General features: G+C 61.9%; 50 protein-coding genes and 7 pseudogenes (1 of these 57 running past the window's edge). 21 read left to right on the plus strand and 36 right to left on the minus strand.

What is annotated here, in order from left to right; all coding sequences use genetic code 11:
- Positions 1-1,932: the 5' portion of a hydantoinase/oxoprolinase family protein gene (locus tag AC5RWD_RS08515; RefSeq protein WP_494019600.1), read on the minus strand. It extends 120 nt beyond the left edge of the window; only the first 1,932 of its 2,052 coding nucleotides appear in the window; it begins with the start codon at positions 1,930-1,932; its stop codon lies beyond the left edge, outside the window.
- 716 nt (positions 1,933-2,648) lie between these two features.
- Here AC5RWD_RS08515 and AC5RWD_RS08520 point away from each other — a divergent pair.
- The 3 genes from AC5RWD_RS08520 to AC5RWD_RS08530 all read left to right on the plus strand — a co-directional run bounded on the left by AC5RWD_RS08520 (position 2,649) and on the right by AC5RWD_RS08530 (position 6,112).
- Positions 2,649-3,938 (plus strand): MFS transporter, encoded by a 1,290-nt coding sequence (locus tag AC5RWD_RS08520; protein WP_494019601.1) that lies wholly within the window; start codon positions 2,649-2,651, stop codon positions 3,936-3,938.
- Entirely contained in the window at positions 3,935-4,759 is an 825-nt protein-coding gene (locus AC5RWD_RS08525) for an aspartate/glutamate racemase family protein (protein WP_494019602.1), read from the plus strand. Before AC5RWD_RS08520 ends, AC5RWD_RS08525 begins: the two co-directional genes overlap by 4 nt.
- A gap of 405 nt (positions 4,760-5,164) precedes the next feature.
- Positions 5,165-6,112, plus strand: coding sequence for a zinc-binding dehydrogenase (locus AC5RWD_RS08530; RefSeq protein ID WP_494019603.1), 948 nt, complete (start codon positions 5,165-5,167; stop codon positions 6,110-6,112).
- Between the two features lie 74 nt (positions 6,113-6,186).
- On the opposite strand, the gene AC5RWD_RS08535 is transcribed toward AC5RWD_RS08530, so the two are convergent.
- From AC5RWD_RS08535 to AC5RWD_RS08580, 10 genes are all read right to left on the minus strand, one after another.
- On the minus strand, positions 6,187-7,548 hold the full coding sequence (locus tag AC5RWD_RS08535; protein WP_494019604.1) for a helix-turn-helix domain-containing protein: 1,362 nt from the start codon (positions 7,546-7,548) through the stop codon (positions 6,187-6,189).
- Positions 7,549-7,711: 163 nt separating this feature from the next.
- Positions 7,712-8,794 (minus strand): DUF917 domain-containing protein, encoded by a 1,083-nt coding sequence (locus AC5RWD_RS08540; RefSeq protein WP_494019605.1) that lies wholly within the window; start codon positions 8,792-8,794, stop codon positions 7,712-7,714.
- Complete coding sequence (locus AC5RWD_RS08545; RefSeq protein WP_494019606.1) at positions 8,791-10,011, minus strand: hydantoinase/oxoprolinase N-terminal domain-containing protein; 1,221 nt, start codon at positions 10,009-10,011, stop codon at positions 8,791-8,793. The genes AC5RWD_RS08540 and AC5RWD_RS08545 overlap by 4 nt, the downstream gene beginning before the upstream one ends.
- 264 nt (positions 10,012-10,275) lie before the next feature.
- Positions 10,276-10,572, minus strand: a complete 297-nt coding sequence (locus tag AC5RWD_RS08550) for a hypothetical protein (RefSeq protein ID WP_494019607.1) — start codon at positions 10,570-10,572, stop codon at positions 10,276-10,278.
- Positions 10,573-10,913: 341 nt separating this feature from the next.
- Positions 10,914-11,243, minus strand: coding sequence for a hypothetical protein (locus tag AC5RWD_RS08555; RefSeq protein ID WP_494019608.1), 330 nt, complete (start codon positions 11,241-11,243; stop codon positions 10,914-10,916).
- An 802-nt stretch (positions 11,244-12,045) separates the two neighbouring features.
- Positions 12,046-12,306, minus strand: a complete 261-nt coding sequence (locus AC5RWD_RS08560; protein ID WP_307106250.1) for a GlsB/YeaQ/YmgE family stress response membrane protein — start codon at positions 12,304-12,306, stop codon at positions 12,046-12,048.
- 96 nt (positions 12,307-12,402) lie between these two features.
- Positions 12,403-12,804 carry a DUF5655 domain-containing protein gene (locus tag AC5RWD_RS08565; RefSeq protein WP_494019649.1) on the minus strand — a complete coding sequence of 134 codons (402 nt, stop codon included), beginning with the start codon at positions 12,802-12,804 and terminating at the stop codon, positions 12,403-12,405.
- 238 nt (positions 12,805-13,042) lie between these two features.
- The gene (locus AC5RWD_RS08570) at positions 13,043-13,426 is read right to left on the minus strand and encodes a hypothetical protein (protein ID WP_494019609.1); all 384 of its coding nucleotides are present in this window, start codon (positions 13,424-13,426) and stop codon (positions 13,043-13,045) included.
- A 186-nt stretch (positions 13,427-13,612) separates the two neighbouring features.
- Positions 13,613-14,146, minus strand: coding sequence for a DUF2243 domain-containing protein (locus tag AC5RWD_RS08575; protein ID WP_494019610.1), 534 nt, complete (start codon positions 14,144-14,146; stop codon positions 13,613-13,615).
- Between the two features lie 1,178 nt (positions 14,147-15,324).
- A complete protein-coding gene (locus AC5RWD_RS08580) occupies positions 15,325-15,720 on the minus strand; it encodes a DUF6221 family protein (protein ID WP_494019611.1) in 396 nt (131 codons plus the stop codon).
- 947 nt (positions 15,721-16,667) lie between these two features.
- Between AC5RWD_RS08580 and AC5RWD_RS08585 the strand changes: the two genes are divergently transcribed.
- Entirely contained in the window at positions 16,668-16,883 is a 216-nt protein-coding gene (locus tag AC5RWD_RS08585) for a hypothetical protein (RefSeq protein ID WP_494019612.1), read from the plus strand.
- A 123-nt stretch (positions 16,884-17,006) separates the two neighbouring features.
- Here AC5RWD_RS08585 and AC5RWD_RS08590 read toward each other — a convergent pair.
- Positions 17,007-17,411 (minus strand): annotated as a pseudogene (locus AC5RWD_RS08590) (TetR/AcrR family transcriptional regulator C-terminal domain-containing protein); the annotation flags it as partial.
- Positions 17,412-17,694: 283 nt separating this feature from the next.
- Here AC5RWD_RS08590 and AC5RWD_RS08595 point away from each other — a divergent pair.
- Positions 17,695-18,210, plus strand: a complete 516-nt coding sequence (locus tag AC5RWD_RS08595) for an OsmC family protein (protein WP_494019613.1) — start codon at positions 17,695-17,697, stop codon at positions 18,208-18,210.
- A 313-nt stretch (positions 18,211-18,523) separates the two neighbouring features.
- On the opposite strand, the gene AC5RWD_RS08600 is transcribed toward AC5RWD_RS08595, so the two are convergent.
- On the minus strand, positions 18,524-18,811 hold the full coding sequence (locus tag AC5RWD_RS08600; protein ID WP_494019614.1) for a hypothetical protein: 288 nt from the start codon (positions 18,809-18,811) through the stop codon (positions 18,524-18,526).
- A 212-nt stretch (positions 18,812-19,023) separates the two neighbouring features.
- Here AC5RWD_RS08600 and AC5RWD_RS08605 point away from each other — a divergent pair.
- Positions 19,024-19,500 (plus strand): annotated as a pseudogene (locus AC5RWD_RS08605) (hypothetical protein).
- Positions 19,501-19,510: 10 nt separating this feature from the next.
- On the opposite strand, the gene AC5RWD_RS08610 reads toward AC5RWD_RS08605, so the two are convergent.
- On the minus strand, positions 19,511-19,966 hold the full coding sequence (locus tag AC5RWD_RS08610; RefSeq protein WP_494019615.1) for an SRPBCC family protein: 456 nt from the start codon (positions 19,964-19,966) through the stop codon (positions 19,511-19,513).
- A 174-nt stretch (positions 19,967-20,140) separates the two neighbouring features.
- Here AC5RWD_RS08610 and AC5RWD_RS08615 point away from each other — a divergent pair, with 174 nt between their 5' ends.
- Positions 20,141-20,356: a LacI family DNA-binding transcriptional regulator gene (locus AC5RWD_RS08615; RefSeq protein ID WP_494019616.1), complete on the plus strand. Its 216-nt coding sequence runs from the start codon at positions 20,141-20,143 to the stop codon at positions 20,354-20,356.
- Between the two features lie 479 nt (positions 20,357-20,835).
- On the opposite strand, the gene AC5RWD_RS08620 is transcribed toward AC5RWD_RS08615, so the two are convergent.
- The gene (locus AC5RWD_RS08620; protein ID WP_494019617.1) at positions 20,836-21,150 is read right to left on the minus strand and encodes a hypothetical protein; all 315 of its coding nucleotides are present in this window, start codon (positions 21,148-21,150) and stop codon (positions 20,836-20,838) included.
- A 424-nt stretch (positions 21,151-21,574) separates the two neighbouring features.
- Between AC5RWD_RS08620 and AC5RWD_RS08625 the strand changes: the two genes are divergently transcribed.
- Positions 21,575-21,865 (plus strand): DUF4235 domain-containing protein, encoded by a 291-nt coding sequence (locus AC5RWD_RS08625; RefSeq protein ID WP_494019618.1) that lies wholly within the window; start codon positions 21,575-21,577, stop codon positions 21,863-21,865.
- A gap of 347 nt (positions 21,866-22,212) precedes the next feature.
- Here AC5RWD_RS08625 and AC5RWD_RS08630 read toward each other — a convergent pair whose 3' ends face one another.
- The 4 genes and pseudogenes from AC5RWD_RS08630 to AC5RWD_RS08645 all read right to left on the minus strand — a co-directional run bounded on the left by AC5RWD_RS08630 (position 22,213) and on the right by AC5RWD_RS08645 (position 23,386).
- Positions 22,213-22,485 (minus strand): LGFP repeat-containing protein, encoded by a 273-nt coding sequence (locus AC5RWD_RS08630; RefSeq protein WP_494019619.1) that lies wholly within the window; start codon positions 22,483-22,485, stop codon positions 22,213-22,215.
- A pseudogene (locus tag AC5RWD_RS08635) lies at positions 22,419-22,585 on the minus strand (hypothetical protein). Before AC5RWD_RS08635 ends, AC5RWD_RS08630 begins: the two are co-directional and overlap by 67 nt.
- 1 nt (position 22,586) lies before the next feature.
- Entirely contained in the window at positions 22,587-22,895 is a 309-nt protein-coding gene (locus tag AC5RWD_RS08640; RefSeq protein WP_494019620.1) for a hypothetical protein, read from the minus strand.
- Positions 22,896-23,086: 191 nt separating this feature from the next.
- Positions 23,087-23,386 carry a DUF4193 domain-containing protein gene (locus AC5RWD_RS08645; protein WP_494019621.1) on the minus strand — a complete coding sequence of 100 codons (300 nt, stop codon included), beginning with the start codon at positions 23,384-23,386 and terminating at the stop codon, positions 23,087-23,089.
- Between the two features lie 640 nt (positions 23,387-24,026).
- Here AC5RWD_RS08645 and AC5RWD_RS08650 point away from each other — a divergent pair.
- Positions 24,027-24,521, plus strand: a complete 495-nt coding sequence (locus AC5RWD_RS08650; RefSeq protein WP_494019622.1) for an FBP domain-containing protein — start codon at positions 24,027-24,029, stop codon at positions 24,519-24,521.
- Between the two features lie 612 nt (positions 24,522-25,133).
- Here the strand turns inward: AC5RWD_RS08650 and AC5RWD_RS08655 are convergent.
- Positions 25,134-26,387 carry an MFS transporter gene (locus tag AC5RWD_RS08655; RefSeq protein ID WP_494019623.1) on the minus strand — a complete coding sequence of 418 codons (1,254 nt, stop codon included), beginning with the start codon at positions 26,385-26,387 and terminating at the stop codon, positions 25,134-25,136.
- Positions 26,388-26,490: 103 nt separating this feature from the next.
- Here AC5RWD_RS08655 and AC5RWD_RS08660 point away from each other — a divergent pair, with 103 nt between their 5' ends.
- Positions 26,491-27,087 carry a TetR/AcrR family transcriptional regulator gene (locus tag AC5RWD_RS08660; RefSeq protein ID WP_494019624.1) on the plus strand — a complete coding sequence of 199 codons (597 nt, stop codon included), beginning with the start codon at positions 26,491-26,493 and terminating at the stop codon, positions 27,085-27,087.
- A gap of 301 nt (positions 27,088-27,388) precedes the next feature.
- Here AC5RWD_RS08660 and AC5RWD_RS08665 read toward each other — a convergent pair whose 3' ends face one another.
- The 6 genes from AC5RWD_RS08665 to AC5RWD_RS08690 all read right to left on the minus strand — a co-directional run bounded on the left by AC5RWD_RS08665 (position 27,389) and on the right by AC5RWD_RS08690 (position 31,926).
- Positions 27,389-27,601, minus strand: coding sequence for a hypothetical protein (locus AC5RWD_RS08665; protein ID WP_494019625.1), 213 nt, complete (start codon positions 27,599-27,601; stop codon positions 27,389-27,391).
- 392 nt (positions 27,602-27,993) lie between these two features.
- Positions 27,994-28,248 carry a hypothetical protein gene (locus AC5RWD_RS08670; protein ID WP_494019626.1) on the minus strand — a complete coding sequence of 85 codons (255 nt, stop codon included), beginning with the start codon at positions 28,246-28,248 and terminating at the stop codon, positions 27,994-27,996.
- 46 nt (positions 28,249-28,294) lie between these two features.
- On the minus strand, positions 28,295-29,032 hold the full coding sequence (locus AC5RWD_RS08675; protein ID WP_494019627.1) for an SDR family oxidoreductase: 738 nt from the start codon (positions 29,030-29,032) through the stop codon (positions 28,295-28,297).
- Positions 29,033-29,101: 69 nt separating this feature from the next.
- The gene (locus tag AC5RWD_RS08680) at positions 29,102-29,812 is read right to left on the minus strand and encodes a TetR/AcrR family transcriptional regulator (RefSeq protein ID WP_494019628.1); all 711 of its coding nucleotides are present in this window, start codon (positions 29,810-29,812) and stop codon (positions 29,102-29,104) included.
- A 303-nt stretch (positions 29,813-30,115) separates the two neighbouring features.
- Complete coding sequence (locus AC5RWD_RS08685) at positions 30,116-31,090, minus strand: GlxA family transcriptional regulator (RefSeq protein ID WP_494019629.1); 975 nt, start codon at positions 31,088-31,090, stop codon at positions 30,116-30,118.
- A gap of 161 nt (positions 31,091-31,251) precedes the next feature.
- Entirely contained in the window at positions 31,252-31,926 is a 675-nt protein-coding gene (locus tag AC5RWD_RS08690; protein WP_494019630.1) for an HD domain-containing protein, read from the minus strand.
- Between the two features lie 171 nt (positions 31,927-32,097).
- Between AC5RWD_RS08690 and AC5RWD_RS08695 the strand changes: the two are divergent.
- From AC5RWD_RS08695 to AC5RWD_RS08705, 3 genes and pseudogenes are all read left to right on the plus strand, one after another.
- A pseudogene (locus tag AC5RWD_RS08695) lies at positions 32,098-32,280 on the plus strand (methylmalonate-semialdehyde dehydrogenase (CoA acylating)); the annotation flags it as partial.
- A gap of 1,071 nt (positions 32,281-33,351) precedes the next feature.
- Positions 33,352-33,474 (plus strand): annotated as a pseudogene (locus AC5RWD_RS08700) (LacI family DNA-binding transcriptional regulator); the annotation flags it as partial.
- Positions 33,475-33,543: 69 nt separating this feature from the next.
- Positions 33,544-34,341 carry a LacI family DNA-binding transcriptional regulator gene (locus AC5RWD_RS08705; protein ID WP_494019650.1) on the plus strand — a complete coding sequence of 266 codons (798 nt, stop codon included), beginning with the start codon at positions 33,544-33,546 and terminating at the stop codon, positions 34,339-34,341.
- Positions 34,342-34,681: 340 nt separating this feature from the next.
- On the opposite strand, the gene AC5RWD_RS08710 is transcribed toward AC5RWD_RS08705, so the two are convergent.
- Together AC5RWD_RS08710 and AC5RWD_RS08715 are read right to left on the minus strand one after the other, a co-directional pair.
- Entirely contained in the window at positions 34,682-35,602 is a 921-nt protein-coding gene (locus AC5RWD_RS08710) for a sugar phosphate isomerase/epimerase family protein (RefSeq protein ID WP_494019631.1), read from the minus strand.
- A gap of 31 nt (positions 35,603-35,633) precedes the next feature.
- Entirely contained in the window at positions 35,634-37,097 is a 1,464-nt protein-coding gene (locus AC5RWD_RS08715) for a sugar porter family MFS transporter (protein WP_494019632.1), read from the minus strand.
- A gap of 136 nt (positions 37,098-37,233) precedes the next feature.
- Here AC5RWD_RS08715 and AC5RWD_RS08720 point away from each other — a divergent pair, with 136 nt between their 5' ends.
- Complete coding sequence (locus AC5RWD_RS08720; RefSeq protein WP_494019633.1) at positions 37,234-38,052, plus strand: TIM barrel protein; 819 nt, start codon at positions 37,234-37,236, stop codon at positions 38,050-38,052.
- Between the two features lie 123 nt (positions 38,053-38,175).
- Entirely contained in the window at positions 38,176-39,276 is a 1,101-nt protein-coding gene (locus AC5RWD_RS08725; RefSeq protein ID WP_494019634.1) for a Gfo/Idh/MocA family oxidoreductase, read from the plus strand.
- A 449-nt stretch (positions 39,277-39,725) separates the two neighbouring features.
- On the opposite strand, the gene AC5RWD_RS08730 is transcribed toward AC5RWD_RS08725, so the two are convergent.
- The 3 genes from AC5RWD_RS08730 to AC5RWD_RS08740 are packed head-to-tail and all read right to left on the minus strand — an operon-like array spanning position 39,726 to position 42,592.
- On the minus strand, positions 39,726-41,111 hold the full coding sequence (locus AC5RWD_RS08730; RefSeq protein WP_494019635.1) for an MFS transporter: 1,386 nt from the start codon (positions 41,109-41,111) through the stop codon (positions 39,726-39,728).
- Between the two features lie 55 nt (positions 41,112-41,166).
- Complete coding sequence (locus AC5RWD_RS08735) at positions 41,167-41,637, minus strand: RpiB/LacA/LacB family sugar-phosphate isomerase (protein WP_494019636.1); 471 nt, start codon at positions 41,635-41,637, stop codon at positions 41,167-41,169.
- Positions 41,638-41,644: 7 nt separating this feature from the next.
- Entirely contained in the window at positions 41,645-42,592 is a 948-nt protein-coding gene (locus AC5RWD_RS08740; RefSeq protein ID WP_494019637.1) for a ribokinase, read from the minus strand.
- 229 nt (positions 42,593-42,821) lie between these two features.
- Between AC5RWD_RS08740 and AC5RWD_RS08745 the strand changes: the two genes are divergently transcribed.
- The gene (locus AC5RWD_RS08745) at positions 42,822-43,871 is read left to right on the plus strand and encodes a LacI family DNA-binding transcriptional regulator (protein WP_494019638.1); all 1,050 of its coding nucleotides are present in this window, start codon (positions 42,822-42,824) and stop codon (positions 43,869-43,871) included.
- Positions 43,872-44,330: 459 nt separating this feature from the next.
- Here the strand turns inward: AC5RWD_RS08745 and AC5RWD_RS08750 are convergent, their stop codons facing one another.
- Together AC5RWD_RS08750 and AC5RWD_RS08755 are read right to left on the minus strand one after the other, a co-directional pair.
- Entirely contained in the window at positions 44,331-44,528 is a 198-nt protein-coding gene (locus AC5RWD_RS08750; RefSeq protein ID WP_494019639.1) for a helix-hairpin-helix domain-containing protein, read from the minus strand.
- Positions 44,529-45,785: 1,257 nt separating this feature from the next.
- Positions 45,786-46,112: a hypothetical protein gene (locus tag AC5RWD_RS08755; RefSeq protein ID WP_494019640.1), complete on the minus strand. Its 327-nt coding sequence runs from the start codon at positions 46,110-46,112 to the stop codon at positions 45,786-45,788.
- Between the two features lie 223 nt (positions 46,113-46,335).
- Here AC5RWD_RS08755 and AC5RWD_RS08760 point away from each other — a divergent pair, with 223 nt between their 5' ends.
- Positions 46,336-46,662 (plus strand): histone-like nucleoid-structuring protein Lsr2, encoded by a 327-nt coding sequence (locus AC5RWD_RS08760; protein ID WP_494019641.1) that lies wholly within the window; start codon positions 46,336-46,338, stop codon positions 46,660-46,662.
- 785 nt (positions 46,663-47,447) lie between these two features.
- Here AC5RWD_RS08760 and AC5RWD_RS08765 read toward each other — a convergent pair.
- Positions 47,448-48,185 carry an ANTAR domain-containing protein gene (locus tag AC5RWD_RS08765; protein ID WP_494019642.1) on the minus strand — a complete coding sequence of 246 codons (738 nt, stop codon included), beginning with the start codon at positions 48,183-48,185 and terminating at the stop codon, positions 47,448-47,450.
- A gap of 387 nt (positions 48,186-48,572) precedes the next feature.
- On the opposite strand from AC5RWD_RS08765, the gene AC5RWD_RS08770 reads away from it, so the two are divergent.
- The 3 genes and pseudogenes from AC5RWD_RS08770 (at position 48,573) to AC5RWD_RS08780 (ending at position 50,527) form a co-directional block, all read left to right on the plus strand.
- Positions 48,573-49,247, plus strand: a complete 675-nt coding sequence (locus AC5RWD_RS08770; RefSeq protein WP_494019643.1) for a GAF domain-containing protein — start codon at positions 48,573-48,575, stop codon at positions 49,245-49,247.
- A 71-nt stretch (positions 49,248-49,318) separates the two neighbouring features.
- Positions 49,319-49,706, plus strand: a pseudogene (locus tag AC5RWD_RS08775) (recombinase family protein).
- A 548-nt stretch (positions 49,707-50,254) separates the two neighbouring features.
- On the plus strand, positions 50,255-50,527 hold the full coding sequence (locus tag AC5RWD_RS08780) for a hypothetical protein (protein WP_494019644.1): 273 nt from the start codon (positions 50,255-50,257) through the stop codon (positions 50,525-50,527).
- 97 nt (positions 50,528-50,624) lie between these two features.
- Here the strand turns inward: AC5RWD_RS08780 and AC5RWD_RS08785 are convergent, their stop codons facing one another.
- Both AC5RWD_RS08785 and AC5RWD_RS08790 read right to left on the minus strand, forming a co-directional pair.
- A complete protein-coding gene (locus tag AC5RWD_RS08785) occupies positions 50,625-51,212 on the minus strand; it encodes a MarR family winged helix-turn-helix transcriptional regulator (protein ID WP_494019645.1) in 588 nt (195 codons plus the stop codon).
- A 104-nt stretch (positions 51,213-51,316) separates the two neighbouring features.
- Positions 51,317-52,159: a DUF2382 domain-containing protein gene (locus tag AC5RWD_RS08790; protein WP_494019646.1), complete on the minus strand. Its 843-nt coding sequence runs from the start codon at positions 52,157-52,159 to the stop codon at positions 51,317-51,319.
- 252 nt (positions 52,160-52,411) lie between these two features.
- Between AC5RWD_RS08790 and AC5RWD_RS08795 the strand changes: the two are divergent.
- Positions 52,412-52,709: pseudogene (locus AC5RWD_RS08795) on the plus strand (hypothetical protein); the annotation flags it as partial.

The raw sequence follows: 52,709 nt of genomic DNA on the forward strand, positions 1-52,709 counted from the left end.
GAATGTGTGACCTGCGCCGAGGTCGTCCCGGCGGACCACGGTGGTGTCGTGTTCGACATGGTCAAAGACCACCCGGCGGATTTCGTGCTTGAACTCCGGGCCCTGCGCGATGACGTGGCTGGGAGCTTCCAGCCGTCCCAGGTCACCGACCGCCTGCGTGCGCAGCGTGACGATTTCAATCGGGGCGCCGAGGTTGGAGTGGCCATAACGCTCGTGGTACATCGCGGAGAAGCGGACAGCGAGGTTGGCGACGAAGCCGGGAGACTCGGGTTCGTCAGCAGACGTCAGCGGAACGTTCAGGGAGAACTCCTGCGACTGATAGCGGACGTCCACGGACGCCGTCGTGGCGCGGTTTTCCTCCGGGACCCCTTCCGAGACCAGCGACGACAAGCCTTCGACTTCCATCGATCGCAGGATGCCGGCCATATCTGCCACATCGATGTCTTCGTCGAGGTAGAAATAGGGTTCGGAAAAATCCTTGCGGATGTTGGTTTGCAGCATGCCCCAGGCGGAGAAAGCGCCGGGGAAGCGGGGAACGACCGTTTCCGGGATGCCGAGTTCCTTAGCGAGGAAGACGGCGTGCATGGGTCCGGCTCCGCCGAAGGCCACGAGGGAGAAGTCACGGGGTTCGATGCCGCGGGAGATGGTGATGGTCCGGATCGCCTGGGCCATCTGCGAGTTGGCGACGTCGCAGATGCCTTCGGCCATGGCGATGGGGTCCAGGCCTAGCTGGTCCCCGACTGTTTTCAGGGCGGTTATCGCGGCTTCACGGTCCAACGCGACCTGCCCGCCGGCGAACCAGTCGGGGTCGACACGGCCCAGCACCAGGTTGGCGTCGGTAACGGTGGGTTCCGTCCCGCCGCGACCGTAGCACGCCGGTCCGGGAGTGGCACCTGCGGAACGTGGTCCGACCCGGAGGCCGCCGGCTTCGAGCCAAGCGACGGAGCCACCGCCAGCCCCTACAGTGTGGATGTTCACGACGCTCATGAGCATCGGCAGACCTTCAAGGTGGGCCTCCGTGGAGACGTCCGGCTTGCCGTCGACCACCAAGGAGACGTCAAAGGATGTGCCACCCATGTCCACACCGATGAGGTTGCGGTTTCCCGAGACACCGGCCAGTTCGACATCGCCCATGGCACCGCCGACCGGGCCGGAAAGCAGCGTCTGCAGCGGGCGCTTACGAGCGGACTCGGCGCTGAGCACGCCGCCGGAAGACTGCATGATGTGCAGTGGAGCTTCCACTCCCCGGTCAGCGAGTTTCTCTTCCAAGTCCAGGAGGTAGTTGCGTACCACCGGACCTGTGTAGGCCTCGACGACGGCGGAGGAGGTGCGCTCGTATTCGCGCCATTCCTTGGCTGCTTCGTGCGAAAGGGAGACTGTGAAGTCTTCCCCCAGTTCCTCGAGCAGGATTTCGCGGGCCCGGAGTTCGTGCGAGGGGTTCTTGTAGCTGAACAGGAATGCAACGGCAACCGCGCCGTAGCCCTCCTCCACTGCCCGGCGCGCTGCCTGGCGTACGGCCACTTCGTCCAAGGGCCGGAGTTCCTGGCCCTGACTGTCCAGCCTGCCGCCGACACCTAGGACGTCCTTGCGCTCGACCAGCGGGACGGGCTTGCGGTACTGGGCATTGTAAAGCTCAAGACGCGGGCCGCGGGCGATGTGATAGGTGTCTTCGATGCCGGCCGTGGCCAGCAGCAGCACGGGAACCCCACGGCGTTCGAGGAACGCGTTCAGGCCCTGCGTGGTGCCGTGGACCAAGAATTCGATGTCCGAGAGGTCATCAACAATCGATTCGAGCCCTGCGATGACACCAGCGCTCAGGTTCCCCGGCGTGGTGGACGCTTTGGTGGCCGCATAGGTTCCGGCGCCCTGATCGTACGCCACAATGTCAGTAAAGGTTCCGCCGATATCCATCGACACCCTGTAGTTCGGCATATTTGTCTCCTCATGGTTTGGAATGGAGCTTGGTGTGTGGGACATCACGCTACATACAGGCCTGACCAAGATCGTGGGCATACTGCACGATCCTGTTGAAGCTGGACGGGCAAAATGCATAACAGCCATACGCGGCACGCGATCTAACGCGGCCCTTAGGCTCGGCGCCGTGAGCGTGAGGTTAGGGAATCGGCGCTTGCCATCTTCCCAAGCGTCAACGAGACACGCTCCGGGCTGGCTGTCGTAGTTCATGCCCTTCTGGCAGCAGCAGGCAGGAGAACGGGAGATAAGCCGCAGCTGATGACCGCCATTGGCGGTCCTGCCGAACGTTTAAGCACCAATCGTGACAGCCGTCACAGCAAAGACAGAATATTTGCCGCAAATTCCCAAAACAAAAAGTGCTCGTGGCCTGTGCAAACGCGTGCAAGATTTTCGGCAGCAGTGCGTTGCGCCCAAACGAGCTTTTCAGAAAAGTGCACAGTGAACACGGTCTGATCATTCTCGTTTGTAATGTGAGTGCAATCACTCGGTGGGGGCTCGAAGGAGCTGCTCCGAGGCGCACTGTGCACTCCATTGATACCCGGACTGGGTCCCCCGTGCACAGAAATGCAGCCTGTACTTCTTATCCTGTCCTAAATATCGGAGGTCAAGACATGTCCCATATCGACCCACTCGTCTCAGGGCCAGCGCCCGGGACGGCGAGTCCGCCTCGCTCCATGGCCGTCGGGCATGCGTTCCGCGACATGCCTTTCGGGTCCATTCACTTCAGGATCGGGGCAGTCCTCTTCTTCGCTTTCGCGATCGAAGCCTGGGAGATGCTCATCCTCACGTATGTCGCCGGTGACCTGGCGACCAGCCTGCAAGTCGGTGCGACCCAAGTGGGGATCGCCATCTCGGCACTCTTCCTCGGCATGATCCCCGGATCTCTCCTATGGGGCCCCATCTCCGACCGAATCGGCCGGAAAGCTACGTGCGCGTGGAGTTTTGCCGGCTACGGCGTCATAACACTCCTCAGCAGCTTCGCGCCCAACTTTGAGGCCCTCGCCGTGGCCCGCTTCCTCTCCGGGCTTGTGTTCTCCGGCGTATTCACTGTGACCTTTCCGTACTTTGAAGAACTCCTCCCGGTCAAGGTCCGCGGAAAGGCCGCGGTCTATCTCGCTGCGGGGTGGCCTATTGGCATCCTTGCCGCCCTCGGAACTACCGCCCTGATTGGAGGGCACGGTTGGCGTTGGGTCGTTGCAGTCAGCGCCCTCGCGAGCTTGTGGGGCATCGTTGTGTACAAGGTCGTTCCGGAATCCCCGTACTGGCTAGCGAGGCGGGGCCGGAACGAAGACGCGCACGATGTCCTCGAACGTCTGGGCGCACAAGAAATTTCCCGTAGCACCATTCTCACGGTCTCGGTGGACAAGAAGCAGACCATCTGGAGCCTCTTCAGGGGCAAGATGGGTCGGATCACGGTCATTCAAGTCCTTATCAACTTCACCTTCTCTTGGGGCTACTGGGGACTTCAGTCGTGGATGCCAACGTTGCTTGAAGGGCGAGGACTGAGCGCCTCATCAAGCATGTCCTTCATCGCCCTGAGCGCGGTCCTCATGATCCCCGGCTATATGACGGCCTCCTACCTGACCGGACGTTTCGGCCGCAAATGGATCTTTACCAGCTATGTTCTCGCGGCAGCCGGCGGTGGTTTTTTCTTCGCGACAGCCTCAACTGAAACCGAGATGCATATCGGCATGTTCTCCCTGGCCTTCTTTGCTATGGGAGCCTGGGGTGTTTGGGACACGTGGATGGGCGAGCTCTACCCCTCCGCCATGCGTGGCTCGGGCTTTGGCCTCGGGATCTTCGGCCAGCGGGTTGCGAACACTATCGCGCCCAGCCTCGTCGGTTTCCTCCTCGCCTCCGCCACAGGAGCGACGTCGACAATTCTGTTTATCAATGCGTTCTTGTTTGTCACGGTCATCCTCGGCCTGTTCTTGCCTGAAACAGAAGGAAGTGAATTGGAATGATCACCCCCAACGATAATCTCGACGCTCTGTCGGAGAATGCCCGGATCCTGTGGATCAACCCCCTCTACACCGATGCGTACAACCGTACGATGGCGGAATCCTTTCGCGAGATAGTCCGTCCCGGCACCGAAGTTGATGTCGTCTCCCTTGACGGAGAGGGCCCCTCCCACGTGGAATACAACGCGTTCGAGGCACTCATGCTGCCAGAACTGTTGCGCACCGTGCGGTGGGCGGAGGAAGAAGGCTATGACGCCACCGTCATCGGTTGTTTTTACGACCCTGCGTTGCGGGCGGCACGCGAAATCACCGATCGCATGGTGGTCGTAGGTCCGGCGCACTCGGCGCTGAGCATCGCAGGCAGTCTGGGCGAGCGATTCTCCATCCTGGTCGGACGGAAAAAGTGGATTCCGGAGATGGCCGAGAACGTCCATCGTTGCGGCGCGTCGGACCGTCTTGCCTCATGGCGGGTGCTCGAGATGGGCGTCGATGACTTCCAGCAGGACCCGGCGCTCACTGAAGAGCGGATCATGGCCGAAGCCCGCAATGCTGTGGAGCAGGACGGCGCAGACGTCGTCATCCTCGGCTGCACGGCCGAGTTCGGGTTCTTCCGAACGGTTCAAGAGGAAATTGGCGTACCCGTGATCGACGCGACCGTGGCCCCACTCAAACACGCCGAGCAGCTCGTCGACTCGGTCCGTCGGTTTGGTTGGTCGCACAGCAAGCGCCTGGGCTACGACGGGCCCACGGCCGAAGAACGCCAGCGGTTCTTCCCGGCTCTCGAGCCAAAGCACATGGTGTCAATGACCAAGGTGTCCGCGTAAATTCAATGCCTCGCTCGTCTCACCGGCCGCTTGTGCGTGACAGAGTGCCCCTCCATCCCTAGGGCATCTATGGCGGGCGGTACCCCGATACCCTCGCCTGCCTTGACATCCCGTGGTCGAGGCAGGCGAGGGAACCCTTGCGGGGGACGGGTAACCACATGCTTCCCATAACCCCGGCGGCATCAGCGCCGGCTAGCCCAATCAAAATCAAACGTGGCATACAGGACCACGGCTATACGGAGGTACGGCGATGTCCAGACGGACCATACATATCAACCCCACAATGACCCACGCTGACCATGTGCCTATTGGACTGCTCTCCCCCCTCAAGCCCAGCCTCTCGTTGGTCCAGCGATGAGCAGGCGGGAATCCGCGGTTGTCTTCCGCAAATTGGGAGGCCCCGAAGTGCTGTCCGTCGAAGCTGCTTCTCCACGTCAAGTCGCCGAGAACGATGTCCGCATCAACGTCGCAGCATTCGCACTCAACCGGGCAGATTTGATGTTCATCCACGGAGAGCACTACACCATCCCGGTGTTCCCTTCGCGCATTGGGTCCGAGGCAGTGGGTACGGTCACCGAGACCGGCGAGAATGTCACCGCCTTCAACATTGGCGACCGCGTCACGAGCATTCCCTTCTTCACCGCAACCGACGGCGTGCAGGGAACAACAGCCGTCCTGCCGGCAGACTACCTAACCCTTGCTCCACCGGAACTTTCGGATGCCCAGGCCTGCTCTGTGTGGATGCAATATCTCACTCCCTACTTCGCCTTCGCAGAAGTAGCCAATCTCGGATCTGAAGACACAGTGCTCGTCACTGCCGCCGCCAGTTCAGCCGGGCTTGGTGCCATCGAGATCGCACGCGCACTTGGGGCGAAGGTGGTCGCGACGACACGGTCGGAGAAAAAGCGATCGCTCCTCCTCGAGGCCGGCGCAAACGAAGTAGCCCTCGTGGGGGTCGACGACCTCGGCGAGGTCATCGACCGCACCACCGATGGCAAAGGGGTGCGGGTCGCTTTCGATCCTGTCGGAGGAGAGTCCCTCGGCACCTACGTCGATCACCTCGCACCCAACGCCCTCATTTTTGGCTACGGAACGCTGAGCGATTTGCAGCCCGTTATCCCTATGGCCGCAATGTGCAGAACTCAATCGGTTTTCCACCCGTACTCAATGTTCAACCACGTCAGACGGGCCGATGAGCGGCGGCGAGGTGTCGACTTCATCCTTGAGCGGATTAGCTCCGGGGCGCTGCGACCCAGAGTCGACAGGGTCTTTGCTTTCGACCAAGTGCTTGATGCCTACCGCTACATGGAGTCGAACGAACAGTCAGGGAAGATTGTCGTCGAGATAAGTTAGCCCTAACGCGCCTGGGTCCGTGTCCGTAGAACAGTCCGGCGGGCACGGACCGGGGTCGGGCTCAGGCATGGAACTCAGGGAGCCCTTTCTGGTTCGAGGTGGTCTTCGGAAGTCGTTTTCTCTGGCATAGATCGCCGCAGCACTTTGGCGATGAGGTGGACGGAAAGCAGCTCAGAGGGGATATCAAGCGGGACACCTAGTTCCCGTGCCCGGTTAAGCCGGGCCTGCAGGGTGTTCCGGTGCAGGTTGAGGGATTTCGCAGCGAGGCTGACTGAGCCGCGGTGATCGAGGAACGCGGCCACTGCAGTAATAATCACGTCGCGGTCAGGGGAGGTCATCAGCCGCGGCAGTGATAGTTCGGCCACGAGCGCGACAGCGTCCATGTCGACGAAGGTCGTGGCCGCGACCACGCCGAGGCCGGCGAAGCCTAGAACCGTGCCCGGCGCAGTTGACCGGGCGGATTCAGCAGCCAGCCGCGCCTCACGCACGATCAACGCCAGCGCCGGGGCATCCTCCTGCCATCGGGACAGTCCCGTCACCAGGCCAAGCTCGGCAAGAGCTGACCCCAGACGTGTCCTGATTCGAGTTTCGAGCTGGGTCGAGGCGTCCAGATCCAAGGCCGGTACGAGCGTCAGCCAACCGCCTTGAACCTCAGCCAAGGGGCTGCGTACTGTGACCTTGCGCCAGAGCAGGCGCAACACGGCCGTCAGCTCGGGACGATGGTCTTGCGCCTGCCCGCTGCGGAACCACACGGCCACGTACGGCTCCCCTTCGCGCCAACCCAACTGGTTCAGCAGATGTCGGTGTTTTTCGTGGAACTCCGCGCCTGACGCGTCAGGGTCCTGATCCAACCCGGCGATCGCTGCTGTGGGAACGGCCCGGGCAGTGCTGAGTAGGTCCTCCAACAGCCATGCAGCCTTCACCGCGGGGGTGGCCACCTCAAGGACTGAGCGAACCAGCCGCAGGTTGTGTACGCCGGAAGTGGGCACGCGTGCCGTGAGGTTGAAGGGGACGGCGCTATTGGCATCGCCGACTTCCACGGTAATGACTTCGTCAGTCTCCCGTGGAGGCATTCCGGCGGAGGCCAGAACCAAACCGTCGTGCTCCAGTGAAACTCCGACCCCGTCCAGTTCTCTGGAAACGGTCTTGAGGACATCACCGAGTGTGGTGTCCTTTGCGACTGTCCGCGCGACCCTGGCCAGTTCCGCATCGACCACTGACAGTGCCGCTCCGATCTCGGCCGCCAGTGCCAAGGCAAGCGCTGCAGGCTCCCCGTCCGTGGCCAGCAGGGTGATGCCCAACCGCTCCGCCAGTCCGACCGCCGCGCTTGCATAGGCGCTGCCGGCCACGACGACGGCGCTGGCCCGCCGCTCCCAGGCATGTCGCAGCGCCGCGGACACCAGCCAACCCCCTGATCCCATCTCTGGGGAGAGCACTACCACAGTATTGGGCCGCACCTGCCGGATTGCCTCAAGCTGGGAGACGAGAACAACACTTTCTATCAACCCGCTGGATGGAGTCAGATATAGCCGCGTGGTGCCCCGGAGGGAGCCGTGCGCCAACAGCCCGGCGACATCGAGCCGGGTTTCATTTTTCGATCTACGCATGTCGCCGCCTTGGGTGCACGATCGGAATGCCGAAGGCCTTTGGCTCAGTTAGATCAAGCCCCGCCTCCGTGTACCACTGCGCCGCTGCCGTGATCTTCACGATGTCGATGACGTCGCCCACCTGGACGTCATCTATGTTGACCACCGTGCCCTGCTCGGAATTGAGTAGCGTCACCATGTCCGGGACGGCTGCTGTTACCGCACCATCCACGAGGACCAGCAGGATCTCATTCTGGATTTCAAGACGGACGATGCGGCCGGTGGTTTCGTCTTCGAGCGTTACGCTGGACGGCTGCGCCGGCAAGCCGAGGTCGGTGGGCCGGGAGAGGCTTTCGATGTGGCTCACACGGGCCCGCGCGATGCGCGTGGTGCCAAGGAGATCGGCGAGCAACAACAGTTTTCTCTCAACCGGGGTGCTCGCGTCGAGGATTTGCCCGATCCGGATCATGCGGCTGATGGAGCCATGAACGCCATGCTCCCTCAGCTGTTGTGCGGAACACGGATACATGGCGGTGGCTGCCCAGCCGCCGAGTTCGGTCACCAGTGCACGCACCAGCGTCTCGGCCCGCTCCGGGCTTTCGACCTCAACCACCGCCCGTTCCCCGGTTACCCCCATGAGCGCGATAGGGCCGATCGCCACGTTTCCAATGTTCAGAGTTGTCTGGCTGATCAAGGGGAAGACGCGGCCCATGGGGTCGGAATCGATGACGGGCAGCGACGATTGCAGCCCAACCATGAGGGGGACGATTCCGTTGATGTTGGCGGCGGCGAGCGAATAGATCGCTCGCACCGGCCGGCCGAGACTGGCCTCGATGGCACGGATGCAGCCGAGGAACTCATCGCCGACGGGAGGCATGTCGGCGATGAAAAGGCCTTGCGTTACCATTCCGATCGCCACCACCAGGTCGTCGGGAGCAAGCTCGTCGACGGTGATGAGTTCCAATGACCGGTCCTCCATCGCCCGTTGGATCATCTCTGCGTAGATGTAGATAGCCGTCGGGTCGATGGTGCAGGTCAGGAAGTGGGCCCCGGTGCGGAGGTTCCGGATGTCCTCGGTAGTGAGTATGGTGCTCATGGGTTGGTTCCCCGCGCGGCTGCGGGCAGCACGTGTTCCTCGCTGGTGGACGTTTCTCCCGCCGCTTGGACCCGGATTCGAACGATTCCGGGGTTGCCGTAGGGCATGGCATAGACGTTCGATTCAAGGATGTGGGTTTGCCCGGGGCTGGCGCCCAACTGGACCGCCGCTGAGTGGGCGTCCTCTTCGGCAAGGTTCTGTGCCCGTTTCAGGTCAATTCGGCCGCTGACGGTCTCGAGCCTGTCGATCCACGCTGTCAGCGGGGCCACGGCAGATCCGACAAGTGCGGCGTCCTGGACCGCCGGCAGAGTGGGCACCAGCCCGAAGGGCAGTGCCGTCTCCTGCCACTCGCGGAGGTCGGCAATCACGGAGGGAGTGTTGGTGCGAACCGGGTGGTGGACGGTGTACGGCTCGAGAATGGCGGCATTGCTGGCCAGGCTCGCGTCAAATCCTTGGCGAATGAGGCTACTGGCGACAGGCAGGCCTTCGTGGGTGTGGCCCACGGTTGCCCCGGCCTCCATGAAGAGAATGACTTCCCCCTCGGGGATTCCCGCCAACGTGGCCGCGCCAAGGATTCCCATCGCGGGCTCGGCGCGCAACCCGTGGACAGGCGCCAAGGCCAGCCGTGACAGCGGTGCGCGGCCGCCGTCGTTCTTTGCAAACGACAAGTGGGTTGCCGGGAACTGGCGCCGGCCTGCCTCCTCAAGCATGGCCGCCAGCTCTTCCCCCGTCTCCATCAGGGCGCTGTTGAGGATGGCCGTGTAGTCGCGGTCCCGGAAAACGCTGGAATAGAAGTCACTGGAAATACTGATCCGCATATCTCTGTCGATGCTCAGGATGGCATCGGCTATGCGCGTTTCATGGTCCGTTGACGCTGTCGAACCGACGGAAGTGATCGCCACGCTTCGTACGTCACTGGCAAGGATGCCGGGGAGATCGGCCAGGAACGACTCCAGATCCAACCGGGCCAGAGGCCGCCCCCGCAGGTCGTGACCCCCGCGGACATGCACGGTCCGCGTCACTGCCGGCTCAACAAGGGGTGGCAGCACGGTCATGTGGAAGTCGTCCGCCGGGGGACGGGGTGAAATGCGGATGGCGACGACGTCGGCCAGCTTCCGCTCCACCAAAGCCCGTCCGACGTCGGCGGTGATCTCCGTGATGCCTGACCCGAACTCCCGACGGAGCACTGACAGGGACGATTCCAATGCTTCCGACAAGCTGCCCGCGTGCACCTCCCGAGCGGCGGAAACTACAGTCCGCCCGTCCAGTACAACGGTCCGGCAGTTGGTTCCCTGTAGCCGCAGTCCCACTCTCATTTGTTCAGTTCCTGCCTGGCGTCTACCAACGATGAGTATCTGCCGACTAGTGAATATCTTCCATGTGTATAGAGTGCACCACTATTCGTCCCCTAATGCTCCCCCAAGTCGCTGAGAGCGAATCGTCGCGTGCTCCTTGGCCTATCGAGACGTTGACGAAGACACTCAGCGCGGCCCGTTGGCTACGTCCCACAGCACGGGCACGAATGCCGGGTGCTGGCTCGCCGGCAAAATGGCGTACGCAGCATGGAACCCGGCGGCTCCCCGCCCATGGACGGCGAAGGCCCGCACGGACAGCTTGAGCAGTTGGACCTGCCCATTCAATTCCTGGCCATCACGGCGAAACAAGATTTCATGGGTCTGCCGGAATCCGGTAGGGACACGGCGCATTTCATCGATGTTTTCCTTGCCGGCGCTCGATGTTGGTCGGTTGCTGCAAACCGAACTGGTGGGCCACCGCATGGGCCTACCTGTGATCCCCGCGCTACTCGTCACTAAGGAACCCATCTGCGCCACACAGCATCCATCGGCTCCAGCAGAAACGAGCTAGGCGAGCCAAGCTCCCCTACATCTCAACCTGACGTCAAGCACGCAGCCCGAGTGCCGTCAGAATAGGGTCCGGAACGGGATTTTCTGACACGCCCACGAGAAGGTCTTAGATTCCAACCTGACGTTTCTGCACAGGAGCAAGCGTAGTCAGTACTGGGAAGCCATGTCTGGGAGGGTTCGCAGCTCCCGCTGATCGGCTTACGTCGCTCAGGGGCAGGGGTGAACCCAGTTGATTGCTGTGCTTGCCTGAGGGTTCACCGGGAGGGCACGGGCATCGGGCTCTGCATTGTTCCGTGATCGGCAAGGTGTAGCAGCTCACGGTCACCCAGCGGCTTATCCAGGGTGACGGTGCTCACGGGGGTGTTCAGGGGTCCGTTACAAGGCGTTGCAGATCCGTTCTGGTAGATGGGGACAAGGGCGACAGCCGTGGAGGTTTCGGCTTTGAGGATTCCCTTGGCAGTCGCGCAGGGTCCCCCTTGGGAGTATTGGATCACCAGCTTCGTGCGTTCGTGGTTGATGTCCATTAGCCGCCAGTCGCCGATGGTGTCGGTGCCCTCTTCATAGGATGTGGCGACCAGCGGCACCGTTGGGGTTATGTTGCCAACCAGACCCGCTGGCCGAAGGGGGTCGGGAGTGCCTTGGTTCCAGAGGTCGGCCGGGATATTTCCTGGCAGTGATGCACTGACCGATGCGGATGGCGCGGGTGGTTCCGAAGTGCAGCCTGCGGCGGCCAACGCCATCACAGCACTCACCGCCGACACCGCCAGCGGACGGGGAACTGCTAACGTCATCACTGGCCACGGAAGCATGCCCATAACCTGAAGCCTGTTGCTGCGGCCGGCTTTCTGCCGGCAGATCACCTTTTCATCCTAGCCACACTCCGAACCGGACGTAACCCTTCATCGCAGCAGCCGTGCGACAGCTGGATCCCCCAGGCCATCGGTTGTATGGCCAGCCCGCGGAGTTCCTAGGTCCCATCCTGGAAGTGATGACCTGGTCGGGTTCGTGCCGGGGATTCCGCTGCTCATCACCGGTGACGTCCTGGGCAGGCTCCGCTGTCATTCGACCAGCACAACTGCCCAGGTCTTCGACGCCGGCAGGTACACGGGTTTCCGTAGGTCCGACAGCACCAACACTGCGCACCTGTCCCTGCACCCCCCGGCAGGGAACCGGGGCCTGGACACCGGCGCCCCAGGTCGAGCTTCATTACGACCAGTGTCACCCCTCCCGGTGGACCCTGGGCCCACCCCGGCGCGACAACACCATCAGCATGCTGGGACTGATCCTCACCGGGGTCGGGGTCGGGGTCGCCTGCACGGTTGCCGGTTTCGTCCTGCTGATGTTCTCACCTGGTCAGTCCCTTCCCATCTTGCAGCGGCGGGGAAGTCACCGCACTGACTTACGCCGGCCAGCAATACCCTCAGCAACACCGATCAACGCAACGGCTGCTATGACGGCGACAATGAAACCGAGAAAGTTCAGCTCGAAGATATCCCCGGTCCCCAACAGACTTGCAATCACGCCGCCGATGACAGAGCCTGCCAAACCCAGCAGCAGAGTCGCAACGATACTGAGGTTCTGTTTACCAGGTTTGATCAACCGTGCAAGTGCACCGATCACAAGCCCGGCAATGATGAATCCGATCACGGTAGAACACCTTTCATTTCGGGCCTGGCGTTAACTGGCCGTGGATCCTCATCCTAAACCTGCAGGTCTTCCTTGGCTTGTTCAATGCCGCCGATCTCACTGAGCGGCGTCATACGCCTCGCGCAGCCAGGAGGCGACTTCCAAATCGATGGCACTTGCGTCGGGGAGTTCAAGATGGTGCATCCAAACCAGGGCTAACGGATGCGCGACTAGTCTGAACCTTGGTGACTGCACTTTCCGGGGAAGGGCGATTGTAAGTACCGCCGGCATCTGAGAGTGCAGGTATTGGCCGGGGCACCACAGGTAGGCGAACCCGCGTCGCCTGCGAAAGCTGATTTCCTTCTCTGACTCCCGTTCCTCCACCGGCCCGAGTGTCGCTATTAGAGTGGCCACAGCGTCGTGAATGGCTGGTCCGTGGGCTGAAGACCTCAAGTATTTAGCAGCGGTGGTCTGCTGGCAGTGCGAGGCGGTGTGCTCGCCTCGCCTCCGAAGCAGCACCTTTTTCGTCAAGTACAGCAAATTGTCACCTCATCGTCCCGGTAAGCCTGGGGGCGCGGCAGGAAGCGATTCCGTTCAGTGGGCTGCCACCCGTCGGATAGAACGGAGCTGCGAGCTCGTTGAGGGCCACACTTATCCCTGAGCCCGGTTCTTCTGTGCTGGCGTGTGGCTGAGTATCAGGTCGGTAAATGACACACTCTAATATGGAGAGTACTCCCGTCTGATTTCTGCCGGGCTGCTATTCCTCGAAGGCGTCTTTGACCTCCAGCACGATGGAGCACAGTCCCCAAAGTCTGACGGTGGCGGGCGTGGACATGCCTTGGCTGCGCATCGAGGCTGCCCCGGCAAGGGCCTTTGGCAGATTGCAGACGAAGATTGCAGCCAGTAACGCCAAACCCCCGGTCCCCTCCCCGAGCGAGACGCCCAGCGCGAGATTCTCCGGTACGCCGTCAAGCGTGGCGGCGGCAAGCAGTGCCAGACCAGCCGCACCCCGGGTGGAGGCCGGGGAAGGCGCACGCCCCGTGGCGGCGGCGTCCGTATCAAGCTTGGCGCTGCCCTGGTGCTCGTCCGCTGGAACCGGGTCCTGGCCCGCTTGCGCCCAGCGGTCAAGTAGCGCACTCAAGACCGTGAACACCACTGCACCAATAAACAGCCGCGAGCCAAATCCCGCCGCGCTGGAAGGCGTCCTCGAATAGCTCGAAACTCAGGGCAGTAATCAGGGCGCCTGACGCGAAGGACAGGATGATCGCCAAGACCTTAGAAGCGGGCCGTCAGAGAGTCTCAGGCTTCCACCAGCCCCATGGAGAGGTCAAGGACTTCCGGAGGACGCCTTTCGCAATGCCTGTTCGAGTGCAGCCAGGCCTCTCCTGTAGAGCAGCCAGCCGCCAACAATGAGCAACAGGCTAAAGCCCAGGAATCCAAGGTCCCAGGCGAGTGGCCCGCCAAGGTCGTCCCGAACGTGGTGGATTTGGAGCAAGTGGTGGTCTACGATGCCTTCCACCACGTTGAAGATGCCCCATCCCGCCATGACAAGGCCGAAGTGGAAGCTCCAGTTGGGTGCCAGCCGTCCCCGTCGCCAAGCCAGAATAGTTACAACTGATGCCGCCAGAACCAGCAGCCACATCACCAGATGGAAGAACCCGTCCACAAAGGTGTTTACCTCCAGGCCCGCCACGGTATCCGCTGGGTGCTCCGCGGTGGCGCTCACCATGTGATGCCACTGCAGGATCTGATGCAGGACGATCCCGTCTACAAACCCGCCCAGTCCCATCCCGAACAGGATTCCCCCGGATATTGGCGGCCACCCGGCCAATGCCGCCTGCTGCTGCCCCTCATCCGCCATAGCGGTACGCTACCGCCACAAGCGCACCGAGCAAAGGCCACCGACCTGGCGGCCACCGACCCTAGCTGGGTGAGCGCTCAGCTGCGGCAGCCTGCTCCAAGCGCTGTAGGTTCTCGAACGCAGACTTCCGCATTTCCCACGCTGCATCGAGCTCTTCTCGGCTTGCTTCATCTCGCTGGTAGGCGGCATTGACGCGGTCCCAACGAGTGAGCGCCTCAGCGTAGTACTTAACCCCTTCCATCGAGTCTTTAGTAGCCATTCCGCCATAATGCCACACCCCCATTCCGACATGCGCTCCACAAGTTCTTTGGACTATCAGGATCCGCACGGCGGGTGATGGTGTCACTCCCTAGGGTCGAGCAATAGCAGCGGATTCGTCCTCTGCGTGTCATGCATGCGGTTCCCTTCCAAGGACAAGCCTGCTCAAACCGGGCGCTGCAACTATTTGTTCCGGGCCGGCCTGCCGATTTCGCACTGATTCCTAGTGATTGTGCAGACACTGTCTGCACAAAATCTCCGGTTGCGTGTGAGCGGGTTGTCCGAGGTCCAGTGCGGTGACAATCGCCCTCTGGTAAGGGCAGGGTGTTGCTCCGCCAAGTGCAGGGCCTCGTCGGTGTAGGAGGCGACAGCGAGGGGTTGGGCTACCGAACAGGCCGTAGCGAACCGTGTGCTCATTATCTGAGTCGCAAATCAAGATTGGCCGGCTTGACCAGTCGCCGAGGGGAGAATGCCGGCCCCGAATTATTAGTCCCAGGGTGGCAGCGCTCGCCGGAGGGTATGTTGTCAGCCTGCAATGCGGGTGCTCTTAAACATGCGACTCTCATCGGAGTCGCCAGCGCGGCCCTCCCCTTTTAGTCTCGACGGGCAGGGGCAGGGGATACCAGCAGCAGGACTCTGCAGGCACAGCCATGTGCGCCGGCGGGGGACGATCTCAGGTGCCCTTCTGCTCGTCGGTTATCCGAATGGATTTGTCCCCTTGGTCCGAGCCTGCACCTCTAACCGTAGGGAGAGACAACACGGTTCGCTTCCTGAACGGACCAGCCTGGATGATCGGATAAGGCCTTGGTTTCAGCTTCCGTCTTGTTGGCTGCGATTCCGAACCAGATTTCGGTGCGATCATGGCCGTTTGTAACTACGACACGCCAGCGAAATTTCCTCGTCATGATGATCTCGAGCTCTCACAACTCGATTGCCCAGCCTTCCTGGTAGTCGGGGTGGTCCCTGTATGGCGACGCCATGCACATGAGGACGTATTCGCTGGTCCCGCCAACCTCGCTGGCCATGTCGGTGGCGACGAGGGGTACGTTGGCCAGTATCTGACGTTTCGCCGCGCATTCTGCGAGGATGCGACCCGGATTGAACTGCGCAATGTATGTCCTGTCTTCGTCCTTGGAGGCGAGGTAGCCGGGGGCGTGGTCAGCGTAGGCGTCGAGGACCGTTTCTTCGTCCGCGGCGTAGAGCGCCGGACTCCGGGTTCCGTCTTTCCTGAACCATTCCCAAGGCGCAGGGGAAGCTGCCTGGGCGACAGCTTCGTCTTCACTGATCCGGGCTTCCAGGAACTCGATAATATCCATGCTCCATCGTGCCACCAACCGAAGCGTCGGCCCCTGGCAGGCCGATGTTCTTCCCGATCCGGGAGGCAGCTAACCATGCGCCTACATGACGTGCATCCCCTCCTAAGATGGCCCCCATGGAGACCCGAACGAACATCGAAGCCCGCCACTGCGACGAGTGCGGGAAGGTCACCCCTCACGTGGTGCACTATATGGTTGACTATTCACCCCGAGGGGTGGCGCGTACCGAGATCGGGAGTGGCTGTACCCGGTGCGCAGACACTAAAGAAAAATAGCCTCCTGCGCGTCCGCGCTGGCCGATCAAGCAGTTCCGACTCCCTTCCGCCGGGACATCTGGCAGCGCGCCTCCATCCGGCTGAGATCCCCGAAAACAAGTAACGTGATCCTCCAACCTCAGCTCTGAAGCCAGACCGCCTCCACGACTACGTCCTCGTACAGACGGTGCTCCATGGCCTGCCAGGATTCGTAGCGCCCGAAGTTCCCCGGTCCAGGATGAACTCCCAGCTCGACTCCAGTTCGCACCTCAAACCTGCCGCCCGGACAGATACTTTGTTTTACGGCCAATCTGACAGTCAAGCAGCGCAAACAGGCAGCCGTTCTGCTGGAGCAGGTGGGACCAAGGGAACTGGTTGGCACTCCCGGCGCAGCCGCCTCCACGGCCGCTGCCCTTTTCCGGGCTGCGCTCAGAAGTGGACGCGCCCGCGGAGAAGAAGATGTAATGATTTTGGCCGTTCCGGGACGTCTCCCCCAGTCTTCCCGGGACGGTCTTGTGGCTCTGGAATGATTGCTTGCGTCCTGCTCCGAGATGTTCAGTGGTTGTCTTGGAGAGTTGCCAGATTTGTTGAAATGACAATGTTCTTCTCCCGACACGACGCGTAATCTTGATCGGAATCCCTGCGCCCGGCATCGGGTTCCAGGGGAACTTGGGGGAAGGGCACACAACCGAGATGGCACTCAAAGACGAGTGGGACCGACTTGATTCTGAAACGCGCAAGTGGCTCTTGAACAATCCGGGATGCTTGATGGTGCCGCGCACTGTGACCGCCCGGATCCAGCAAAATTCGGTCGGGAACATCGAAGTCGACGGGCATGGTCAGATGATGCTTGCCCGTGGGGATCTCGATTTCATCCGCGAACAAGGAACGGGCGTGGGTACACGATGAGGCAGTGAGGAATTCGGGTTCTTCGACGCAACGCAGCCACTCAAGCGTGGCCCTGCCTAGTCTTTGATGGGGGCGAAGGGGCACATAGGAGGATCAGGCCGTGGTTCGTGCGGAGATGGACGGTCAGCCGAAGGGCGGTTCGCGTAGTCTGCGGAGTGCTTGGATAAGTGCGTCGAGGCCGAGGGTGAAAGCGACATCGGCGGGCCGTTGATGTCCTTGGCTGGCATGTTGTTTGACGCCAGAGGTGAAGCTGGGTGTGGAGTCGGCGAGCGTTCCTGGTTCGAAGATGGCGTGGGGTGCGTTGACGTCGTAGGCGGCTCCGAAGATGAAGGATTCCAGGGCTACGATGGCGGGGACGATGTGCTGGTCGGGGATTCCGGCCGATCGGAAGCCGTTGCTGACTGCCTCGTACATGGCCACGGTCTTGGGCGCATTGGTGACGGGCAGGACCGCTATGACCGGGATCAGTGGTGTGTGCCTGGAGAAGACGTCTCGGTAGCTGAAGGCCCAGCGCCGGACGGCTTCCTCCCGGGGCTGCGTGGTGCGTCTGGAACGCGCCCGAGTATAGCGACCTGAAATCTGGCCAACAAGGTCCAACCCTGAGGCCTTCTCGGCGCCCCGGTGAATCTCACCATGCTGAACCCGGGCTATACACCTAATTGTGTGAGCAGCCCGAACCAGGATCTGAACGACGTTGTCATCAAAGTATGGCCGCATGAGATCCTCGCTTCGCTGCCCTGAGACACCCACCCTGACTCGTAGAGGTGTATTCTTGCCCGATTCGGTCCGCGGCGGAAAGGGAGTGCCAGATATGTCGCAATCGGAAGTAGCCCAAGCCATCAGCAGGTCTCGGCAGTACTTGAACGAAAACCCGGAGAAGACCCGCTCCCGCGACTCGACGGCCACTGCCGTGCTGGAAGATGGGCTCCGGGTCCGGGTTGACGGCCCCCACGGCTGGTCCTTGGTGACGGATATGGGGCCAGGAGTTGGCGGGAAGGGTTCGGCGCCTACTCCGGGATGGATGCTGCGCTCGGCGAGCGCCGCCTGCTTGGTCTCGCTCATCGCCATGCGTGCCGCCGAAAAGGGAGTAAGGCTAAACCTGCTCGAAGTTGATGTTGACAGTGAATCTGATGACCGCGGTCTGCTGGGAATCGGTAAGGACACTTCTGCAGGACCACTCGCTCTGCGCACAGTGGTCCGCATAGCCGCCAATGACACCGAAGAGGCCGCTCTCCGCGACATCGTTCGATGGGCAGACGAGCACTCCCCCGTCGACGATGCAGTCCGCCGCGCTGTCCCAGTGGAGCTGACCGTTGTGATCGGCTGAGCCGAGAACAACTGATCAGGAAGCAGCATCCAGACGCATTCAACCGTAAGAGGGAGGTTTGCAGCTTGCTCGCAGTGACCGCTGCCTACCCGCTGGCTATGCGGAGCCGAACTTTAGAGGCTATGACTGGCAATAGCCTTTCGCATTGCTCGTAAAATGGGGCGCTTCTTCCCGTGCGATCTAGCGAACCAGCCGTCGGCCGGTCTTGTGGAAGGCTCCGAGCAGATGCCCAGCAAAAGCCCTGCGGGCGGGGTGCCCGGTCTGCCGGGTTCCTTGCCGCCCGCCCGTAGGACGGCGGTGCGCTCTTCCCGGCTCAGCGTGCCGTACTGGGCTGAGGAGTCTTGTAGGTTGAGCTGGCCATCACGTCCATCGTGTCGTGGCGGTCCTTGTCGTGCCGGCGCACGACAGCGGACCGGTCCTCTTCGAGCACGTAACCGCAGAGCACGCTGAAGTCTGCCCGGTACAAGCAGGTGCACCGGGTGACGGGGTCACCCTCATCAGGCGGGATGGTGACGCAAAGCACGCCCGTGCCGGCGCTGACCCTGTGCTTGATGCGGTGCGTGCGACGTAAGGCTGAACATCCGTGAGTACGTGAAGTCAAATGCGGAAGGGGCTGCTCCCTGACCTGACCGCGGCTGCTGACGGACGGGAAGAGCATCGATTTTGACCAGCGCGCGATGCACGTGTGCACCGTGCCATCGACAAGTGGATCAGGTCGGCCGGGCCCGACATCACCCAAGGCTCCTATCAAACCGCACTAAGGCCAGCGGCCGGCCCTACGGGGCTTTCGTGTGTCCTTCCTGCGACAGCGCCATGGGCCAGTTCTTCACCTCCTGCATTCGGCCCGGGAAATGGTCCATCCGGGGCGGCCCCCAGTTGAGCCTCCGGCACGAGCCCCAGCACTGGATGGCCGTGCCGGCTCTGTCGCCAGTCCCGTCAGGCCACGGCCTGAACGCCCTTCCCCTGTATGAGGAACAGCCTGTGGTCGTGGCACCCAAGGGCCACGAGATCTCGATGTTCGAGGGAGGATCTCGCGGCGGAAACCTTCCTCGACGCGGAGGGGCTGGGCGGGCCCGAAATGGCACTGCAGGTGGAATTCATCGGCATTGTCCGCGGGCACACAGCCCAGAGCTCCCGGCAACCGTCCGTCCAGCAGGAGAAGCCGAAGAAGGAAACCCCGGCCGGACTGCCGCGGCACGGGCGCCAAGAAGCCCAAGGTGGCCCAGCGGTACGCCCCCCAACCCGGACAAGGGCCGCGGCCGCGGGTCACGGAAAAAGGGCAAGCGCTAAGTCCCGCGGGTTACCGCCGGGCCTCACTGATTTCCTTGAGTTTCGCCAGCGCCGCAGGCCACCCTTGGTTGAACATGTCCACGTACTCGTCTTGGCTGTCGAGCTCCACATCCACGGTGGTAACGCCGTCCGCCTCGCTGAACGAGTACCTTTCATGGGTTCCGATGAGCTCCTTGGCGGCGTCACTGCTGGTGTCATCCCGGCCGTCCGCGATCTGGCCGACATAGCGGAGGGACACATACTCGTGGGGTCTGCTTTCCTCCACTGTCGCGATCATCCCGCCCAGGGAGCCCTTCTCGTCCGGGCCGAGAAAACGGATTTCGCTGCCCTGGTTCCAGTCGCCCTCGAAGTAGGAGCCTTCGTAGAATTCACCGGTCCACTCCCGGTAGGTGGCGTCGTCCAGCATGGTGGCCCACACGGTCTGGACCGGAGCGTTGATGTTTACGGTGTAGTTCAACTTTTCCATAGGGGATTCTACGTCCGGTCCTTAAACGGCGACAGGGCAAAAACCACCAATTCGGGTGGGCGGGGGCGCACTTGACGGACTGTCCCAAGGTTTTCAGAAGTCCCGGGGCGCACGATGGCTGTCTACTACCCATACACAGACGGTCGAGATATAAAGCGTGCATCGAACCCCACTATGCGCGACGTCGCCACCAGGGCCGGGGTCTCACTGACCACGCTCTCCTACGTGTTGTCGGGGAGGAACACCGGCACCACCCGGATCAGCCAGACCACACACGATACGGTGTTGGCCGCCGCCGCGGATCTCGCTACGTGCCGAAAGAGGCAGCCCGGCGAAATGCGGCTGGGCCGGACCACCGTGGTGGCCGTTGCCATCGGGGATCTTGACTAACCGCCGGACCAGGCGCCGGCTACCGCCACTGCCGCCATCCTCCCGAAGCACGGCTATCAGGCTGTCATCATGGCAAACTTCCGACTCGTGCAGGAAGACGCCGAGCTAGTTCAAGTTCATGCCGAACTGCCGGGTCAGGAGTACCGGTTTGAAAAGGGTCTCGGCTGCATCGACCTGCGCGGCCAGCGCAGGTCGGAGAGAAGACCTGCAGGATGCTGAACTGAAAGTGCTGCCGGTGCCGGGCGTCGGCGACAGCCGGCTCCCGGAGCGCGACGTTGCCGCCGTGGCCATTCCTGGCATACTCGCTCCAGCGGCCCAGGAAGCGCCCTGCGCCGTCGCCCTTCCCCACTTACAGCCTGCCGTGGCTGGTGTCGGCGATGAGGTAGATGCGCTGCACTGAGCTGAGGGCCGTACGCTACTGCCCGCAGCGGTCGTCGGTGATGACGGCCTGGAGCTCGTCGAGGCTGACAAGGAGCGAATCAAATCCCGGGAACGCCACGCTGGACGGGTCTGAGATCTCGACAACCGTCATGGTGGTTGCCTGGTCGCCCGTTTGACCAGTTGACCGTGTCCTTTGTCCATTCAATGACCAGCCGGTCCGCCAGGGCTGCGAACACCGGGGTGGGCCGCAGGTCAAAGTAGCGGAGCGTGTCGGTGCGCTCGGCCAGGACTTCGCCGTGGTTCTCGTGCGCGGTGATGAACCGTGCGCGCCGGCCGGTTGTGGCGACGAAGTTCAGCCAGACCTTGGGAGGAGTTGCCGGCAGCTTGCTGTTGCGGATGCCCTGTTCTCGCACGTACGGCAGCAGGACAGTCTCCTTACCGGCCAGCCCCGGCAGCGGGACGCGCTGGCCCCGGAAGTCCTCATCGAAGCCCTTAGGCCGGCAAGGTCTTCGATCGCAGAGGTCGGAGCTATCAGCAGTTCATTTTTGAGCGGACACTACCAGCGGGCCGTAACCGCCACATGAATGATGGGCTAAAACGAGACTCCGGCTTCACCCCGGATCATGAAGAAGCTCTTCGGGTCGTCGGCGCCTAGCAGGTGCTGGTGGAACATGCTCGCATCCACTGGGCGGGTGTCCACGAACAGCACGGCCACCCTCAGGGAGTGGACCCCGACCAGGCCTGTATGGGTTACGCCGTGGCGGTGTTTGGAGTAATTTGGGTAGCCACCCGGCGCCGCGTCCGAGCGGCCAGCCCCTGTTGTACCCGAGGGATGTCATGGCCAAGAAACCCACCAGCAAGCCAGCGAAACTGTATCGGCCGATCGGGCTGGCTTCAGGAATGATCGGCGGCCTCATCGCTGGCCAAATCTTCAAACAGGTGTGGAAGCACGCCGCCCCAGGCGACCGCGACGAGGCACCCAATCCCCTGTCCACCGATTACGCGCTGAAAGAGATCCTCATCACCGCCGCCATACAGGGCGCTATTTACGCTGTGATAAAGACTCTCATCGACCGCGGCGGAGCGCGGCTCTTCGAACATTGGACCGGAGAATGGCCCGGCAACTGACCGGCCAGCCCTGCATGTCTGTGGCGAGGTTCACTTGAGGCGCGACTCCCGCCGCCAATGGATACTTAGCAGCTTGGTAGGACCTTGTGTCCATATCCCCGGTGTACTCCCGTCCAGCCTGTCATCGAGCAGGCAGCACTTCGTCGCAGGCACTAGGAGATGACGCGGAACGGCAGCGGTAGCGATACGGTTCGCCCTTGTTGGCCGCGAGGCCGGCAAGGATCGAGAACACAATCAAGGCGACGCAGAGGCCAGGCGAGCGGACGGGGACCGCGGGGGCAGGGAGCTCTAAGCGGTCGTCGCTAAAAGTCCGCACACCCCGGAGAGCCTGAAGGTACCCTCAGCCGTTATGGCGCATGCTGCGGATAGACGGTAACAATGGCCCCCGTCTTGGCACTCCAAGTGATCTTGCCGTCTAAGAACTGCTGAACGATAAGGCCATCCCCAGCCTTCAGCCAAGCCGCCCGGATTGCACTCTTGGACAGCTGGGCACCGGTGTAAGGCGTCCAGACGATCGCTCCCCCGCGAAATGTCTGCGAGGCGCCCCCGAGCTTCAGCCCTGTCGTCTCGTCAGAGAGGGGCGCCCCGAGGGTCCGGTCACACCGCCGGCGGCCATCCATTCCGTACGGATCGCGCCGACAAGGGCATGTGCACCGCTGGCCGACGTCCAGGCGATGGTCCGCCCTGGTGCTGCTGGTAGGTGCCGTCGCTGGTGGTCACTTCATCTGTGGTCGGGTATCCGAGGCGCCCCTTTTCGTAGCCGAGCTTGCCGTAGGCGGTGCGGATCGCCCCGTGAGACGTGGGCGCCGGTCGACTGCGAGTAGACGACGAACCCGCGCTGGTACTGCCGGTACGCGCCGCCGTCCTTCAGCCCGGTCCGGACGGGCCCCAGGGCCGAGCTGAGGTTGTTGCCAGTGGCGACGCGGCTGATGACTTCGTCCCGCGGAATCGGGGTGCCGATCACAGAGCCAACGGCCTGAACCGGTGCGGCGGTCAGAAGGGAGCCGGCGAGGAAGCCGAGACCGAGCACGGCGGAAAGAACCTTTGAACCGGACGCCCGGGCAGAAGGTATCCTCCCCGATGAACACCCGGACTGCACGGCGCATGGCCTCGGGATCGCCAAGGGATTGGAAGTGGGTCGCTAGGTCGGCTGCGGTCGGCAGGGTGAATTCCTCGCGGATACTGTCCCAGATATGCTCCGGGACAGCCGGCCAGAACCGCTCAGCCCTCACATTCGACGCAGTAGGCATGGCCGTCCTTCTCGTGCGCCTTCTGCGAACGGTGACGGACCAGGAAGCAGGTAAAGCAGGTGAACTCATCGTCAGCCTGCGGGATGACCTGAACGACGAGCTCTTCGGCAATGAACTCGCCACCAGGGGTCAGGCCGTCCAGGGCGTCAGCCTCGTCGAGCTCCTGGACCACGGACTTGGCGTCGGGCGCCTTAGCAGTCTTCAGGGCCTCCAGTGAGTTTTCCTGGGATTCCTTGACGTCGGTGCGCAGTTCATCGTAATCAGTGGCCACGGAGGTGCATCTCTTCTCTGTTGAGGGTTTGTCGGCGACTGCAACGTACCGGACGCAGGAAGAATTCCCCAAAAGATCAGTCCTGCCGCCTCGAGGCGGCGACCGCCGGCAGGTAATAGACGTTGCTCCTCAAATGTCTTAGCCAACACTTTCGTGCCAAGGTTATGGCGCCGACGCTGCTCGCCCCTGCCTGGGTTGACGAGATATCCCTCACAGGCGTTCCACTGTCCCTTGCATTCGTTGTGAGAATCGTGCGTCTGTTCTCGATTTCTACGTCCTGCTCCTTGTATCAGGCGGCTGCGTTGTCAGGGATGGTGGCAATGACCTTTGGACAGATTTGGATATGGTTTGGCAGGATATGGGAACCGGGTATGACCGGTGAAGAAAGGTGAGGGAACGAGGGCAATGAGTGCGCGGGGGACCTTTGCGGTCGCTGCGGCCATAGTGAGCGAGGTGGCCGTCATGGCCTGCAGTGTGCCCGCTCCTCCGCCCAGCTTCCCCACGAGGCGGACCCGACCCTAATTCTTCAGGTCACCAACTGACAAAAGACCTAGACTGTGGTCCCCTTTTCGCGCGCCCGGAAGCTGACACTCCATGACCGTCCCCGCAAGGGGAAACCATATCGTCGAAAGAGTCAGTCATGCAGGCAATCACGCCGCAACAGATCCGTTCATCCTTTATCAATGCCACCCGTTCCGAGGCAACAAAGCTCACTCTGCCCAGAAACCTCGATTCCCAGGACTGGGACAACCTGGACTTCCTTGCCTGGCGCGACGAGAAGATGCCGCTTCGGGGGTACTTGGTAGTGCCGAGGCCAAAAGGCGTGACCGGGATTATGCTCCGTGCACCCGAAGGCGGCGCAAAGAAAAATCGCTCCGTGCTCTGCGAGTTGTGCCGGGATGTGTTCTCCAAGGAAGATGTGCTCCTTTGGGTAGCCAAGCGCGCTGGCCAGTCCGGTCGTGACGGGAACACCGTTGGCACGTTGATTTGCGCAGACTTCGTGTGCTGCGGAAACGTGCGAAAGGAGCCTCCGGCCAATGAGATCAACCCCGACCCGGCGGCCGTCGTCCTCCGCCAGATTGAGGGCCTCCAATACCGCACCAGACACTTTCTCAATCGGGTCCAGCAAGGCTAGCGGATCACCCAGTCAAGAAGCCCCGTCAAGGGCCTTTATCTCCGACACCCGAGAGTCCGACGAATCTGGATACCGGATGCTCTAGCTCCCGGGCCAGGGATTAGGGTTGCCTAACGTTTCGGCACCAAGCCTGAACAACTCCACCACAAAGAGCCGTAGTTTCGGGATACCTCCTGAAACTACGGCTCTCCCAGCAAGGGGAAAGGCACTCCCCCGCCCACTGCAACCCCCTCCTACCCCAGCTTGACGGAATCACGCTTATCGGCGCTTGGAAATGCGCGTAGGAGAGGCCCTAAAGGACCCTTATTCACCTGCCGATGAGGGATCTATCAGCCGTTGATGGGAATGCGCTCGGGTCTCCATCCAATGCTGTAAATGGTTTCGAAATTTGTCGGTAATCCTTGCGCTGTCCTCGAGCGTGATGTTGATGAACGCCGACCGTTTCTTCAAAATGCTGGACAAGCTCAGTCTGCGGCCCACATCTGCTGGTCAAACTCCGTGCCGAACGATGGCCCGCTTGCCCTGGTGTAGTCCGACAGCGGCTGGGTAGCGGGCCTGGGAATGCCAAGTTTCTCGGGCTGATCGTCATTGTTAGGTCAGCCCTGTTGAAGATCACTTAAAGCCCTCCCCCGGAACGTCCGCCTGACCGGCGGCCGACCGTGCCGGGGCAGCGTTTGCCGTCGCGTCCCGCCGTAGGAGTACTGCCTGGATGATGATGCTCAGGACGGCGAGGATAATGACGGCCGCGGCATAGGACTGCAGGGTCGGGACGAGGCCCCACCGGGGCGCGAGTTGGCCGGCGATGATGACGGGGACGCCGAAGGAGAGGTATGCGGCGGTGTAGATGCCGGAGAAGACGCCGGCGCGCTGGTGGGGCTGCACGTGCGGGGCGATCAGGCGGAGCTGTCCGCCGAAGGTGCCGCCGAAACCGATTCCGCCAAGCACCGCGCCGATCCAGATTGCCGGCAGCCACGTATCGGTGACGCCCAGAAGGACCAAGATCATTCCCGCGAGGATGAGGCATGCCCCGACGAGGGTGCTGCGCCTTGCGGGGTGCCGGGCGAAGGCGAAACCCGCAACCGCGGCGGCGAACGGGCCCAGGAAGGCCGTGAAGCCTGCAACCAGGCCGCCGTCCAGGCCGAAGTGGAGCCGGAGCACGGCCGGTGAGAGACCGAGGAAGAGGGCCGGGAACATCCACCCTGCGATGTGCACCGGGAGGCCCGCGAGAAATTCACCACGGATGCGGGCCGGGAGGCCAAGGCGCGGAGTAAGCGAGCGTAGCGCCCCGGGTCGCTTCGCAGCCGTCTCGGTAGTGAAGCTCACAAATATGATGCCCAGGACGATGACCCCTGTCAGGAGGCTGAAAATGAGGGTGTTGGCGTCACGGGTGAATTGGACCGCCGCCCCGGTCAGCAGGGCGCCGATCCCCAGGCCGCCTGCGACGGAGGCTCCGGCCAGGCCCCCGGCGAGCTTCTTGAGATGGGCGGGGGCATGCTCGCCGATGGCCGCGCTGAACGCGCTGGTCGCGAGCCCGGTGGCGAGGCCCTGGATGGTGCGGGCGACGATGACCCAGGTGATGTTCGGCGCGGCCAGGAACGCGAGCATTGACACGAGTTCGGCGTAGAGGGCCATGAGCATGACCGGGCGCCGGCCGATGTGGTCAGGAAGTGACCCGGCGACCAGGAGGGCCACCAGGAGGCCGAATGCGTAGACGGAAAAGGCGGCACTGAGGGTGCCGGCCGAGAAGCCCCACTCCTGCTGGCGAAGCGAGAGCAAGGGCGTGGGCGCGCCGGCGGCGAAGAAGAACGCGGCGAAAACTGCCGCGACGCCGGCGAAGGCCGTGGTGGGTGGCACGGTTCGGGACAAGAAAGGCTCCTTGAGACAGAACGGTCTAACAGAAACCAGTTAGACAGAACTGTCTCATCATGTCAAGATTTTTTTAGACAGATCTGTCTGATATGTTTGGGGTATGAGCTCCCCGCCCCGGCTCCCTGCCCGGCAGCGCCTTCTGGATGCTGCCGACCGCCTCTTTTATGCCGAGGGTGTGCACACCGTGGGCATCGACCGGATCATCGGTGAGGCCGGGGTCGCCAAGCGTTCACTCTTTTACAATTTCTCAGGCAAGGACGAGCTCATAGCTGCCTACCTCGCAGCCTGGGACCAGCGGCGCCGTGAACGCATCGCCCGGCACCAGGAGGGCCTGGAAGATCCTGTCGAGAAACTGCTGGCCGTCTTTGATGCCCTGCACGAAGCGGTCCTCACGCCCGGTTACAACGGGTGCGCGTTCGCGAACGCCAACGCCGAAGCGCTCCCGGGTAGCGTGGAGGCCGAAGCGCTGCGGACCTTCCGTGGCTGGCTCGCCAACATGTTCCTCGACCTCACCACGGAAACCGGGTTTACCGAGCCCCATGACGTCGCAAACCGCCTGCGCCTGCTCTACGACGGAGCAGTCGCCAACTCCCAGCTCGACCGGCATCCGGACGCGGTCCGATTAGCCAAAGAACTTGCCCTTACGGTCCTCCACACCTCGCCGCGGAAACACACAACCGACGAAAACCCCTCCTGAACCTGCCTCTCCCTAGCGGGCCCGTCCAGCGGAGAATCCTCAGCCCGATAACAGCGCGCCCCGCTGAGGCAGCCATATGCAGGAACTCTCGGGGAGAGTTGACCCATGCGAATCCTGACCGATGAGGGCGCGGGCTGCAATCAGTCGCTCCTCCTAGGCCTTTGACTGTGAATGCGGAGCCGCTGGAGCCGTTGGCCACTGAGTGATCTAAAGCCTGGAGCTGGCGAGGCGCGCGGCGCCACGTGTGGCCTGTCGGATTTGCTGGTAAGGAGCTCCTCGCCAACCTGCTCGTCTGACTGCCTTATGAGCCTTCTGACGTTTTCAACGACTGCGGCGCGCGCTGTGCGGCGGCCTCAGGGAGTTGAGCCCGGCTTATGTCAGGCGTGAGGGTGTGCCAGGTCATCGCTAGGGCACGCACCTCGGTTAGGATTTCGATGGCGGACCGGTCCGCCGGGAGGATGCCCTCCATCTGGGCCAGCTCGATCCGGGCGAGCTTGTTGCGGTGGGAAGCCATCAGTTCCTCTAATTCGCCCTAGCGGAGCCCACGTCTGCATCGGTGTTGGCTGGCGTGGGCATCGGCGGGTGCGAGGGCGGCAAGTTTTCGGCCACCTGGTTCATGAGCCCTTCACACCTGGTCTCGTACTCAGCCTCCACGGCCTTGTCCACCGGCCGACCGGAATGGACGAAGTGGTTGGTTCCGGGTAACTGAACCCGGAACAACAATGGAAGCCTCAATACCCCAGCGGGCTATAGCTCACCGGCAGGAGACAGCGAGCGAGTCCATAGCCGCTTTGCCCGCAAAATAGGGACGTTCACTTCATACAAGTGACCGAATTGCAAGGGGCTGAATGCTCTTAGCGGCCCTGTCGCCATATGGCCCTGCGTTGTGCATTGTGCATCAGATGTCTATGCGGCATTGCTCGCAATGCCCTTGTCGATCACTGCCTGCACTTCGGTGCCGGACGTCCCATCCATCTGGACGGTGTGAAGGGTCGACGTTGTTCTGGCGGGATTACTCCACAGTTTGCTCTCCTTGGGGTGCGCTGCTCCCGTGAGGTCACGCATTCCGGCATAGGCAATGTTGCCGGCGTCGGCCAGGGCCCGCGCGGTGAGTGCACCGAAGCCGCTGCTGGCACCGGTGATGACGACGATTTGAGACATATGATGTGCTTTAGGTTGGAGCGGTTGTCGCTGACCGACTGGGAAATCAGGCCAACCCCCCGTTTGAGTAGATGGTTTGTCCGTTGATCCATCGGCCGGGTCCTGCGAGAAAAGCGACGGAGCCGGCGATGTCCTCGGGCTGTCCAAGCCGTTCCAGCGGGGCTGCCTTGGACAGCTGGGAGACGGTCTGGTCGTCTTTTCCGTCCAGGAATAGAGGTGTCGCTGTGGGCCCTGGCGCCACAGTGTTAACGGTGATGTCCTTGCCGCGGAGCTCGCGGGCCAAAATCAAGGTCATTCCTTCGACGGCTGCTTTGCTCGCAACATAGGCGCCGTAGCCGGGGAACTGTGTCTTGGTCACCGTAGTTGAGAAGTTGATAATTGCTCCACCGGCGCGGACACGCCGTGCTGCTTGCTGAGAGACTACGAAGGTGCCGCGGATGTTGGTGCGGTGCATCCGGTCCAGGTCGGCGAGGTCCAAATCGACGATGGACCCAAGAATCATGATTCCCGCCGTGTTCACCACGACGTCGATACCGCCAAAAGCCTCCTCTGTGGCTTCGAACGCTGCGCTCACGGCAGCTTCGTCAGCGACATCACCACCAACAGAGATTGCCTGTCCACCCGCTGCGGTGATGGTGCCGACAAGGGTCTCCGCTGCTTCCTTGTTGCCGGCGTAGTGGACAGCAACTGCGAAGCCGTCAGCAACAAGGCGCTGGACAACGGCGCGACCAATGCCACCGGAAGCACCTGTGACAAGGGCTACTCGCGTTGTTTCCGTGTTCATATTTTCTCCTAAAACTTTGCATTTGGGCGCGTCGAATAGACCACGGCATGGCGCATTGGGAATGTGAAATTAAGGGGTGCGGTCAGCCGCTGTCGCGCGGTCCTGTATCCGTTTGAGCCACTCGGACAGAAGCGCGGCCTCGGACCGGGTGAATAGTTCTTCCGTGGGGGGTTGTGTCAGGGCAGCCCGTATAGTTGTTGCCGCAATAACGGGCGCCTGCTCCTCCGCGCTCACTCCGGCATCGCTTAGCAGGGAGCGATAAACAGTATCGCGCATGGCCGTGGAGATTTTTTTGTCCGGGTACTGATGGCCGCGCAGGATCAGCGACAAGGCAATTCCAGTATTCGCCGCCATGACGATCCGTGCTGCCTCTTCGGGGGTCACCGTCAAACGACCTTGGGCGGCGAGCCTGTCCAGGTTGTCCTGGAGCAGACGCATCGCTTCCTGGCCAGCCTCTGCCGGCACCGACAGTGGGGTACCAAAAAGGAGCCGGTAGGCATGCGGGTGATCAAGGGCGAACGCCACATGACTGTCCCAACCGCTGTAGAGATCATCCAACGGGTCCTCGGACTTATCTGCCGCGCGCTTCATGCTCAGGTACTGATCCCAGACATGATCCACGACCGCGGACAACAACCCCTCCTTGTCACCAAAAAGCCTGTAAAGCACCGGCTGGCTGGTACCGGCAGCATCGCACACTGCCCGCGTGGAGATGCCCCCGCTGGTGGACTGTGAAAGCAGCTCTGAGGCCTTCTCTAGAATCGTTGCTCTCATATTCATATATCAATGCTAACTGACCGCGTATCACTGCAATGTCGTTTTCGTATCAAGGCTAACCTCGCTGCACGCCCGAGATTGTTTGGACCGGGGAACGGCCGGTCCCATGCGGCGGTACCCGTCCTGCGCGGTGAGCTTCGTCAACGCCTGGCCGTCCTGCTCTTTATGGCCCAGCTGCCCGAGCTCATCAACGTCCCCTGGCTGGTTTACCCGCTGGTCGCCGCTGCCCTGGTGCTCCTAGTGTGCCTAGGGCTCTTCGCAGAATTGGTACCTGCGGCGTCCGCAACGCCATCGGGCGAAAACTGCTCAACGGCTGACAAGTCGGGCATCAGTTGTCGAAAACCTTGCCCTGTATTCGCTGGGTGAGACGTGCAGGCGCGCAACGAAGATTCGGCGCATCGATTCTGCACTGCCGAACCCTGCCGCACGGGCCGCTGCAGTGACGCTTTGACCTGTCTCTAGGAACGTCTTGGCATGTTCCAGGCGCATCTGTTCAACGAATTTGGCCGGCGAGGTGCTCAATTCATCGGCAAAGAGTCGTGAGACCTGCCGCGGGCTCAGGCCCACCATGGCGCCCATGGACTCGACACTGACGTGCTGCGCCGGGTGGGCCGAAACGTGATCAATAATCTCCCGCAACGGTCGGCTACCAACGGGTTTGATTTTCAGGGGTGCTGAGAATTGTGACTGGCCGCCGGGACGTTGCATGAACAGCACCAGGTTCCTCGCCACCTCCCGAGCCAATCCGGAACCATGGTCCTGCTCCACCAGGGCCAGAGCAAGATCTATGCCCGCGGACACACCTGCCGAGGTAAATACGCCCCGATCCTCCACAAAAAGTGCGTCCGGTTCGACGGAGATGTCCGGGTACGAGCGGGAGAAGACCTGCGCGTGCCGCCAATGCGTAGTTGCCCTGCGCCCGGACAAAACGCCGGCAGAGCCCAGCACGAACGCGCCTGTGCAGATTGAGACCGTCCTTCTCACCTGGGGGTGGAGGAGCTTGACCGCTGCCACCAGTCCGTCGGGGATCGGTTTGCCCACCAGATCATCGCCGCCCGGCACCACGAGGGTGTCGATCGGCGTCTGCATATTTACGGCTCCCTCAACGTCCAGCCGGGTTCCGATCGACGTGAGGACCGGGGCTCCCGAAACCGAGACGTAAGCCAGCCTGTAGTCCGCCCCGAACATGTTGGCCTCGGCGAACACTTCGGCAGGTCCGGACACGTCCAGAAGCTTCACACCGTCAAAGACGACAAAGACAACATTTGATGAATTGGCCATGCCCAACTTCCCTTGTAAGTGCCACGGGTCCAGTATGCAGCCGCAGCCCCAGTCCCCTCACGTCATCGACCGTTCCCCGGCCCCAGGCGGCAGGTCACGCTGCCCGTGACCGGATTTGTCACCCCCTAACGCCACAGGGGGCGGCAACGGCGGGGCTGGCACTATTCAGGCCAGTGGCTGCCCAAAATGATCCGGACAAAGTCTTCGCGTTGGAAGGACGGATCGAAGTGGCTGATCACGTCATCATTCATGGTTCCGAAGGTCGTCTCCGGGCGGTCCTTCATGCCTTCGTAGAATGCTTTCAGGATGCGCTGCTTGAATTGCGGACGGGGGTGGGCGCCAACGACTTCCTGGCGGCCCTCGTCGCTGAGCTTGTCCAAGCGCAGTCCCAGAACGTCAGTCTCAACACCGAGGGTCACCACCGCTACCTCAGGGGCAAGCGACATGGGGATTTCGGGGGTGGTGTGAAGGGCAATGCCCAGCCAGACATTCCGGGCGTCCTGTTCGCAACGTCCATGCTCGCGCAGGAAGTCATAGGCAGCTTCTGCACCGTCGACCTCGAAGCGCCGCCCAGTGGTCCGGTACTTCGGCGTCAACCCCAAGTCGTGGAACATTCCACCCACGTAGGCAAGTTCCGGGTCCGGCTGCAGACCCATGGCCTTCGCCTGGAGCATTCCCCACAGGAACACCCTGCGGGAATGGTTGAAAATAGTCTCATCTGCTGCCTGCTGCACCAAGGCCGTGGCTTCGCGTATCAGATCCGTATCAGGGATTACGATCCCGCCGATTGTTTCAGTCATCATTGTTCTTTCCTGTATAAATAAGCCGGAATCCACTTCCGGCGCCTTTCCAGAATCCCGCCTCAAGGGCACTCGCGACACTGTCAGGAACGACATCATTCCCACAGATTCGGACGTGACGCCTGAGGGAAGGACCCGGACTTTTTATTGAATCAACGGCTCCTGTTAAGCGAGTCACCACATTCTGGCGAGATGACCGCGCTCGAGATGCCCCTGCCCGTCCCGGTGGCATACCACTCCTTCGGCGGCTGGAAAGCCTCCCTCTTCGGCGACAAGCGCATCTACGGCCCGGAAGGCGTCTCCTTCTACACCCGCGGCAAGGTCATCACCTCCCGCTGGCCCGAAGCGCACCACCCCTCAAGCGCGTCCTACAACTTCCCCTCCAACTGATTTCGGCAGCGGTCGGCATACACCTCTAGTCGACTCGGAGTTCCATATCCGCTCGCATGCCGCGAACGCTAGCTAGCGCCCATGTGGCGGGCGCGTGGTGAAGCCATGTAGCCCGCCACAGTCGTTACCCGAAATGGTCGTCACGCAGCCGCCAGGACGCATCGAGCCCTAGCGTATGTGCGTAGTTGGACGAGTTGCGCACCGTACTACGTTGGTGTGATGGCAAGATCCTCTGGATGCGCCAGAAAATGAACAGAGGGCTCGGAGCCTCGAATGGCCCGCCGCACCCCTCTCAGTAAGGAGGGCGAAGCAGACGGCACGTTAGCAGACAAAAATCGGCGATCCCCACACCCGGCAGTCCTTGGCTTCCTTGGAGGCAATAGCAGCTACCGGCGCTGCTGTGGTCCTACCCGGTCACGGAGCTCCCTGGCAGCAGGGCGCTGCCGAAGCAGTACGCCAGGCGGCTCAAATCGGAGCACACTGAAACCTGCTCCCTACCCAGCTACTGCCGAGACCTGCCCTCTGGACGGCAGGTTGACGGAATCTCCATTATCGGCGAACGAAAACCCGCCGGTGGAGTCAGCGAAAAGGGCGATGGCTGGCTGAGATTCCGAAGCTGATCGTTGTCGCGGCCCTTGTTAACGTCGATCCTTACGAGCGGCATTACATCCAAATCTTTGTCCTGACATATTTGCATGCTGCGACTAGCACGCGCTAGAGTCCACTAACTAGGGCTGGGTTCAAAAATTTGGCACGTGCTAGTCTGAAGGCCAAGTTGCTGCCCGGAACGGCAACGGCCGACCTGCCCTTGACGGTGCTCGAGCGGTCCTTGGTGGAGTTTTTAAGTTTGGTCGCCTGGTTGAGCAAGGGCGCCCGTGGCGTGGCCCGAGGCAGCACGGCAGATGGGATCGCCGTGGCCATCCATACCGGAATCGCCGGGCGTGATTTTCACTAAGGTAGTCGGAGCGGGAAGCAAGTCGATCGAGTCACGGAGTGAGATTGAACGTCCAGAGAGAGCAGCCTGAGGGTATCTCCACGGCGCGGAAGGCCGGCGTCGTTGAGCGGCCCACAATGAAGACCCTCGCGGAGCATGTAGGGGTGTCCAGGCAGCTGGTCTCACTCGTCCTTCGTGATCTTCCGGGGGCAAGTGAAGAGACCCGTGCGAAAGTTCTCGCTGCAGCGAAGGAGATCGGCTATTACCCCGATGCCTCCGCCCGGGCCCTGCGCGGCCGACGGACTTTCCGCCTAGGCGTACTTTTTACCATGCACCAGCCGTTCGAGGTTGATTTGGTTGAAGCTCTCTTTGGGTCGGCGGAGAAACACGGTTTCTCGCTTATTTTGGGTCCCTTGTCGAAGGAACGGAGCGCCTCGAAAGTCGTTGCCGAGCTGCTGGGCCAACGAATCGAGGCACTTTTTGTCCTGGCCACCGAAGGAGGTGGCAGCCATGTGTCGGATCTTCCGGTGAACATTCCGGTCATCATGGTTGGTGGTCCGCGGAGCGTGGAATCTCATGACGATCTGCGGGTTGATGACGCCGCAGGTACGAGGATGCTGGTGGAGCACCTCATCGGGCTGGGGCACACCAGGATTGCTTACGTTAGCGGAGGTGAGGGGCCGGGGAGCGCCGTTCGCCGCAGCGCCTATGAGCAAGCGATGGCTGGTGCCGGTCTTGGACATCACATGGATGTGGTTGGAGGCGACTACTCGGAAGAGGGCGGCTCCAGGGCGGCGATTGAAATACTCAACCGAAAGCCTCTCCCGACCGCGATTATGGCTGCAAATGACCGGAGTGCCATGGGAGTCCTGGGAACCCTTGTGCGTCACGGGCTCCGGGTCCCGGAGGACATCTCGGTGGTCGGTTTTGATGACAGCACCCTCTCAAGCCTGCCTTACGTGCAGCTCACCACGGTTGGATTCAAACCGCGTGACCTCACCGACCGCGCCACAGCGGCTATGGTTCGGCGGCTAGAAGACCCCTCGGCCCCTTGGCTGGAACACAAAGAAACGCCACACCTTGTTGTGCGTACCAGCAGTGGCCCTCCCCGTGAAAGGGACCTTTAGACCCAAATCTAACCGGGGGTCGAAATGCGGGAGCCTCGAAATTGGCCCCCGCAGGAACTTTCCGGCTCACTGGAAAGTGCTCGGACAGAGTGGACCCTGCTGCGCCTGGATTCCCCGCCCGCATTACGGCTCGGTATTCGGATCTGCCGCGCAATTCCGGACGTTGCGTCTGACTTGCCTGCACCTGCTGCGTACACGGGCCGGCGGCTTTGGCTGCACCCTGCCGAACGTCGATGCAGCCAAAGCGCGCTTAGCCGGTCTTACCTGCCCTCTCGCGGCGTCACGGGGCGGCTACCGTTCGTTCCGGTTCCGCTCCCCTGCTCGCCGCTCGAAAGGTGAACTATCGACGCAGTGCCAGGTTGGAGCAGGAGATGATGTGCTTCCGGGTCCGCTCGGCAATGGGCAGGGGTGTTTCCAGCGAGGGCAGTGGGTACATGTCCTGCTCGACCACGGCAAAGATGTCCCTGCCCAGCTCCGAGACAGCTTCAAGGACCGGCCCGAAGTCCGGAATGCCGTTTGGCGGCTCGGTCATGATTCCCTGCGGGACGGCATCGGCGAAAGTAATTCCGTTCTTCAGCACGTCGAAGATCAAGTTTTGGTCCACCTGCTTAAGGTGCAGGTATCCGATCCGTTCAGGGTGGGTTTGGATCAGCCGCACGCTGTCGCCGCCGTAGTAGGCATAGTGGCCGGTGTCCAGGCAGATGCTCACGAATTCGGGATCAGTTTCTGCGATGAACCGCTCCAGTTCGCGGGTGCTTCCGATCTGGCTCTCGGCGTGCGAGTGGAACTGCTGGCTGAGTCCAAATTCCTCGCGGAGGGCACGTCCCAGCTGGTTGTGGAGTTCGCGGAGGTGATTCCACTGTTCTGCTCCTGGCGTCCGGAGAGCGGGGTTCTGGAACTCGGGTTCACCCCACATCTCCGGCAGCACCACTACATGCTCTGCCCCCAGCGCCGAGATGAGCTTGCCGATCTGCTGGGCCTCTTCCCATGCCGTCTTCCAGGCTTCCCCGGTGCCACGGTGGAAGGATGTGAACATCGTTCCGGCAGACAGACGGAGCCCTCTGGAACCAAGTTCGTCGGCGAGCTGGTTCGGATCGGTGGGCAAATAGCCGTAGGGGCCGAGTTCAATCCACTCGTAGCCGGCATCGCGTGCTTCGTCGAGGAATCTTTCCCACGGAGGCTGCTGGGGGTCGTTTGGGTACCAGACGCCCCAGGAATCGGGAGCTGTTCCGATGTGGACTGTGTTTTTGGTTTCGCTCATGGGAGCCTCCTGCCGTCTTGGTGCTTGCGTGTCAACGCGCGTTCTTGGCGTCGACTTTGTAGATTGCGCCGGTCATAACGTCTTCTTCGAGCTTCTCGAGGCTGCAGCCGCGGGTCTCAGGTACCTGCTTGTACACGAACACGAGGGCGATGGCGTTGAGGGCAGCAAAAAGGTAGAAGGAACCGGAGATGCCTATGGCGCCGATGATCGTCGGGAAGTACAGGCCCAGGAATGCGTTGGTGATCCAGAGCATGAACACAGATGCGCCCATCCCGAAGGCGCGCATCCGCAGCGGGAAGATCTCGGACAGGGTCACCCACGTGGCGACGTTCAGGAACAGCGACATCGAGCCCACGAAGGCGACGATCAGGAAGAGCAGGACGAACGGACGGGCAGGGTTACCTGCGGGCAGCAGCAGGGAGGCGGTTCCGATGAGGACGTGGCAGAGTGCCGTGAGGGCATAGCCAAGGATGAACGTCTTGCGGCGGCTGAAACGGTCGATCATACGAAGGGCAATGACTGCGGTGACGACCGCGATTACGCCCGGGGCGACGTTCGCGACAAGGGCTGCGTTCGCCGAGAACCCAGCGTCGATGAGTACGGTCTGCCCGTAGTACAGGATGGAATTGATGCCCGTCAGCTGTTGGAATACACCCAGGCCGATGCCGATGAGCAGAATCCGAAGCAGCCATTTGTTGGACAGGATGCCACGCCAGTTGAGGTGAAACTGCTCGCTTTCCTCTTTGGCAAGGAATTCAATTTCTGCGATTTCAGCTTCGGCGCGGCCGGCGGGACGCAGCGCCTGGAGGACCTTAAGTGCTTCCCGGTTGCGCCCCTTTTCCACCAGCCAGCGCGGTGACTCGGGCACGCGCAGCATGCCGATAAACAGCGCCGTGGCGGGAATGACTTCGATGGACAACATGACGCGCCAGATACCGGGGACCTCTCCCCAGGTATTGCCGATGATGGCGTTGATGATGAAGGCGGCAAGCTGGGCGGTTACGATCATCAGCTCGTTGCGTCCGGCAAGTGAGCCCCGGATCTCGTAGGGTGCGAGTTCGGCCAGGTAGACAGGCACGACGGTCGACGCGCCGCCCACGGCCAGGCCCAGGATGGCGCGGCCAATCACCATGACCGTGAAGTCGGGTGCGAAGACACAGACCAGGCCGCCGACGAAGAACAGGGATGACAGCAGCAGGATCGCCTTGCGCCGGCCCCAGGCATCGGAAAGCCGACCGCCGCTGATGGCTCCGACCGCGGCACCAAACAACAGTGAACTCGTTACGACTCCCTCCGTGAAGGCGTTGAGGTTGAGCTCAATGCTCATCGGGTGAAGGGCGCCGTTGAGTACGCTCGTGTCGTAACCGAAGAGCAAGCCCCCGAACGTCGCGATAAGGGCTACGATGCCCAGCCGCTTACGGTACGGGCCGGGCGTGAGGGGCGGGAGCGCCGAGCGCAATCCGCTGGTTGTCGCGGTGTGGTCGATAGTCGACACAACAGACTCCTTTGTCCTGACAATGAGTTTTGGAACACACTAGCACGTGACAATTAGCACGTGCTAGTCTTTTTCGACGAGGCAGGTCAGCGGTCGAAAGATGACCTCTGGCGGCCGGTAGCAATGGAGGTATCGCATGAGCGTGGCGCTCAACCCCAACGGGATCACACTGGCCGCTTCGGCGGAAATGTTGTTCACTGATCTGCCCTTCCTGGAAAGGGTAAGGAAGATCGACTCCCTGGGTTTCCAGGTGGAAATCTGGGACTGGACCGCGAAGGACCTGAAGGCGTTGGCCGCCTCTGGTGCGACTTTTTCGTCGATGACCGGCTACATCACCGGCGACCTTATCGACAAAGAGGGGGCCGATGAATTGGTCCGCACGGCAGAGCAGTCGCTCCAGGCGGCGGAGGTCCTGGACAGTCCCCGTCTGAATCTGCACGGTACCGGACTCGACGGCAAAGGCCTTCCCGTTAAGCCGCTCGAATCGACCAGCGGACCGGACTGGATCCGCGCAACCGCTACGCTCAAGCGGATCGCGGAGCTCGGCGAAAAGCACAACCGCGTCTTCACCCTCGAAAACCTGAACACCGCCGTGGATCACCCTGGAACGCCGTTTGCCAAGGCAGCGGAAACCATTGCGCTTGTCGAAGCCGTGGACAGCCCCTACCTGCGGCTGAATCTGGACCTGTATCACGCCCAAATCGGTGAAGGTAACCTGATCGACCTCGTTACCCGCGCACTGCCTCTGATCGGAGAGATTCAAGTCGCGGATGTGCCCGGCCGTTTCGAGCCAGGCACCGGCGAGATCGCCTACCCGGCAATTTCCCGTGCGCTCGGAGCCCTTGGCTACACCGGGATCGTCGCGCTGGAGGGCTGGGCGAAAGCTGACTCCCTCGTCGCCCTGGAAGCCTTCCGTCAGGCCTTTGCCGGCTCCGGCGTGGAGCTTTCCGTCTGACAACGCGGGCGGCTGCTCATCGGTCGCCTTGGGTGCCTACTCCGTTGGGCGCCCGGCCCAGGCCCGGCACCACAAACCAGAAAAGGCTGGATCACCCAGCCGACATTTTTGAAAGGACACCCCATGACGTACTTCACTGTCGAATCGGCCCGGCCACGGCCGGTCCAGGTTGGCCTCATCGGCGCCGGCTGGATGGGCGCATACCATGCCCGCAGCTTGGCCGAGAAGATCCCCGGAGCAGCCCTGGCAGCGATCGCGGACCCCGCGGTTGAACCCGCAACGAAACTCGCCGCCGAGCTCGGCGTTTCCCACGTGACCACGGACCCAGCTGACCTGCTGGCAGATCCCGACATCGACGCCGTCGTCATCGCGGGACCGGCGCGCTTCCACGCCCAGCTGTCAATCGACGCTGCCCGCGCCGGCAAGCACGTTTTCTGCGAAAAGCCCGGAGCGCTTACCCTCGAGGAACTGGCCCAGGTAGAGGAAGCCGCCGCTGCAGCGGGCGTCCACTGGCAAATCGGCTTCAACCGCCGCTACGCCGCCGACTTCCTGGCAAGCCGCCGTGACATCGAAGCCGGCGCCGTGGGTACCCCGCAACTGCTGCGCTCGGTCACCCGTGACCCCGGCAACGGAAGCATCCCGCACGCGGCACGGATCCCCCAGTGGACCATCTTCCTCGAAACCCTCATCCACGACTTTGATGCGCTCAACTGGTACAACCCCACAGCAGAGCCGGTGAGTGTCCACGTCACTGCAGACGCTCTCGTCGAACCCTCCTTCAAAGACGCAGGGTTCCTCGACACGGCTGTTGTCACGGTCCGTTACAGCAACGGCGCGATCGCTGTCGCCGAGGCGAACTTCTCCGCTCTCTACGGCTACGACGTACGCGGCGAGGTTTACGGCTCCGCCGGAATGGTCCAGGCCGGCCGGGCCACCGAAACGGCCGCCGTGCGCTACGGAGCGGACGGCCTCTCCGCTCAGACCCCCCGTCTGAACATCGAGCTGTTCGCTGACGCCTACCGTGACGAATTGGCTGACTTTGCAGAGCACGTCCGCAGCCGCCGTGACGGCGAAGCCGCCCCGGATGCCGGCATTCCGCTCACGCCAGGGCTCCCGGACGCCCGTCGCGCCCTTGCTATCGCACTTGCATGCATCGAGTCCGCCCAAAGTGGCTCAACGGTGGCCGTCGCGGGTGCAACAACTCAGACAGCACTCCACGCCTGACATTCAGCCGGGAGTCCCAAAGGGCTAAACGGGCTCAGTAACACCGGCCCTACCTGGCGGCATGGCACCAAGTGACCGTGCAGCCAGGGGTTCACTCTGATGCCGTGGTTTATGGCAAGGGCGTCAGGGATGAGGCTTTCAACTGTTGAATTCAGTAAATCGTCAATCCTGGCGGCGTCTGTCGTCGCGACATGGCGGATGGTGCGAATCGCGTGGAGCATTGCTCTTCCACAAAGTGAAATGCGCGTAGGGCGGGTGCTGCCTATAGCTCCTTCAACAAGGGCCGGCGGGGCTATTAGTTCTGCGTGAACACCCGTTCATGCAGTAAAAAGGCGGGAAAAGGAACTACTCGCTGCTTCTTCATATCCCGCAGGTTGCGCTGGCGAGCCAGCGGACTGACCTCGTCCTGGGTCGTCCGCTGGCTCTCACCTTACTGGCTAACTAACGCCCTAGCTGTGGTTGGTGTGGAATTGTTCTACGTTCTGGTTGGAAGCCTCTGTTGCTTCCTTATTGGCGGGGCCTGCGATTATCGAGTCCACTTCAGCTTTTTCTTTGGAGCCCCATGTTTCGCGCGTGGTCAGTACGCCGAGCAGCCCGATGACACCCACGAGGACGTACAGCGAGGCGCCGCCGGCCCATCCGAAGTTTGCTGCCAGGAGTACGGCGAGGAAGGGGGCGAGCCCTGAGATTGACGCTGCTACCTGGTAGCCGATGGAGGCGCCGGAGGTCCGTGTGTTGGTCCGGAAGAGTTCTGCGAACCAGGCGCCTTGCGTTCCAGTGAAGGTGGCGTGGATAATGCCGATGCCGATGACAAAGGCGAGCACTATGAGAACGGGGTTGCCGGTGTTGCTGAGCATGAACATCGGGAAGCCGAAGATGATCACGGCGATTGCGCCGCCCAGGTAGAGCTTGCGGCGGCCGATGTGGTCGGTCAGGCTGCCTGCGAGCAGGGTTACGGGGATCGCGATGAGGCTGGCGACCACGATGCCGGTGAGGCCTACGGCGCGGTCGGCTGGGTTGTTTTGGGTGATGTAGGAGAGCAGGAACGTTGCGGTGACGTAGTAGGCGCAGCTCTCGACGATGCGCAGTGAGATCACGCGCAGGATGTTGCGCCAGTCGTTTTTGATGACTGTTGCCAAGGGATTCTTCACGATCGCGCCGTGGTGCTTGGCATTGACGAATTCCGGGGATTCTTCGAGTTTCATCCGTACGACGAGCCCGACGACGATGAGGACGGCACTTGCCAGGAAGGGCAGCCGCCACGCCCAGTCGGTCTGCAGGGATGCGGAGAGCAGGAAGGCTGCATTGGCCAACGTGATGCCGAGCGGGTTGCCGGCCTGAGGGATTGCCGCGAAGCGCCCCCTCTTCTTCCAAGGCGCGTGCTCGAACGTCATCATGACTGCTCCGCCCCACTCTGCGCCGAAGGCCAGCCCCTGGATCATTCGGATGATGATGAGCAGGATGGGAGCGAGAACGCCGACTTGGTCGTAGGTGGGAAGGCAGCCAATGAGCACGGTGGCGATGCCCATGGTCAGGAGCGCTCCTACGAGCACGGGCTTGCGTCCGTGTTTATCACCCAGGTAGCCGCCGATGGCGCCACCCAGGGGTCGCATGAAGAAACCCACTGCGAGAGTGGCAAAGGCGAGCAGTGTCCCGACGACGGGGTCGGTGTTGGGGAAGAAGACCTTGCCGAAGTACAGTGCGGCAGCGGTGCCGTACGCGACGAAGTCGTAGTTCTCGACGCAGGTGCCGGCGGCGGACGCGATGGCCGTCTTGAATTTACCGGGGGACCCATGCGCGGCTTGCTGGGAGCGGTCGGAAAGTTGTGCCGTCATCGTGATATCTCCTTTGATATTTCCATTGTGTCTTTTGGGTTTGGGTGGTGCAGGGTTAGATTTCGTGCGCCAGCTTCCTGGCTCCCATGAGTTCGAGTTCCCGGAGTTTTGCTACCCGCCGTTTGGTGTCTTCGTCGTCGTCGAACTTCGCGACGAGGAAAGCCTCGAGGACTTCTTTGGCTGTGGCGCGACCGATGAGCCAGGCCCCCATGGAGATGACGTTCGCGTCGTCGTGCTCCACGGACTGATGCGCTGAGTAGACGTCGTGGCCCAACGCGCAACGTATGCCCGGGAGCTTGTTGGCTGCCATCACGGCCCCAACCCCTGTTCCGCAAACCAAGACGGCTTTGTCGGCTTCGCCGGTGAGGACAAGTTCGCAGGTGGCGCGGGTGATGTCAGGAAAGTCAACGGGCGACTCGTCGGGCGCGCCGCGGTCGATGACCTCGTGGCCGAGGCCTTCCAGGACTGAGCGGACGAAGTCCTTCAGCGGGAAGCCGGCGTGGTCATTTCCAAGAGCGATTTTCATGTGACTCCTAATGGTGGGAAAGGAAAGGGGCTGGCGATTTGGGGTCGTGGTCTTGCAGGGTTGGTAGTTCCCGGCGCCAGGGAATGGATTCCACGGCGCCGGGGCGGGTCACTGTGATTGATGCTGCGCGGCCGGCAATGGTCATCGCGGCAGGGAGTTCGCAGTCAGCAGTCAGGGATGCGGCGAGATATCCGACGAACGTATCGCCCGCGGCGGTCGTGTCCGCTACGGATACTTCAGGTGCCGGTATGTGGACATGCCGGCTGCCGAGGAAAGTGACGGCGCCTTGCGCTCCCGCGGTGCACAGCACTGCCGGCCCCAGGACGGGCGGGAGGATCTCCGTCAGGTCGGCGAGGTCGCCCGATGCATCGGCCAGACGGGCGAGGTCCTGGATTTCCTGCTCATTGACTACGAGCAGGTCAATGTCATCGAACAGCCCGTCAATCTCGTGTGGAGATGGAGCAGCGTTGAGGATGACGAAGGCGCCGCGGAGCTTGGCTACACGCGCGGCGTGCCGAACAATGTCCCGGGGAATTTCCAGCTGGAGAACCAGCACATCATTGGGGGTCAAAGCCGCCAGCCCCGCGTCTACATCGGCGAATGACAGTGCCGCGTTCGCACCGGGGCTGAGGATGACCTGGTTTTCACCCTGATCATCGACGGCGATGACTGCAGTGCCAGTGGAAGCGGAATCTGTCAGCTTCACGTGGCTGCCGTCGATGTTGGACTCGGCCAGCACCTGCAGGATGGCCGCCCCGTGGGCATCCTGACCAACACGCCCCACCAGCCTTACGGCGGCCCCCGCCCGGGCGGCCGCCACCGCCTGGTTGGCGCCCTTACCGCCCGGGCTGAACGTTGCGTCCGATCCTTGGATTGTTTCACCGGCCCGGGGAAAGGACGGGACCCGGATGGTCTGGTCGATGTTCAGGCTTCCGACCACGAAAACCGTGTTCATAGCGTTGCTCCTTGGTGGCTTCAGGCGATATACGACCAACAGCCTTGGAGGATGGGCCGTCGTTGATGGAAAGGTTTCCATGGAAAGGTTTCCAAGAGTATGCCGACACATGTTCTGGATGTCAACAGTGCCTTCTCGCCTGCGACCTTTTCGACGCGGCCAACTCCCTCTGGGCTCCTTGCCTTGGTTACCGCGTTCGGCTTAGTGTTGAAACGTTTCCACGAGAGGGGTGAGCCAGGTAGCTACCATCAAAGACGTCGCAGAGCGCGCAGGTGTTGCCCTGGGCACGGCTTCGCGCGTGTTGAGCGGCAGTAGCCAGACTTCGCAGGACTCCCGCACGCGGGTCCTGGCAGCAGCTGCCGAACTCAAGTACATAGCTAATGGGCCGGCCAGGTCGTTGCGTCGTTCGAAGACGGACGTCATCGGCCTTCTTGTGTCCGACATCCGCAATCCGTTTTTCTCTGAGCTTGCCCACGCCGCTGAGCAGGAAGCACGGAAGCATGGCTACACCGTGCTTCTCGCAAATGCCAATGAAGATGCCGCGCAAGCCGACGAGTACCTTCGAATCTTTGCCGCTCAACGCATTGACGGCCTTCTCTTGGCCCCTCAGGGAGGCCGGTCCCCCCAGCTGGATACTTTCCTAGCCTCCGGTCTTCCGGTTGTTCTGCTCAACAGAGAAATGGAGGGCGTTGACGCGCCGCTTTTTGCCACAGACAATGCCGGAGGCGTTGCCAGCGTCTTGAATTGGCTCCAAGCCAGGGGGCATCATGACGTGGCATTCGTTGGCGGACCGCAGTGGATCTCCACCGGATCCGAACGAAGGGCCGCGTACTTGGCTGGCCGTGAGGCGCACGGCATCAGCCTGGATGACCGATTGCTTGACGCCGGTGACTTCCTTGCTGATGGTTCTGAGGCGGCCATGTATCGCATTCTGGATCGGGGTGTCCTCCCGACAGCAGTTTTCGGAACGAACGGACCCACAACACTTGGCGCGATGCGCGCGCTGAGGCGAAGGCTCGGGCCAGAACACGCATCACGCATTGACGTTGTCTCTTTCGACGATCTTGATTGGTTCGAGTTCGCCGTTCCCGCCGTCAGCGGGGTCCGCAACGATGCTGCCGCCATCGGAAGGCTCGGGGTCCAGGGACTTCTGGACCTGCTGGCCGGCAGTACCGTTGCTTCCCAGCGAGTGCCTACCTCATTCGTTGACAGGGCAGGACCCCTCACCGGGCCGTTCGAACCCGGACAAGCGGGATCCAGCACGCTACCCGCGCGCTAACACCAAACCGGCAACGCGAAGCACGCACTCCGTCAGCGCCCTTACCCTCTCCGAAAGCCGTCGATCGGGCCTTTCCCCGCAGAACTCCTTCTGGTGTGCGTGCATATCCGATTTTTGCTGTTCGTGCCTCTGACGCACCAGATCGTCCGACTGGGCACACCCCAACCTGACATCAGATCGAAAGCCCAAGGTCTGTCAGACTAAGGTCAGATTCAGGCTTCTCTGACAAAGGCCAAATAATTTCTGAGACCTCACCCTGGCAGAAAGTGTGTCTCCCAAGCCGGCGCGGAGACCTGGATCCAGCGCGGGTTGCTGGACATGGCGACGGCACGCCTTCTCCCGCGCCGGCGATGATGTCGCCCTGTCTCGCGTCAACGTCTCACAATTCTCGCTTGAGATCGCCGGCGCTTCCTGGCGGGCAGCAGGGCGCCATAGCCGGACATCTGTGAGGAAGGGCGGCTAGGTCAGGGCGAGGCCGTGTTCTTGCAGGGCTTCCTCGATGATGCGGAGCGCTTTGGGCCCTACGCCATGTAGCTTTGAAAGTTTGGCGCGGGATACGCCGGCCAGCCCTCTGAGCGTGGTGTAGCCGGCGGCGTTCAAGGCGCCGGTGGCGGGAGCTCCTACCGCCGGAAGCGCGTCGAGTGTTGATGCTGTCATTCCAATACCGTACGGCTCCGGACCACCGTCGGCCACGGAAACCGCTCCCTCGAGGAGAACCAGAAGGTGTCCTTCGACGTCGGGCAAATCCCCACGGGCCTCCAGGCGCAGAACATCACCGCCCGATAGCCAAAGACCGGCCGCTCCCCCGAACGTTGCGCTGCCGGACAAGCCCCCCATGCGATGGAGGGCCCGGCAGGGCTCACCAGTCCGCGATGACCGCGCCTGCACAACGGGCGCCACCGCGGACCTCCCCGCCCGGGAAGCCAACCGAACGGGCTGGCCCTGAAGTCCGGCGCCGGTAGTGTCAAGGGCTCTGCTCCGCGGACCCCTTGGAGAGCTTGAGACAAGAGCCCTAAGAGTCATGCAGCCAGCAGTAAACCCTGCCATGAACTGTCGTGAAGGCAGAAACAGGCACAGATGGCACCGCTACTCCAGAAGGTCATGCGGTTCCACCCCCAGGCCGACCATGAATAAGCAGAACAATCCACCACAACCGAAAAGGAGGAGGAGCGGGATGAACAACCAACGTCGAGCAGAAGAAATTTTCCGCCGAACGTTCTCAGATCATGCTGTCCGGGCCAAGGATGCCCATGAACAGGTACCAAAGAGCAAACACACAAGCACAAGAACTAGACAAGGAGATCGCCGGCCACACCACCGGCCAGCAATGAAAAAGGCCCCCGAAGGGGCCTATAAGTGAACAAAATGTGCACACTCAGAGGCTCACAAGCCCCTGACAGGGAAAACACTGTGCCCGAGGTGGGACTCGAACCGGGTGCCATCCCTTGAAAACCCGCCACTCCCCCGAAAACATAGCCAATCCGGCCCGGTCCGAGGCCGGTACAACCGAATCCGAAGCCCCGGTGTGCACAATGTGCACACCCTCTTTTGTGGCCATTTTTGCTACTCAGCCCAGCGAAGTCCCGCCGCCCTTCACAGCGTGAGAGTCCCCCTCCATCGCAGGCCGTCATTCCGCCATGTTGCACCACATTCCCGGACTCAGCTGGAACCCAACGCACGAAATAGGCCGAGCAGGATGTGGCGGAGCAAGCCAAAGGCTGGGGACCAATGAGCATCATAGCGTTGCGACCTCCTCGAACATCTCATGGGCAGAGACAACAGAAGGGGCATGACCCGAAGCAAGCCCTATCGAGCACCGGACTGCCACAAGGCACCGCGCCTTCCAACATAACGAAAAGTCGATTATCGGCGTTCCAAAAGTGCCGGAAAAGCAGGGGAGCCGGACCCTCGCGGTCAGTGCACGAAGGCCGGAACGTGGGAGTCATTGAAGGGCTCGAACCAGTCCGCGAACTCCATCGGGGCGAGCCCGAGATGCAGGTTCAATTCAATGTGGTCTTCGAAGCCGTCCATCGCGTTCTGGTAGAGCATGTCACTGTCGGTGTCTTCGAGCAGCTGTTCTTCGAGCCGGCCGCGCCAGCCCTCGGCAAGGTCAAGCCCGTACTGGTCCTGGATGACTTCCACCTGGTCCAGCAGGCACAGGACGGCCACCTCCTGGGCCACGCAGGACGGGCGGGTCCAGCCGCGGAGCAGCGCACCGGCCATGTCTGCGGCAATGACCACAAACCGCTGGCAAACCGGACATCATATTTCTCCGCATGCCTGGGCGGTACGGCATTCCGCTATACCGGAATAGTTCGGGAAAGACAGTCAAAAGGCGCAGCAGTCACATTCTGCGTATCACTGCCCACGCAGCAGGTAATTCAGTTCCGGGGATCACCAAATTAGCCGCGAATGGGTTCCGCGCGGTTTATCCACTTGGTCAGCAGGGTGATAATCTGGACTTATGGCACGCAAAACAGTCGTTACTTTGGAAGATGATCTGGACGGATCTAAAGCGGACGAGACCGTGCAGTTCGCGCTCGACGGTGCCGAATATGAGATAGACCTCACCACCGCCCATGCAGACGAGCTTCGCCAGGTCCTGGGACGGTATATCAACGCCGCCCGGAAGACGTCAGGAGGACGGGGACGGGGCCGCCAGCCCCGCACGGCCGGGGTCGGTATAGACGCCAAGGCCATCCGCCTGTGGGCCGTTGATAACGGCCTGCAGGTCAATACGCGCGGGCGGATCCAGGCCGACATCGTTGAAAAATATGAGGCCGCTCACTAACACTTTCAAATTCACCAAATACACAAGGACTCACTGGCTGCCGATAGCAAGCACCCCGGCCCGCACCGCCGATTGCGTCAGATAATACTGACACCAATGCCACCCGAATTACACGGCAAGGCCGTTAAGGAATTCCAGAAGCAAACCGGTGTACCGCTATGATCAAAACCGACTTTTGATCGAGTGGACCATCTACTGTCCTCGCCCGAATCCGGACCCCCGCCGACCGGCGACATCGAGCTCACGAATCCGGAGTTAACCGAAAGGTCCAAAGAACGGTCGGCTGCCGGAAGTTCACAGCCACGAAGCGACAGTTCAGCGGTTGTTCTCGGACCAGCCCTGGCGAAGGACACCCAGGCGGTAACCCAACCAGAACGCCGGTGTCAGCAGGCCAGCAGCAATAAGCAAGTATCCAGCCCGAGCGCCGGTGTCCATCAGAACGGGCTGGTCGGATATGAAGGTCTTATCAGCCAGGGGCGCGTAGGCGAACCATCCGCACCAGCTTGGCTGGGGGCTGCTGAACCACCAAGGTCGGCGCCCAAGCCCAGTTGGTCGCACTAGCGTCTAAGGTGTCGACAAATGGATAGCCACGCGGGAAACATGTCCCTGCTCCCAGAGTCATGCTTGCCGCGCGATCAGGTTATTGCTCCAGGGACGTCAATCGACAAGTTGCGCGCGGGGAGCCTGACGTTATTCATGGATGCAGCTCTTTCCGGGGGGATGTGATGCAGCCTCCGGCGAGGCAGGCCTGGGTAGCAGGACTATGAAGTCGTCCCGAATGCCGTCTAACTCTCGAAGTGGGCTGCCGTTGTGCTGTTTCCGGAGAATTTGGTGACGATTTCTTCTGCGACGGCGTGAAGTTTCTGGTTACGCACGCTGGAGGCCCTCTTGAGGATGTCGAAAGCTTCGGCCTGGCTGCACCGGTTCTGAGCCATGATCATTCCGCAGGCCACAACAATGACGGTTCTGCTTTGCATTGCCGTTCTGAGGTCTTCGGCGAGTTGGTCCGCGCCCGCGATCCGGATAGCCAAACGCAGGATGCGGCTGGCCATGTCAGCAAACGCTTCCGCGTCAGCGATGGCATCGCGGGTGAACGCTCCAGTGACAGGAGCAAAGAAGTTCAGGACTGCGGCGGCCTGATCGCCCAGCGTGAGCGGGACCCCCAACGCGCTGCGGCACCCCGCCTGGAGAAGACTCTCGCTGTAGCGGGGCCAGCAGGGGTCGGAGGAGGCGTCGCTCAAGACGACGGGGTGCCCCACTTTGAGCGCCTCCACGCAAGGTCCTTCCCCCAATGTCTGTTCAATCCTGTCCAACAGCACGGCATCGTCGCTGCTGCCGGCAATGGTGGCACTGCGCCTGCGTCGGCGAAGGGTCACCGAGCACTCGATTCGCTCCCCCGTGGACCTGCTCAGCGCGCGTGCGGCGAACCCTGCCACGCCGTCCAAGACTCCTTTCAGGTCCTCGGACCCGGCGATCATATCGTGCAGCCGGTCGAAGTCTCCGTGCTGGCCGTGCTCCATCATCCCCCAAATCTAGAAGCACCACCCCGGCTAGACAACAAGTTGCCGGGGGCCCCAGTGCCTGCATTCCTCCCATCCAGCGCCCGGGCATGGAGCGTGGGGAACCATCCATGATCAACACTGAGGACCGGCACGCCCGCGCCGGCAGCGTCCCCGCCGTCGCAGGCTGAGGCACTCGCCCTTCCTGTCAAGACGCGGTAACGTAGAAGTAGTAAGTAAGCTGATGAAATTGGTTTTGAAGTCTATGCCGGAGCTTAGCCTCCGATCGGAGTTACCCCCGTGGAAGACTGGACACAGCGGAATCAAATTCTCGCCGCCCTGACCCGCCTCGATCTACGGGCCGCGGACCTCTGGCCGGCGTACTTTGGGCAGGGCGGAAACTGTTCCGAGGTGGAGATCGATGCGTACCTGAACGGCGCGCTGAGCCTGCCGGCCATGGATCAGGACCTCCTTGCATGCGCCGTCAACGATGTGTCAGAAGCTGCCGGTGGGCCAGCGCTCGTTCCCTCTTCATGGGATTCGGCTACGCCGGTCACGCCAGGACTTCCTGGTCATCCTGCAGCGGACCTGGGGGCCGCAGGGCGCTTCTTTCTTCCCCCAGAGCGCGCCGAGGCCGAACGCCTGTCAGCGCTGCTGGAGACCGGGCTGCTGGACAGCAGCCCTGAGCAACGATTTGACCGGATAGTCCGTGACGTTCGCGAGTTCTTTAGTGTCAGCATCGCAGCGGTTTCCCTGATCGCCGATAACAGGCAGTTCACCAAGTCGATCGTGGGAGCCGCGGCGCACGACGTGCCCAGGGATGTGGCCTTCTGCAATGAGACGGTCAGAACCAATGCCCTTTTGGTTGTTCCGGACGCACGAGCGGATGGCAGGTTCTCCGCCAATCCCTTTGTTCTGGGAGAGCCCCACATCCGCTTCTACGCTGGATTCCCCTTGCACGGACGCCTTGGCTGGAACATCGGAGCCCTCGACGTGATCGACCAGAAGCCGCGTGATTTCAGCACCCAGGACCAGCGGAAGCTGCGCGGGTTCGCCCGCAGAGTCCAACAGGAGATCGACGCCTGAACAGTGCAACTTAGCATCGCCGTCGGCATACGCGCCGGCGGCATCGTTCACCCGACGTTCATGTCAGCACGGTGGACCAGAACGTGAAACGCCAGCTCAAGGGCAACCTCGATGACCTGCGTGAAGTGGTCCAGACTCTCACCCGTAAGGGCGTGCGCGTGGAGTTCGTCAAGGAACAACTGCTCTTCACAGGGGAGGACTCCCCCATGGCCAACCTCATGTTCTCTGTCATGGGAGCCTTCGCTGAGTTCGAACGCTCCCTGATAAGGGAACGGCAGCGGGAAGGCATTGCTCTGGCCAAGCAGCGCGGCGCCTACCACGGGCGGCAAAGACCCTCACGCCAGAACGGGCGGCCGAGCTCGTTCAGCGTGCGGCGTCGCGAAATCTGTCCTCGCCAGCGATTACGGCATCAGCAGGGAAACGGTGTACCAGTACCTTCGCCAAGCCAAACTGGCGTGACGTCCTCCGCTGCTCACCCAGCCGCTGACGCAACAGCAATCACCGTGCATCTTCTCGATTCCTGCGGTCGCCCTCGTGGCCACAGCCCATCCCGTTCCGGGTGTGTACGGCCCCGATTTGCGAAGGTAAGGCTACTGACTATACGTTTGGTTCAGCACTTGCGCGGTGCCCCCAATACGCGGAAGTGTTCGGACCACCGAGAAGAACCCCGCGCAACTGACTCGTGCCGCGGGGTTCTTCTCTGCCATCGTCCCCTCACAGCTCGGACGTGCTGCGCCGGGCCACTCCCCCGCGATGCGGGACTCCCGCGGCCAGGCTGCGGCTGACGATGTCCCGCTGGGTCAGCGGCCTTTGGGTCCGCTTGTCCTCACACAAGATTGGCGGCGCGCCGTTCAGGTCTTTCATCTTCGGTGCAGACGGCCTTGGGCATTGCCACGATTGAGAAGCGCCGTTAGATTGATGGTCCGATTGGCGCATGGCTGGGTTTGGTGCTGATCGGTATGCATCCCCGATCAGGCTGTGCTAAACGCAGCCGGCAAGGACAGGTCATGAGCCCCACTCCCAAGCAGCCGATAACTGACGACAGCATCAAGGTCCGCCAGCTCAGCCACTACCAGTTCAGCTGGGTGGCAGGAGAAGCCGGTGCTCCCGGCACGTGGACCTTGCAGCTTGTCCTGGACGAAGGAGCCTGGGAGGAGGTGCTGACTCTTGATGCAGACGATGCTGACAACCTCCAGGATCTGCTCGCCACGGCGGGTACGGTTTTCTACGATGTCAGCAGGAGAACGCTGATGTTCGGCACAACCGCGGTCGGCCACTGACTCCAAGAAACCGTGCGTGGGTTGAGCCTGGCTGATGCACTTACTGCAGTTGCCTGCCGGCGCTGCTTGTGCTCTTTTTGTTTCCCGTTGCCAACCGCTACCGAATGTGGATGACTGATTGGTCGTCCTCTGGAGGTCCGGAGCGGGGGCGGCGGGTCAACATTGGGCTGTCTCCGCGCGCTGGAACTGCTCGGTGGTGCCCTCGGCCTGATGCCGGTCCAAGGTCGTGCAGGACGGCCGGAGAGGGGGTTGGCCGTGGTGGGATCTGCAGCGCGGTGACGAACCTGTCCAGCTGCTCCTGGAGGATGTGCCAGTCTTCGGCGTCCATTGATGGCGGGAAGGCCTCAATTTCCGCCTGACGGGCGGCTTCCAGTGCCGTCTTGCCGGCGGGTGTGAGCTGCACGTGGAGTTGGCGTCGGTCTCCCGGGTTTCGGGTCCTGGTGATGAACCCGCCTGTTTCCAACCGGGCGAGCACCCTGCCCAGGGTTTGGCTTTGGACGTGTACCTTTGCTGCGAGCTGCTCCTGGTTCAGCGGACGGGGAGCGAGTTCTTCGAGGGCGATGACAGCGGCACGGGTCAACCTCAGCGGCGCCAGCGCTTCGTCCTGACGGCGCTGGATCAGGCGGGCTGCCCTCATGAGCAAGCGGTAGGTGCCCTGCAGGTACGGTTCAATATCGCGTGTCACTAGTGAGGCCGTTCGTGGTCAGGGGCGTAGAGCAGGGAGCGCGAAAGCGAGTCAGGGCCAGGGCATTGCCCCAGCCCTGACTTACCGCTCGGAAACGGGTGTGATTACCGGCGGGTCTCGTCGATCCCGTCGGTTTCGATGCGCTCCTTGCGGACTTCCTCGTCCACGGTGACCTGGTCGGTCACGGTGTCCTTATCGAGGCGGACGCGTTCCACCGGAATGGTTTCCTTCTCGACGACGGGGCGCTCTTCGTGGAGGGTGACCTCGTGCTCCTCCTCGCTGATATCCGGTCCGGACAGGGCGGCACCGACATTGGCGTCGGTGATGGGCTCACGTTCGATCCGGACTTCTTCGCGCCGCACAGGAACGGTCCTGGTCACGTTCTCGGTGACGACGTACTTACGCAGCCTGGCCCTGCCGGTGGCCTGCCTTTCGGTGCCGACGTTCAGGCGCTCCTCCGAGCGGGTCATGGCGTCGTCCGTGGTCGGGCCTGAGGTGTCGCGTCCGACGGTTCCGCGGGCATCGTCCGTTACACGGTCGTCCGCGGCAGCGAACCCGCTGGCGGTCCCGGTCAAGGCATAGTCCGTGTCCCGGCCGGTCGTGGCCGTGTCGGTGTAGGCCTGGGTTCCGCCGCCGATGCCGTAGTGGTCATAGAGACGGTCTTCCTCGGAAGGATCCAGGTGGCCGTCAGTGTCCACGCGCGGCGCGTCCTTGACCTGGTCCTTGCTGTAAGGGACCACAATGTCGTCCCCTTCCAAGCGGGCGCCCTGGAGCGGAACGAAAGACTGCGAGCTACCGAACAGGCCTGTCTTGACTGTGACCCATGTGGGCTGGCCGTCAGCGTCATCGGCGTACACCTGACCGACCGAGCCGATCTTGTCCCCGTCGGAGGAAAGAACGTTTCCGTTGCGCTGAAGCAGATCGTCGATGTGTTCCTTGGTGAGCATGATGTCTCCTTGGATCTTGGGTTCTGGATCTCAATGCCTCCCTGCCGGACATTGCACCACACCACCATAAGCATGCTTACCGTTTCATTGGCAAGCATGCTTATTAATTTCCCGTCCGGCGCGATTGGTGGCGTCGTCGTCTTGCGCGGCGAATAGCAAGTGTGCTTACTATCGGGTTAGTAACCATGCTTACTGTTTTGTCGGACCGCTGGTTCCTGAGCGCCGTCTGACCTTCCATGAAAGAGAGCAACGATGACAGAGAACCAATTCCGGCAGGTACCGGATCCGTACCCGACTGAGCCGTACGGCACCGTTGGAGCCACCACGGAAGCGCCCGGAGGAACGCCGGCCTCGAAGAAGGACGTGGCGAAGGATGAGGCCGCGAACGTTGCCGGCGAGGCCAAAGGTGCCGCACAGAATGTCGCGGCGACCGCCAAGACCGAGGCGAAGAACGTCGCCTACGAGGCGAAGAACAGCGCCCGTGACCTGCTCCACCAGGCGAAGTCGGACCTGGCCAGCCAGGCCGGCACCCAGCAGACCAAGGCCGCCG

The sequence above is a fragment of the Arthrobacter sp. CMU6 genome (assembly GCF_059090205.1).

Coding starts and splice junctions, on each gene's coding strand:
- AC5RWD_RS08625 (WP_494019618.1), top strand. CDS start 21,575: ATGGCCAAGAAACCCACCAGCAAGCCAGCGAAACTGTATCGGCCGATC.
- AC5RWD_RS08615 (WP_494019616.1), top strand. CDS start 20,141: ATGCGCGACGTCGCCACCAGGGCCGGGGTCTCACTGACCACGCTCTCC.
- AC5RWD_RS08680 (WP_494019628.1), bottom strand. CDS start 29,812: ATGAATATGAGAGCAACGATTCTAGAGAAGGCCTCAGAGCTGCTTTCA.
- AC5RWD_RS08575 (WP_494019610.1), bottom strand. CDS start 14,146: ATGGCGGATGAGGGGCAGCAGCAGGCGGCATTGGCCGGGTGGCCGCCA.
- AC5RWD_RS08730 (WP_494019635.1), bottom strand. CDS start 41,111: ATGACGGCACAACTTTCCGACCGCTCCCAGCAAGCCGCGCATGGGTCC.
- AC5RWD_RS08540 (WP_494019605.1), bottom strand. CDS start 8,794: ATGAGCACCATACTCACTACCGAGGACATCCGGAACCTCCGCACCGGG.
- AC5RWD_RS08595 (WP_494019613.1), top strand. CDS start 17,695: ATGTCGCAATCGGAAGTAGCCCAAGCCATCAGCAGGTCTCGGCAGTAC.
- AC5RWD_RS08665 (WP_494019625.1), bottom strand. CDS start 27,601: ATGGCTTCCCACCGCAACAAGCTCGCCCGGATCGAGCTGGCCCAGATG.
- AC5RWD_RS08550 (WP_494019607.1), bottom strand. CDS start 10,572: ATGCGGTGGCCCACCAGTTCGGTTTGCAGCAACCGACCAACATCGAGC.
- AC5RWD_RS08630 (WP_494019619.1), bottom strand. CDS start 22,485: ATGGATGGCCGCCGGCGGTGTGACCGGACCCTCGGGGCGCCCCTCTCT.
- AC5RWD_RS08675 (WP_494019627.1), bottom strand. CDS start 29,032: ATGAACACGGAAACAACGCGAGTAGCCCTTGTCACAGGTGCTTCCGGT.
- AC5RWD_RS08710 (WP_494019631.1), bottom strand. CDS start 35,602: ATGAGCGAAACCAAAAACACAGTCCACATCGGAACAGCTCCCGATTCC.
- AC5RWD_RS08580 (WP_494019611.1), bottom strand. CDS start 15,720: ATGGATATTATCGAGTTCCTGGAAGCCCGGATCAGTGAAGACGAAGCT.
- AC5RWD_RS08735 (WP_494019636.1), bottom strand. CDS start 41,637: ATGAAAATCGCTCTTGGAAATGACCACGCCGGCTTCCCGCTGAAGGAC.
- AC5RWD_RS08650 (WP_494019622.1), top strand. CDS start 24,027: ATGCAGGCAATCACGCCGCAACAGATCCGTTCATCCTTTATCAATGCC.
- AC5RWD_RS08780 (WP_494019644.1), top strand. CDS start 50,255: ATGAGCCCCACTCCCAAGCAGCCGATAACTGACGACAGCATCAAGGTC.
- AC5RWD_RS08670 (WP_494019626.1), bottom strand. CDS start 28,248: ATGTCTCAAATCGTCGTCATCACCGGTGCCAGCAGCGGCTTCGGTGCA.
- AC5RWD_RS08520 (WP_494019601.1), top strand. CDS start 2,649: ATGGCCGTCGGGCATGCGTTCCGCGACATGCCTTTCGGGTCCATTCAC.
- AC5RWD_RS08660 (WP_494019624.1), top strand. CDS start 26,491: ATGAGCTCCCCGCCCCGGCTCCCTGCCCGGCAGCGCCTTCTGGATGCT.
- AC5RWD_RS08760 (WP_494019641.1), top strand. CDS start 46,336: ATGGCACGCAAAACAGTCGTTACTTTGGAAGATGATCTGGACGGATCT.
- AC5RWD_RS08720 (WP_494019633.1), top strand. CDS start 37,234: ATGAGCGTGGCGCTCAACCCCAACGGGATCACACTGGCCGCTTCGGCG.
- AC5RWD_RS08705 (WP_494019650.1), top strand. CDS start 33,544: ATGCACCAGCCGTTCGAGGTTGATTTGGTTGAAGCTCTCTTTGGGTCG.
- AC5RWD_RS08750 (WP_494019639.1), bottom strand. CDS start 44,528: ATGACAGCATCAACACTCGACGCGCTTCCGGCGGTAGGAGCTCCCGCC.
- AC5RWD_RS08685 (WP_494019629.1), bottom strand. CDS start 31,090: ATGGCCAATTCATCAAATGTTGTCTTTGTCGTCTTTGACGGTGTGAAG.
- AC5RWD_RS08725 (WP_494019634.1), top strand. CDS start 38,176: ATGACGTACTTCACTGTCGAATCGGCCCGGCCACGGCCGGTCCAGGTT.
- AC5RWD_RS08765 (WP_494019642.1), bottom strand. CDS start 48,185: ATGATGGAGCACGGCCAGCACGGAGACTTCGACCGGCTGCACGATATG.
- AC5RWD_RS08585 (WP_494019612.1), top strand. CDS start 16,668: ATGGCACTCAAAGACGAGTGGGACCGACTTGATTCTGAAACGCGCAAG.
- AC5RWD_RS08525 (WP_494019602.1), top strand. CDS start 3,935: ATGATCACCCCCAACGATAATCTCGACGCTCTGTCGGAGAATGCCCGG.
- AC5RWD_RS08790 (WP_494019646.1), bottom strand. CDS start 52,159: ATGCTCACCAAGGAACACATCGACGATCTGCTTCAGCGCAACGGAAAC.
- AC5RWD_RS08740 (WP_494019637.1), bottom strand. CDS start 42,592: ATGAACACGGTTTTCGTGGTCGGAAGCCTGAACATCGACCAGACCATC.
- AC5RWD_RS08610 (WP_494019615.1), bottom strand. CDS start 19,966: ATGGAAAAGTTGAACTACACCGTAAACATCAACGCTCCGGTCCAGACC.